At 63.8% G+C, this 55,529-nt stretch carries 55 protein-coding genes (2 of these 55 cut by a window edge); 29 read left to right on the plus strand and 26 right to left on the minus strand.

Going from position 1 to position 55,529, the window contains the following annotated elements; genetic code table 11:
- A protein-coding gene (moaD, locus tag AC097O_RS07985) for a molybdopterin converting factor subunit 1 (protein WP_479592284.1) crosses the window boundary here: on the plus strand, positions 1-118 show its 3' portion. Its footprint begins 134 nt before the window's first position; only the last 118 of its 252 coding nucleotides appear in the window; the start codon falls outside the window, past its left edge; it ends in the stop codon at positions 116-118.
- 13 nt (positions 119-131) lie between these two features.
- Here moaD and AC097O_RS07990 read toward each other — a convergent pair whose 3' ends face one another.
- The 8 genes from AC097O_RS07990 to pqqA all read right to left on the minus strand — a co-directional run bounded on the left by AC097O_RS07990 (position 132) and on the right by pqqA (position 5,877).
- Positions 132-434, minus strand: a complete 303-nt coding sequence (locus AC097O_RS07990; RefSeq protein ID WP_315185965.1) for an addiction module antidote protein — start codon at positions 432-434, stop codon at positions 132-134.
- A 3-nt stretch (positions 435-437) separates the two neighbouring features.
- Positions 438-737, minus strand: a complete 300-nt coding sequence (locus AC097O_RS07995) for a type II toxin-antitoxin system RelE/ParE family toxin (protein WP_479592285.1) — start codon at positions 735-737, stop codon at positions 438-440.
- Positions 738-797: 60 nt separating this feature from the next.
- Positions 798-2,459 carry a Na/Pi cotransporter family protein gene (locus tag AC097O_RS08000; protein WP_479592286.1) on the minus strand — a complete coding sequence of 554 codons (1,662 nt, stop codon included), beginning with the start codon at positions 2,457-2,459 and terminating at the stop codon, positions 798-800.
- A gap of 124 nt (positions 2,460-2,583) precedes the next feature.
- A complete protein-coding gene (pqqE, locus tag AC097O_RS08005; protein ID WP_479592287.1) occupies positions 2,584-3,792 on the minus strand; it encodes a pyrroloquinoline quinone biosynthesis protein PqqE in 1,209 nt (402 codons plus the stop codon).
- Positions 3,789-4,073, minus strand: a complete 285-nt coding sequence (gene pqqD / locus AC097O_RS08010) for a pyrroloquinoline quinone biosynthesis peptide chaperone PqqD (protein WP_479592288.1) — start codon at positions 4,071-4,073, stop codon at positions 3,789-3,791. The genes pqqE and pqqD overlap by 4 nt, the downstream gene beginning before the upstream one ends.
- Positions 4,070-4,816 (minus strand): pyrroloquinoline-quinone synthase PqqC, encoded by a 747-nt coding sequence (gene pqqC / locus AC097O_RS08015; RefSeq protein WP_479592289.1) that lies wholly within the window; start codon positions 4,814-4,816, stop codon positions 4,070-4,072. Before pqqC ends, pqqD begins: the two co-directional genes overlap by 4 nt.
- Entirely contained in the window at positions 4,813-5,730 is a 918-nt protein-coding gene (gene pqqB, locus AC097O_RS08020) for a pyrroloquinoline quinone biosynthesis protein PqqB (RefSeq protein ID WP_479592290.1), read from the minus strand. Before pqqB ends, pqqC begins: the two co-directional genes overlap by 4 nt.
- 72 nt (positions 5,731-5,802) lie before the next feature.
- The gene (gene pqqA / locus AC097O_RS08025) at positions 5,803-5,877 is read right to left on the minus strand and encodes a pyrroloquinoline quinone precursor peptide PqqA (protein WP_315186447.1); all 75 of its coding nucleotides are present in this window, start codon (positions 5,875-5,877) and stop codon (positions 5,803-5,805) included.
- A 195-nt stretch (positions 5,878-6,072) separates the two neighbouring features.
- On the opposite strand from pqqA, the gene AC097O_RS08030 reads away from it, so the two are divergent.
- The 4 genes from AC097O_RS08030 (at position 6,073) to AC097O_RS08045 (ending at position 10,250) form a co-directional block, all read left to right on the plus strand.
- The gene (locus AC097O_RS08030) at positions 6,073-7,437 is read left to right on the plus strand and encodes an ATP-binding protein (protein WP_479592291.1); all 1,365 of its coding nucleotides are present in this window, start codon (positions 6,073-6,075) and stop codon (positions 7,435-7,437) included.
- Positions 7,438-7,447: 10 nt separating this feature from the next.
- A complete protein-coding gene (locus tag AC097O_RS08035; RefSeq protein ID WP_479592398.1) occupies positions 7,448-8,074 on the plus strand; it encodes a response regulator in 627 nt (208 codons plus the stop codon).
- Between the two features lie 223 nt (positions 8,075-8,297).
- Positions 8,298-9,818: an aldehyde dehydrogenase gene (gene adh / locus AC097O_RS08040; protein ID WP_315185986.1), complete on the plus strand. Its 1,521-nt coding sequence runs from the start codon at positions 8,298-8,300 to the stop codon at positions 9,816-9,818.
- Between the two features lie 60 nt (positions 9,819-9,878).
- Positions 9,879-10,250 carry a DUF779 domain-containing protein gene (locus AC097O_RS08045; protein ID WP_479592292.1) on the plus strand — a complete coding sequence of 124 codons (372 nt, stop codon included), beginning with the start codon at positions 9,879-9,881 and terminating at the stop codon, positions 10,248-10,250.
- Here the strand turns inward: AC097O_RS08045 and AC097O_RS08050 are convergent.
- Positions 10,247-11,002 (minus strand): ATP-binding cassette domain-containing protein, encoded by a 756-nt coding sequence (locus AC097O_RS08050; RefSeq protein ID WP_479592293.1) that lies wholly within the window; start codon positions 11,000-11,002, stop codon positions 10,247-10,249. The two genes, AC097O_RS08045 and AC097O_RS08050, sit on opposite strands and share 4 nt — an antisense overlap.
- A gap of 141 nt (positions 11,003-11,143) precedes the next feature.
- Here AC097O_RS08050 and AC097O_RS08055 point away from each other — a divergent pair, with 141 nt between their 5' ends.
- From AC097O_RS08055 to AC097O_RS08080, 6 genes are all read left to right on the plus strand, one after another.
- Complete coding sequence (locus AC097O_RS08055; RefSeq protein ID WP_479592294.1) at positions 11,144-12,346, plus strand: type 1 periplasmic-binding domain-containing protein; 1,203 nt, start codon at positions 11,144-11,146, stop codon at positions 12,344-12,346.
- Positions 12,328-13,140 (plus strand): ABC transporter permease, encoded by an 813-nt coding sequence (locus tag AC097O_RS08060; RefSeq protein ID WP_479592295.1) that lies wholly within the window; start codon positions 12,328-12,330, stop codon positions 13,138-13,140. The genes AC097O_RS08055 and AC097O_RS08060 overlap by 19 nt, the downstream gene beginning before the upstream one ends.
- A gap of 11 nt (positions 13,141-13,151) precedes the next feature.
- A complete protein-coding gene (locus AC097O_RS08065; RefSeq protein ID WP_479592296.1) occupies positions 13,152-15,263 on the plus strand; it encodes a 4Fe-4S binding protein in 2,112 nt (703 codons plus the stop codon).
- Complete coding sequence (locus AC097O_RS08070; RefSeq protein WP_479589200.1) at positions 15,260-16,234, plus strand: FAD:protein FMN transferase; 975 nt, start codon at positions 15,260-15,262, stop codon at positions 16,232-16,234. The genes AC097O_RS08065 and AC097O_RS08070 overlap by 4 nt, the downstream gene beginning before the upstream one ends.
- A 286-nt stretch (positions 16,235-16,520) precedes the next feature.
- On the plus strand, positions 16,521-18,215 hold the full coding sequence (locus AC097O_RS08075; RefSeq protein ID WP_479592399.1) for a PQQ-dependent methanol/ethanol family dehydrogenase: 1,695 nt from the start codon (positions 16,521-16,523) through the stop codon (positions 18,213-18,215).
- Positions 18,216-18,287: 72 nt separating this feature from the next.
- A complete protein-coding gene (locus AC097O_RS08080) occupies positions 18,288-18,620 on the plus strand; it encodes a c-type cytochrome (RefSeq protein WP_479592297.1) in 333 nt (110 codons plus the stop codon).
- A gap of 80 nt (positions 18,621-18,700) precedes the next feature.
- On the opposite strand, the gene AC097O_RS08085 is transcribed toward AC097O_RS08080, so the two are convergent.
- Entirely contained in the window at positions 18,701-20,740 is a 2,040-nt protein-coding gene (locus AC097O_RS08085; RefSeq protein WP_479592298.1) for a sigma-54-dependent Fis family transcriptional regulator, read from the minus strand.
- Positions 20,741-21,027: 287 nt separating this feature from the next.
- Between AC097O_RS08085 and pedF the strand changes: the two genes are divergently transcribed.
- From pedF to AC097O_RS08105, 4 genes are all read left to right on the plus strand, one after another.
- Complete coding sequence (gene pedF / locus AC097O_RS08090; RefSeq protein WP_479592299.1) at positions 21,028-21,516, plus strand: cytochrome c-550 PedF; 489 nt, start codon at positions 21,028-21,030, stop codon at positions 21,514-21,516.
- Positions 21,517-21,558: 42 nt separating this feature from the next.
- Positions 21,559-22,446 carry a substrate-binding periplasmic protein gene (locus tag AC097O_RS08095; protein WP_479592300.1) on the plus strand — a complete coding sequence of 296 codons (888 nt, stop codon included), beginning with the start codon at positions 21,559-21,561 and terminating at the stop codon, positions 22,444-22,446.
- Positions 22,447-22,560: 114 nt separating this feature from the next.
- Positions 22,561-23,532 (plus strand): beta-propeller fold lactonase family protein, encoded by a 972-nt coding sequence (locus AC097O_RS08100; RefSeq protein WP_479592301.1) that lies wholly within the window; start codon positions 22,561-22,563, stop codon positions 23,530-23,532.
- A gap of 156 nt (positions 23,533-23,688) precedes the next feature.
- The gene (locus AC097O_RS08105; RefSeq protein ID WP_479592302.1) at positions 23,689-25,095 is read left to right on the plus strand and encodes an MBL fold metallo-hydrolase RNA specificity domain-containing protein; all 1,407 of its coding nucleotides are present in this window, start codon (positions 23,689-23,691) and stop codon (positions 25,093-25,095) included.
- A gap of 9 nt (positions 25,096-25,104) precedes the next feature.
- Here AC097O_RS08105 and AC097O_RS08110 read toward each other — a convergent pair whose 3' ends face one another.
- The 8 genes from AC097O_RS08110 to AC097O_RS08145 all read right to left on the minus strand — a co-directional run bounded on the left by AC097O_RS08110 (position 25,105) and on the right by AC097O_RS08145 (position 35,538).
- Entirely contained in the window at positions 25,105-25,491 is a 387-nt protein-coding gene (locus AC097O_RS08110) for a VOC family protein (protein WP_479592303.1), read from the minus strand.
- 71 nt (positions 25,492-25,562) lie between these two features.
- The gene (locus tag AC097O_RS08115; protein ID WP_479592304.1) at positions 25,563-25,895 is read right to left on the minus strand and encodes a thioredoxin family protein; all 333 of its coding nucleotides are present in this window, start codon (positions 25,893-25,895) and stop codon (positions 25,563-25,565) included.
- Between the two features lie 132 nt (positions 25,896-26,027).
- Entirely contained in the window at positions 26,028-28,529 is a 2,502-nt protein-coding gene (locus AC097O_RS08120) for a hypothetical protein (RefSeq protein ID WP_479592305.1), read from the minus strand.
- 88 nt (positions 28,530-28,617) lie between these two features.
- The gene (locus AC097O_RS08125) at positions 28,618-30,363 is read right to left on the minus strand and encodes a hybrid sensor histidine kinase/response regulator (protein ID WP_479592306.1); all 1,746 of its coding nucleotides are present in this window, start codon (positions 30,361-30,363) and stop codon (positions 28,618-28,620) included.
- Positions 30,360-31,016, minus strand: a complete 657-nt coding sequence (locus AC097O_RS08130; RefSeq protein WP_479589091.1) for a response regulator transcription factor — start codon at positions 31,014-31,016, stop codon at positions 30,360-30,362. The genes AC097O_RS08125 and AC097O_RS08130 overlap by 4 nt, the downstream gene beginning before the upstream one ends.
- Before the next feature lie 70 nt (positions 31,017-31,086).
- Complete coding sequence (gene lspA / locus AC097O_RS08135; protein ID WP_479592307.1) at positions 31,087-31,596, minus strand: signal peptidase II; 510 nt, start codon at positions 31,594-31,596, stop codon at positions 31,087-31,089.
- Positions 31,596-34,418, minus strand: a complete 2,823-nt coding sequence (gene ileS / locus AC097O_RS08140) for an isoleucine--tRNA ligase (RefSeq protein WP_479592308.1) — start codon at positions 34,416-34,418, stop codon at positions 31,596-31,598. The genes lspA and ileS overlap by 1 nt, the downstream gene beginning before the upstream one ends.
- Positions 34,419-34,500: 82 nt before the next feature.
- The gene (locus tag AC097O_RS08145) at positions 34,501-35,538 is read right to left on the minus strand and encodes a bifunctional riboflavin kinase/FAD synthetase (protein WP_479592309.1); all 1,038 of its coding nucleotides are present in this window, start codon (positions 35,536-35,538) and stop codon (positions 34,501-34,503) included.
- Between the two features lie 142 nt (positions 35,539-35,680).
- Between AC097O_RS08145 and AC097O_RS08150 the strand changes: the two genes are divergently transcribed.
- A complete protein-coding gene (locus AC097O_RS08150; RefSeq protein WP_315186046.1) occupies positions 35,681-36,238 on the plus strand; it encodes an HNH endonuclease in 558 nt (185 codons plus the stop codon).
- Positions 36,239-36,301: 63 nt separating this feature from the next.
- Here AC097O_RS08150 and AC097O_RS08155 read toward each other — a convergent pair whose 3' ends face one another.
- The gene (locus AC097O_RS08155) at positions 36,302-36,844 is read right to left on the minus strand and encodes a proprotein convertase P-domain-containing protein (RefSeq protein WP_479592310.1); all 543 of its coding nucleotides are present in this window, start codon (positions 36,842-36,844) and stop codon (positions 36,302-36,304) included.
- Between the two features lie 256 nt (positions 36,845-37,100).
- A complete protein-coding gene (locus AC097O_RS08160) occupies positions 37,101-37,760 on the minus strand; it encodes a YceH family protein (protein ID WP_479592400.1) in 660 nt (219 codons plus the stop codon).
- A 13-nt stretch (positions 37,761-37,773) separates the two neighbouring features.
- On the opposite strand from AC097O_RS08160, the gene purN reads away from it, so the two are divergent.
- Entirely contained in the window at positions 37,774-38,367 is a 594-nt protein-coding gene (purN, locus tag AC097O_RS08165; protein ID WP_479592311.1) for a phosphoribosylglycinamide formyltransferase, read from the plus strand.
- A 37-nt stretch (positions 38,368-38,404) separates the two neighbouring features.
- Here the strand turns inward: purN and AC097O_RS08170 are convergent, their stop codons facing one another.
- The gene (locus AC097O_RS08170) at positions 38,405-39,091 is read right to left on the minus strand and encodes an EF-hand domain-containing protein (RefSeq protein WP_479592312.1); all 687 of its coding nucleotides are present in this window, start codon (positions 39,089-39,091) and stop codon (positions 38,405-38,407) included.
- 188 nt (positions 39,092-39,279) lie between these two features.
- Between AC097O_RS08170 and AC097O_RS08175 the strand changes: the two genes are divergently transcribed.
- Together AC097O_RS08175 and AC097O_RS08180 are read left to right on the plus strand one after the other, a co-directional pair.
- On the plus strand, positions 39,280-40,029 hold the full coding sequence (locus tag AC097O_RS08175; RefSeq protein ID WP_479592313.1) for a response regulator: 750 nt from the start codon (positions 39,280-39,282) through the stop codon (positions 40,027-40,029).
- A complete protein-coding gene (locus AC097O_RS08180) occupies positions 40,017-41,048 on the plus strand; it encodes an ATP-binding protein (protein WP_479592314.1) in 1,032 nt (343 codons plus the stop codon). The genes AC097O_RS08175 and AC097O_RS08180 overlap by 13 nt, the downstream gene beginning before the upstream one ends.
- Here AC097O_RS08180 and AC097O_RS08185 read toward each other — a convergent pair.
- The gene (locus tag AC097O_RS08185) at positions 41,020-41,268 is read right to left on the minus strand and encodes a DUF1653 domain-containing protein (RefSeq protein WP_479592315.1); all 249 of its coding nucleotides are present in this window, start codon (positions 41,266-41,268) and stop codon (positions 41,020-41,022) included. The two genes, AC097O_RS08180 and AC097O_RS08185, sit on opposite strands and share 29 nt — an antisense overlap.
- A 43-nt stretch (positions 41,269-41,311) precedes the next feature.
- Here AC097O_RS08185 and AC097O_RS08190 point away from each other — a divergent pair, with 43 nt between their 5' ends.
- Positions 41,312-42,583 (plus strand): RsmB/NOP family class I SAM-dependent RNA methyltransferase, encoded by a 1,272-nt coding sequence (locus AC097O_RS08190; RefSeq protein WP_479592316.1) that lies wholly within the window; start codon positions 41,312-41,314, stop codon positions 42,581-42,583.
- A gap of 123 nt (positions 42,584-42,706) precedes the next feature.
- Complete coding sequence (locus tag AC097O_RS08195) at positions 42,707-43,924, plus strand: DesA family fatty acid desaturase (RefSeq protein WP_479592317.1); 1,218 nt, start codon at positions 42,707-42,709, stop codon at positions 43,922-43,924.
- Between the two features lie 141 nt (positions 43,925-44,065).
- Here AC097O_RS08195 and AC097O_RS08200 read toward each other — a convergent pair whose 3' ends face one another.
- Both AC097O_RS08200 and AC097O_RS08205 read right to left on the minus strand, forming a co-directional pair.
- Positions 44,066-44,725 (minus strand): CBS domain-containing protein, encoded by a 660-nt coding sequence (locus AC097O_RS08200; protein ID WP_479592318.1) that lies wholly within the window; start codon positions 44,723-44,725, stop codon positions 44,066-44,068.
- Between the two features lie 42 nt (positions 44,726-44,767).
- The gene (locus tag AC097O_RS08205) at positions 44,768-45,430 is read right to left on the minus strand and encodes a hypothetical protein (RefSeq protein WP_479592319.1); all 663 of its coding nucleotides are present in this window, start codon (positions 45,428-45,430) and stop codon (positions 44,768-44,770) included.
- 20 nt (positions 45,431-45,450) lie between these two features.
- Between AC097O_RS08205 and AC097O_RS08210 the strand changes: the two genes are divergently transcribed.
- Together AC097O_RS08210 and AC097O_RS08215 are read left to right on the plus strand one after the other, a co-directional pair.
- Positions 45,451-47,835 (plus strand): UvrD-helicase domain-containing protein, encoded by a 2,385-nt coding sequence (locus AC097O_RS08210; RefSeq protein ID WP_479592320.1) that lies wholly within the window; start codon positions 45,451-45,453, stop codon positions 47,833-47,835.
- Positions 47,836-47,902: 67 nt separating this feature from the next.
- Positions 47,903-48,145, plus strand: coding sequence for a hypothetical protein (locus tag AC097O_RS08215; protein ID WP_479592321.1), 243 nt, complete (start codon positions 47,903-47,905; stop codon positions 48,143-48,145).
- Positions 48,146-48,913: 768 nt separating this feature from the next.
- Here the strand turns inward: AC097O_RS08215 and AC097O_RS08220 are convergent.
- Complete coding sequence (locus tag AC097O_RS08220) at positions 48,914-51,091, minus strand: PhoX family protein (RefSeq protein WP_479592322.1); 2,178 nt, start codon at positions 51,089-51,091, stop codon at positions 48,914-48,916.
- Between the two features lie 134 nt (positions 51,092-51,225).
- Between AC097O_RS08220 and AC097O_RS08225 the strand changes: the two genes are divergently transcribed.
- The 6 genes from AC097O_RS08225 (at position 51,226) to AC097O_RS08250 (ending at position 55,073) form a co-directional block, all read left to right on the plus strand.
- Positions 51,226-51,564, plus strand: a complete 339-nt coding sequence (locus AC097O_RS08225) for an ArsR/SmtB family transcription factor (RefSeq protein ID WP_479592323.1) — start codon at positions 51,226-51,228, stop codon at positions 51,562-51,564.
- Between the two features lie 96 nt (positions 51,565-51,660).
- A complete protein-coding gene (locus AC097O_RS08230; protein ID WP_479592324.1) occupies positions 51,661-52,161 on the plus strand; it encodes an arsenate reductase ArsC in 501 nt (166 codons plus the stop codon).
- Positions 52,158-52,844 carry an aquaporin gene (locus AC097O_RS08235; protein ID WP_479592325.1) on the plus strand — a complete coding sequence of 229 codons (687 nt, stop codon included), beginning with the start codon at positions 52,158-52,160 and terminating at the stop codon, positions 52,842-52,844. Before AC097O_RS08230 ends, AC097O_RS08235 begins: the two co-directional genes overlap by 4 nt.
- Positions 52,841-53,266, plus strand: coding sequence for an arsenate reductase (glutaredoxin) (arsC, locus tag AC097O_RS08240; RefSeq protein WP_479592326.1), 426 nt, complete (start codon positions 52,841-52,843; stop codon positions 53,264-53,266). The genes AC097O_RS08235 and arsC overlap by 4 nt, the downstream gene beginning before the upstream one ends.
- Entirely contained in the window at positions 53,256-53,972 is a 717-nt protein-coding gene (gene arsH, locus AC097O_RS08245) for an arsenical resistance protein ArsH (protein ID WP_479592327.1), read from the plus strand. Before arsC ends, arsH begins: the two co-directional genes overlap by 11 nt.
- Before the next feature lie 15 nt (positions 53,973-53,987).
- Entirely contained in the window at positions 53,988-55,073 is a 1,086-nt protein-coding gene (locus AC097O_RS08250; protein WP_479592328.1) for an ArsO family NAD(P)H-dependent flavin-containing monooxygenase, read from the plus strand.
- A gap of 43 nt (positions 55,074-55,116) precedes the next feature.
- Here AC097O_RS08250 and AC097O_RS08255 read toward each other — a convergent pair whose 3' ends face one another.
- Positions 55,117-55,529, minus strand: partial view of a BPSS1780 family membrane protein gene (locus tag AC097O_RS08255; protein WP_479592329.1) — the 3' portion only. 385 nt of this gene lie beyond the right edge of the window; 413 of the gene's 798 nt are visible here — the last part of the coding sequence; its start codon lies beyond the right edge, outside the window; its stop codon occupies positions 55,117-55,119.

Below are 55,529 nucleotides of genomic sequence, written 5' to 3' on the forward strand. Positions count from 1 at the left end.
CAGCCTGGCCCCAGGCCGCTCGGTGCGGGTGGCGCTGAACCAGGTGATGGTGGACGCGCAGGCCGCGCTGGTGGACGGTGCCGAAGTGGCGTTTTTCCCGCCGGTGACCGGGGGATAACTCGGCAGACTGGCTAAGCGTGGACCACGGTTTGCGCGGTCAGCTTCAGGCCCAGCCCTTTCATGACCTTGACGATGGTGTCAAAGCTGGGATTGCCTTCGCCTGAAAGGGCCTTATAGAGGCTCTCGCGGCCCAGCCCGGTATCTTTGGCCAACTGCGCCATGCCACGGGCGCGGGCAATGTTGCCCAGTGCCTTCGCCAGAAAGGCCGCGTCATCGGGCGCTTCTTCCAGGCAGGCGGCAAAGTAGGCGCTGATGTCTTCTTCGGTCTGGAGGTACTTGGCCGAGTCCCATTGCGTGAGTTTGAGGGTGCCCATGGTTCATTGCTCCTTGAGTTGTCTTGCCATGGCAAGCGCCATTTGGATATCGCGGGGTTGGCTGGTTTTATTGCCGCCCGCTAGCAGGATGACCAGTTCCGTCCCCCGCATGGTGAAGTACACGCGCCAGCCCGCACCGAAGTGCAGCCGCATCTCTGATACGCCTTCGCCCACCGGGGCACAATCACCAAAGTTGCCCAGTTCCGCCCGGTCAATCCGCGCCTGAATCCGCAGCTGCACAGCTTTGTCTTTGAGGGCCGTGAACCAGCTTTCAAATTCTTCTGTGGTCTGGATGATCAGCATGGATAAATTGTATCTTGTGGGATACTTTTGACGCTAGCTACACCACACGAGAAAGAGGTGTCAGCCCAAATCCGCCAGCTTGGAAGTGCGCAGCCGGTTCGGCGCCAGCGCTCCCGCGGAATCCAGAATCGGATACGCAATCGAGCAGATGTGTGAGTTGATGCGCTTGAGTTCGCTGATCAAATCGATGTGCAGTGAGCTGGTTTCGATGCTGGACTGGGTGTTGTCGGCCAGGCGCACCAGGTGCGAGCGCGAGTAGGCGTGCTCCAGGTCGCGAAAGCGGGCCTTTTCCTCCAGCAGCTTTTTCGCGTCATGCACATTGCCGTTCAGGAACACGCTCATCGACAGGCGCAGGTTGTCCACCAGCCGGGCGTGCAGCTCGGTGATTTCTTCCATGCCCGCTTCAGAGAAGTTGCGGCCGGGCTTGATTTTTTTGTCTTCCACGTCGATCAGCACGCGCTCGATGATGTCGCCGATCTGCTCCATGTTGATGGTGAAGCTGATGATGTCGGTCCAGCGGCGGCTTTCTTCTTCTGACAGGGCTTCGCGCGAGATCTTGGTCAGGTAGTACTTGATGGCCGAGTACAGCCGGTCCACCGTGTCGTCGAGCTTGCGCAGCTCGTCGGCCAGTTGCAGGTTGTTGTTTTTGATGACGGTCAGGATGCCCAGCATCATGGTCTCCACCACGTCGGCCTGGTGCAGCGCCTCACGCGCGGCGCAGGAGATGGCCAGCGAAGGTGTGGACAGGGCAGACGGATCCAGGTGCTGTGGGCGGGTGCGCTCGGCCGGTTGGGCGGGTGGCTTGGGCAGCAGTTTTTCCATCACTTTGGCCACCAGCTGCGTCAGCCCGATGAAGGCCACGCTCATGGCCACGTTGAACGCCAGGTGGAACAACACCACGCCGTGGGTGGCATCGGGCATCGAGGGCTGCACATGGCGCAGCCACAGGCCGACCATTGGGGCCACCAGCACCACACCCATCAGCTTGAAGACCAGGTTGCCCACGGTGACCTGGCGCACCTCGATGGCCGACTTGGAGGTGGTCAGCACCGCCAGCGCGCCGCTGCCCAGGTTAGCGCCCAGCACCAGGCCCAGCGCCACGTCCATCTGGATCACGTGGGACGCGGCCAGCGCGGCAATCAGCAGCACCACCGCCAGGCTGGAATAGGCCAGCACGGCCAGCACCATGCCCAGGGTGATCTCCATCAGCAGGTCGCTGCTCACTGCCGCCAGCAGGCTGCGCACCACCGGCGAGGCCAGTAGCGGCTCGGTGGCATCTACCACCAGCCGCAGGGCCAGCAGCATCAGGCCCAGGCCGATCAGCACCCGGCCCAGGCGACCGGCGGTGCCGTCTTTGGTGGACAAAAACATCACTACGCCGACAAAGATGAACAGCGGCGACAGCCAGGACAAATCGAACGAGAACAGCACCGACATGAGGCTGGTGCCGATGTCGGCCCCGCGCATGATGGCCAGCGCGGCGGGCAGGGTGATCAGGCCCTGGCCCACGAAGGACGAAGTCATCAGCGAGGTGGCGGTGCTGGACTGCACCAGGGCCGTCACGCCGATGCCGGACAGGGCGGCAGTGAACCGGTTGCCCATGCTGTGCGCCAGCATCTGCCGCAGGTTGGCTCCAAACACCCGCAACACGCCGGTGCGCACGAGATGGGTGCCCCAGACCAGCAGCGCAATGGCTGCCAATAAATTGAGTAAATGCTTCATAAGGTAAGCGCGCGACTATACGCCGACCCTGTGGCCGCCATTGACGCGCAAGCGCCTTGCGATAGTCTATTTGCGTCCTACCGGGCAGGATGCATAGATTAGAAGCCTTTTAGGCCTCTAGCGCTTATGCAATGAGCGTGACAAGCTCATTTTTATATAGCAATTTCGCCACCGGGGCAGCAGCCGGCTGGGCCAGTTGCCGCGAGGTCTTGGGGTCGCGAAACACCAGGGGTTTGACCACCGTGCGCTGGCTGTCGGGTATCTGGGCATAGGCCACGGCTTCCAGCACGATGTGGTGCTCGCTGGATTTGTCGCAGACCGGGTCGGGGTTGGCGGCATCGCCGGTCAGCATATAGGCCTGGCAGCGGCAGCCGCCCAGGTCTTTTTCTTGCTCGGGGCAGGTACGGCAGGGTTCCTTCATCCAGCCGTTGCCACGGAAGTGGTTGAAGCCGTCAGAGCGGTACCAGATGTCGTTGACGCTGTGGTCGCGCACATTCGGAAACGCCAGGCCCTTGAGCATTTTGGCGGTGTGGCAGGGCAGGGCCGTGCCGTCCGGGGTGATGGTCAGGAAGATGTTGCCCCAGCCGTTCATGCACTTCTTGGGGCGGGTTTCGTAGTAGTCGGGCACCACGAAGATGATGCGCAGCGTGTTGTCCATTTCTTTGCCCAGCTTGTCGCGGTAGGCGTTGGTGACCTGCTCGGCGCGCTGCAGTTGCTCGCGCGAGGGCATCAGCCCGTCGCGGTTGAGTTGCGCCCAGGAGTAGTACTGGCTGTTGGCCAGCTCCAGGTACTCGGCACCCAGCTCCACCGCCAGCTCGATGATTTTGTCGATGTAGTCGATGTTGAGCCGGTGGACCACGCAGTTGAGCACCATGGGCCAGCCGTGGGATTTGATGAGGGCGGCGGTGCGCTGCTTGAGGTCGAAGGTCTTGGTGTGCGAGAGAAAGTCGTTGAGTTCGCGGGTCGAGTCCTGGAAGGACAGCTGGATGTGGTCCAGCCCGGCCTGTTTGAGCGCTGCCGCGCGGGCCTCGGTCAGGCCCACGCCGGAGGTCAGCAGGTTGGTGTAGAAGCCCAGGCGGTGCGCCTCTGCCACCAGCACCTCCAGGTCGTCGCGCAGCATGGGTTCGCCACCCGAGAAGCCGCATTGCACGCTACCCGCAGCGCGGGCCTCGCGCAGCACGCGCAGCCAGTCGTCGGTGGACAGCTCATTGCTGGTGGCGGCGAAGTCCAGCGGGTTGTAGCAAAACACGCAGTGCAGCGGGCAGCGGTAGGTGAGCTCGGCCAGCAGCCACAGGGGTGGGCCCGGCTGAGGTGCTACCAGTGGTGCATTCACAGCTTGATCCAGCCCTGGCGGCGGGCAATGGCCAGAAAGTCCAGCACATCGTTGGCCAGGCCGGGCGTGCCAAAGTCGGCCTCCAGCGCATCTACCACGGCCTGGACGCTGGTTTTGCCGTCCAGGCGTTTCAGGATTTCGCCCGCGCTGCCGTTGAGCTTGACCATGCCTTCCGGGTACAGCAGCACCCAGGAATTTTGCACCGCCTCCCATTGCAGGCGAAACAGGCTGGCAATGCGCGGGCGCAGGTCCAGGTCGATGCCGGAATAGATTTGGTTCATGGCTTGGCTCCGGTGATCGCAATTTCGCATTGGCTGAGCATGATGGCGTCGGCCAGGGCCCACAGCACATCCAGCTTGAACTGCAGTATTTGCAGTGCGCGCTCTTGCAGCGCCCGGGTCTGGCTGAAGTGGGCCAGCGTGAAGCGCAGGCCGTGCTCCACATCGCGGCGGGCCTGGGTCAGGCGTTGCTTGAAATACTGCAGGCCCTGCGTGTCCACCCAGGGATACTGGGTGGGCCAGGTGTCGATGCGCTGCTGGTGGATGTGCGGGGCAAACAGCTCGGTCAGGCTGGAGGCCACGGCTTCCTGCCAGGGCTGGCGGCGCGCGAAGTTGATGTAGGCATCCACCGCGAAGCGCGTGGCCGGTGCCACAAAACGCAGCGAGGTGACATCGTCGCGCGACAGGCCTACGGCCACGCCCAGGGCTATCCAGGCCTCGATGCCACCGGGGTCTTCGCTGCCGTCGATCGCGCCGATGTTGCGGCCATCGTGGTCCAGGATGCGCTGTATCCATTCGCGCCGAATCTCCCGGTCATCGCAGTTAGACAGGATGGCTGCGTCTTTGAGGGGGATGGAGATTTGGTAGTAGAAGCGGTTGGCCACCCAGCCGCGCAGTTGCGCCGGTGTCAATGTACCGGCGGCCATCATGCGGTGGAACGGGTGGTGGATGTGGTAGCTGCTGCTTTTGCCGCGCAGCTGGGCTTCAAATTCTTCGGTGGTCCAGGGTGTGACAGTCTCGCTCATAGTGTGATCTCCATACCGTCAAAGGCAACTTCTATGCCACGGCGTGCCAGCTCCTGGCGTTGGGGACTGCTTGCATCGAGGATGGGGTTGGTGTTGTTGATGTGGATCAGCACCTTGCGGGTGGTGGCGGGCAACTGGTCCAACCACTCCAGCATGCCGCCCGGGCCGCTTTGTGGCAGGTGGCCCATGGAGCGCGAGGTTTTTTGGGACGCGCCCAGGGTGATCATTTCATCGTCGGCCCACAGCGTACCGTCTACCAGCACGCAGTCTGCCGTTTGCATGGCGGCCCACACATGCGGCTCCATGGTGCCCAGGCCGGGCGCGTAAAACAGCTGCTTGCCACTGGCTGCGTCGGTGATGGTCACGCCCACGTTGTCGCCCGGCTGGGGCTGGTCGCGGTGCGGCGAGTACGGCGGGGCGTTGCTCAGCAGGGGCAGGGCAGAGAACAGCAGGCCCGGCACGCCGTCTATGGGGAAATGGCTGTGGTCGAGTGGCACATCGTTCCAGCGGGTGCCGCAGTAGTGCTCCAGTACCTTGAGCAAGGGGTTGCCGCGCATCAGATCGTCGCGTACCAGGGCATGGCACCACAGCGCCAGCGGCTGGCGGTGTTCGCGCAGCATGTACAGGCCGGTGGTGTGGTCGATCTGTGCGTCCATCAGAAAGATGGCGCGGATGGCGGTGTCGCGCAGTTGCCGTGCAGGCTGCAGGGCCGGGAAGCTGCGGATCTGCTGCAGGATTTCGGGGGAGGCGTTGAACAGCACCCAGTTGCTGTCGTCGGCGCTGACGGTAATGGACGATTGGGTGCGTGCCGTGTGGTGGGGGCTGCCCTGGCGGTAGGCCGCGCAATTGGGGCAATTGCAGTTCCACTGGGGGAAACCGCCGCCGGCTGCGGAGCCTAGGACATGGACTCTCAAGGGGTGTTCTTCTTCAGGCTGTGGCGTTGGCAGGCCTATGGCCCCCCGGTTTGATCCGACGGGCCACAGGGTTCAGCGGTTGGCAATGTACATCGTGATTTCAAAGCCAAAACGCATGTCGCTGGCGGTTGGTGTTTCCCATTTCATGGCAGGTTTCCTTTGGTGTGTCCCGCAAGTCGCGGTAGCCGTACTGCTAGATCTTCGGCCAGTACGGCTTGCAGTGTGCCCGCCAGGTGGCTGGGGCGCATCGCGAAATCTTGGAATCCGGCCTCATGATTTTCATGAGATGGGGCGGCGGCATGGGACTTGCTGCTAGCTGCCTCTAGCGCCACCAGGGAACCCATGAGCCTTCGCCTTCAACTCAATCTGATCATCACCGCCATGCTGGGCATTTTTGCCTCGGTGCTGATCGGCTTGCAGATCGACAACATCCGGCGCAGCGTGCATGAGGAGGTGCTGGGCGCGAACGTGGTGGCCACCCAGTTGCTCTCGCGCATGCAGTGGGTGTATGGCTCCAGTGGCCTGGAGGGCATGGCCGGATTTTTGGCCCAGGTAGGGCGTATCCGGGCCAACGAGGTCGAGCTGCGCGACGAGCAGGACGCGCTGATCTACCGCTCGCCGCCCCCGGTGTACAAGGCCGGGCGTACCTCGCCGCAGTGGTACAACCAGATCGTGGCAACCCCGCTGGAGCCGCAGGAGATTCGGCTGCCCAATGGCCGCATTATTCTGCGGGCCGATCCCTCGCGCGCCATCCTGGATGGCTGGGATGACCTGAGCCCCATGCTGTGGATGGTGCTGGCGGGCTTTGTGCTGGGCAATGCCCTGGTCTACGCCCTGGTGGGCCAGGTGCTGAAGCCCTTGCACCGGGTGATGCTGGGCCTGCGCCAGATGGCCGAAGGCAACTACGCCACCCGCATGGCAAATGTGTCGGGCCGCGAGGGGCGGCTGGTCAGTTTGGCGTTCAACCACATGGCACAGTCTGTGCAAGACAGCATTGAAGCGAAGCGCCAGGCCAAGGCGGCCACGCAGGCATTGGCCGAGAACCGTGAGCTGACCCAGACCATCCAGGGGCGGATTGAATTGGAGCGGGCCGCTATCTCGCGGGAGCTGCACGACGAGCTGGGCCAGCAGGTCACTGCCATCAAAAGCGTGGGCTTGGCGATTGCCCGCCGGGCGGCGGGTACCGACGCCACGATAGAGCAATCGGCTAGGCTGGTGATGGGCTGCGCGGACCAGATTTACGACAGCGTGCACCGCTTGATTGCCCAGCTGCGGCCACTGGCGCTGGACCGTTTTGGCCTGCACGACGCGCTGCGCGACATGCTGGCCGATTGCCAGTTGCACCATCCCGGCGTGCAGCTGAACTTTGACATGCCAGAGCCGCTAGACGGGCTGGACGACGCCTTGGCCACCGCGGTGTACCGCATCGTCCAGGAGGCGATGAGCAACGCTTTGCGCCACGCACAGGCCCGGCGTATCGATGTACGGGTGAGCGCTTCAGACACGGTTTTGCGGATGGAGGTGGTGGACGATGGGGTGGGCCATATCGAGCAATGGCAGGCCGTTGGACACTATGGGGTTTCCGGAATGCGTGAGCGGGCACAGGCCTTGGGGGGCAGTTTTGACCTGGACCAGATGGCACCCGCCGGGGTACGGGTACGGGTGAGCTTGCCTCTGAAAATGAAAAATAAACCGGTGGAGACATAAAGTGAAAGTCATGTTGGTGGACGACCATGCGGTAGTGCGCATGGGTTTCAAACTCTTGCTACAGGCCTCGGACGATGTGGTGGTGGTGGCCGAGGCGGACAGTGGCGAAGCCGCCTGCCAGGCCTTTGCAGCCGCCGCGCCAGACGTGGTGGTGATGGACATCGCCATGGCCGGGATGGGCGGCATCGAGGCCATCAAGCGCCTGGTGGCCAAGGACGCGCGGGTGCGCATTCTGGCCCTGTCTGCCCACGAGGACATCAGCCATCCGATGCGGGCCTTGCAGGCGGGGGCCATGGGCTATCTGTCCAAGCGTAGCGCGCCCGAGGTGCTGATCGATGCGATCCGCGCCATGGCCAAGGGCCAGCGCTATGTGGACCCGCAGATTGCCCAGCGCATCGCGGTACAGGCCATCAACGGCGACCAGGGGCCGGTGGACAAGCTCTCGGCTCGCGAGTTCGAGGTGTTCGTGCAGCTGGCGCGTGGCCAATCGGTGGCACAAATTTCAGAAACCCTCAAGCTCTCCAATTCCACCGTGGGAACGCACCTGTACAACACCAAGCAAAAGCTCGGTCTGGTCAACCAGGCCGAGATGACTTTGCTGGCCGTTCGCCACGGCCTGATTGATGTGTCTGCGTAACACTGTTTCGTTTGGAAACGGCCTGTGGCACAGACTGTTGCTTTATGGAGCAGTGGCGCAGCCCAGGTTCCCGTCGGTTGGATCACGAAGCCTGTTGCCGCAGGAATTCGCCCATGAAAGCAAGGGTTTTCCTGTACTGCGGGCCAGTTGGCACAGGATGTGAGAAGGAATAGGCACCCGCAAGGGAAACGTTCCCATCCCATCAGATTTCAAGGAGACAAACTTGCTCTACGCCCTGCCCGGTACCGCTGGTGCCAAAGTCGCTTACAAAGCGCAATACGACAACTTTATTGGCGGCAAGTGGGTTGCGCCAACCAAGGGTGAATACTTCGCCGTCGTGACCCCGGTCACGGGCAAGTCCTACACCATGGTGGCCCGCTCGACTGCCGAAGATGTGGAACTGGCCCTGGATGCTGCCCACGCCGCAGCCGATGCCTGGGGCCGTACCCCTGCCGCAGACCGCGCCAACATTCTGCTCAAGATTGCCGACCGCATGGAAGCCAATCTGGAAATGCTGGCTTACGCCGAAACCGTGGACAACGGCAAACCCATCCGCGAAACCCTGAACGCCGATATTCCGCTGGCCATCGACCACTTCCGCTACTTTGCGGGCTGCCTGCGCTCGCAAGAAGGCGCACTGAGCAACATCGACGAAAACACCGTGGCCTACCACTTCCAGGAGCCCCTGGGTGTTGTCGGCCAGATCATCCCCTGGAACTTCCCCATCCTGATGGCCGCCTGGAAGCTGGCACCGGCCATTGGCGCGGGTAACTGCGTGGTGCTCAAGCCCGCAGAGTCCACCCCCATCAGCATGCTGCTGGTGGCCGAGCTGATTGGCGACCTGCTGCCACCCGGTGTGCTCAACATCGTCAATGGCTATGGCCGTGAAGCCGGCATGCCGCTGGCCACCAGCAAGCGCATCGCCAAGATTGCCTTCACCGGCTCTACCACCACGGGCCGGGTGATTGCCCAGGCGGCGGCCAACAACCTGATCCCCGCCACGCTGGAGCTGGGCGGCAAGTCGCCCAATGTGTTCTTTGCCGACATCATGGACAAGGACGACGGCTTCCTGGACAAGGCCATCGAAGGCATGGTGCTGTTTGCGTTCAACCAGGGCGAAGTCTGCACCTGCCCATCCCGCGCGCTGATCCAGGAATCCATCTACGACAAGTTCATGGAGCGCGTGCTCAAGCGTGTGGCCGCCATCGTGCAGGGCAGCCCGCTGGACACCGACACCATGATGGGCGCGCAGGCTTCCAAAGAGCAGATGACCAAAATCCTGTCTTACCTCGACCTGGGCAAGCAGGAGGGTGCAGAGGTTTTAATCGGTGGCGCGCAGGCGCACCTGGGCGGCGATCTGGCGGGTGGCTACTACGTGCAGCCCACGCTGTTCAAGGGCCACAACAAGATGCGCATTTTTCAGGAGGAAATTTTCGGGCCGGTACTGGCTGTCACCACGTTCAAAGACGAAGCGGAAGCCCTGGAAATCGCCAACGACACGCTCTATGGTCTGGGTGCCGGTGTGTGGAGTCGTAACGGCAATGTGGCTTACCGCATGGGTCGCGCCATCAAGGCAGGTCGCGTATGGACTAACTGCTACCACGCGTACCCTGCACATGCTGCATTCGGTGGTTACAAGGAATCTGGCATCGGCCGTGAAACCCACAAAGTGATGCTCGACCACTACCAGCAAACCAAGAACCTGCTGGTCAGCTACAGCGAGCAAAAGCTCGGCTTCTTCTGATTCTGAAGTTGGTTTAAAAACAAGGGGCCGTCAACGGCCCCTTTTTACCTGGAGCGCACTATGGTTGAAAAAGTGATTGCCACCCCGGCTGCCCTGGAGCTGGTGGAGTTCTTGAAGACAAAGCACGGGGCCATGATGTTCCACCAGTCGGGTGGTTGTTGCGACAACAGCGCCGCCAATTGCTACCTGCCCGGCGAGATCACCATGGGGGCGGGCGACGTGTACCTGGGCGATATCGGTGGCTGCCCGTTCTACATTGGCCTGGCGCAGTATGCGTACTGGAAGCACACCCAACTGATCATCGACGTGATTGAAGGCCATGGCGGCACCTTCTCGCTCGAAGGCCCGGAAGGCAAGGCTTTCCACACCCGCTCGCGCGTTTTTACCGAGGCGGAAATGCAGGAGCTGTTTGGGGAATCCGGCACCGCTTAAAGCCCTGGGCAAAGCTGCAAAAAGGCCTGCTCCAGATTGCGCGCCTGCGTCTGTACCACCAAGTCTTTGGGCGGCCCGTCAAACACTACCGCGCCCTGGTTCAGCACGACCACCTGGTCGGCCTGCTGGAGTTCATCCACCAGGTGCGTGGCCCACAGAATGGCCACACCTTCGGCGCGTGCCAAATGCACGACTGCGGCCATCAACGCCTGCCGGGAGGCCGGGTCCAGGCCCACGGTGGCCTCGTCCATCAGCAGCAGCAGGGGCTTGTGCAGCAGCGCCCGAATCAGCTCCACCTTGCGTCGGCTACCGCCCGATAGCGCGCGTGCTGCTGTTTTGGCCTGGGCTTGCAGGCCATGGCGTTCCAGACCCTCCTGGATTCTGAGTAGCGCCGTTTTGCGGGGAATGCCATGCAGGTCGGTGTGGAAGAGCAGATTGGCCTGCACGCTCAGGTCCAGGTCGAGTGACGACTGCTGGAACACCATGCCCAAGCAGGCGAGGGCGCGGGTGGCATGGGTCTGCATATTGTGTCCAAGGATGGACAACTGGCCGCTGTCGGCCACAAAGAGCCCGCTCAGTATCTGCAGCAGCGTGGATTTACCCGCGCCATTGGGCCCCAGCAGCGCGACGAACTGCCCCGGTCGCAGACACAGATGGATGGACTCCAAAGCCCGCTTGGAGCCATAGGACTTGGAGATATCGCACGCCAGCAAAACCGGCGGTGTATCGGGGGCACAGGGTGGTGTGGACATGGCATGGGGTCTGCAGTTGGGGGCAAGCGTCACCCCTTTGCAAAGCAAGTGTTGTTCCACGGCGGGCTTTCCCGAGGTGGCATTTATCTTGCGGTTACCAGCCTGCATGTCACATTCTGTGACGCTAAAAAAGAGAAGCCGATGGAGACAAAAACTTGCGCGAAGCGCAGTCTGGCGCGGGCTGCCGTGGGGCTGTCGCTGCTGGCTTGCCAATGGGTGGGCGCAGCGCCCTGGACTGTGGCTGTGGTGGGGCTGGATGACGACGCACGCTACCAAGCCCGCCAACTGGAGCGCGCCTACCCTGACCATCCGGCTGGCCGCCCAAGCGATGCTGCCCGGGTGGCGCTGGAGGAGTCCGAGCCGGAGCTGGAAGCGGTGGGCCAGCGCGTGCAAATCAAAACCTTCATGGCCAGCAACGCAGCCGATTTGCCGCGCGTGATGGCCCAGCTCAAGGCCGCCAAGATCCAGCATGTGCTGCTGGACCTGCCCGACGCAGAGCTGCAGCAGATCGCCAGTACCGCCACCAACGGTCCCGACGCGCCCATCCTGTTCAACATCGGCTCAAGCTCGGATGCCTTGCGCGGTGCCTCCTGCGCGCTGGCGATGCTGCACACATATCCCAGTCGGCAAATGCTCAGCGATGCCCTGGTGCAGTACCTTGCCGCCCGGTCCTGGACGCAGGCACTGGTGCTGTATGGCCAGCAGCCGCAAGACAAGTTGCAGCTGGATGCCTTTGTGCGTTCGGCCAAGCGCTATGGTTTGCGGGTCAACAAGACGGCGCAGTTCAAAGTGTCGGGTGATCCACGCGAGCGCGACCTGAGCAATACGCGTCTGCTCACCAACGACAAGGGCTTTGATGTGGTGGTGGTGCTGGACAGCCAGGGCGAGTTTGCCCGCGCGCTGCCCTACGCCACGCAATGGCCGCGGCCCGTGGTGGGCTCCAACGGGCTGACCGCCATGGCCTGGCATCCGCAGTGGGAGCGCAATGGCGGGCCGCAACTGTCGCGGCGCTTTTCGCGGCTTGCGCACCGGCCCATGGCGGCGCAGGACTGGGCGGCCTGGATAGCGGTCAAGTCCATCGTGGCCGTGCTGACCGAACAGCCCAAGGCCACGGTGGCAGAGCAGCTCAAGCTGCTGCGCGGTGGGCAGATGTTTGTGGATGGCTACAAGGGCCCTCGCCTGTCGTTCCGGCCCTGGGACGGGCAGTTGCGCCAGCCCCTCTTTTTGGCCCATGCCGATGGTGTTGCAGGGATTGCGCCTTTCGACGGCGTACTGCACCCCACCGAAGTGCTGGACACCCTGGGTGTGGACCAGAAGGAGAGCGCATGCAGCAAACGTCTTTGATTCCCCACCTGGGGCGGGCCCTGCGCGCCGTGGTGGGGCGGGAACTGCTGAAGTTCTTGCGCCAGCCCGCACGGTTGGCATCGTCCCTGGTGCGGCCACTGCTGTGGTTCGTGGTGTTCTCGGCCGGCTTCCACAACGTGTTTGGCATTGCCATCATTCCGCCGTACGAGACCTACATCGAATACAAGGTCTACATGCTGCCCGGCCTGCTTGGCATGATCGCATTGTTCAACGGCATGCAGAGCTCGCTGTCCATGGTGTACGACCGCGAGATGGGGGTCATGCGCCTGCTGCTCACGGCACCACTGGCACGCGGGTGGCTGCTGGCTTTCAAGCTGGGTGCGGCGACGGTGCTTTCGCTGTTGCAGATGTTGGTCTTTCTGGTGATCGCCTGGGCCTTCGGGGTGGAATCGGATGGCTGGGCCTGGCTCTGGGCCCTGCCGACCATGGCCCTGGGGGCAGCGATGCTGGCTGCGCTGGGGTTGATGCTGTCGGTGTATGTCAAGCAGTTGGAGAACTTTGCCGGGGCGATGAACTTCGTGATCTTTCCCATGTTCTTCATCAGCTCGGCCCTGTACCCGCTGTGGAAGCTGCAGGAGTCGGGGGCCTTGTGGCTGTTTGAGCTGGCGCAGTTCAACCCCTTCACCCATGTGGTGGAGCTGGTCCGCTTTGCCTTGCAGGGCCAGTTCAAGGGTAATTCGCTGGCGGTGGTGGCGGTGTGCGGTGTGGTTTTTTTTGCCCTGGCCTTGCGCGGCTACGACCCGCAGCGCGGCTGGATCCGGCAGCGTGGTTAGGGGCTACTGACATGAAGCTATTCGCGTTTTTATGGCTGCTGTTGGGGCTGAACTTTGCGCAGGCGGGCACGATGGACCGCGCCGCCATGCAAAAGGCTTTTCCGCCACCGCTCATCGTGGGCGAGAAAGACCGCGACCTGCCGGTATGGCCGATCTATAAGCAGGCCGCCACCAGCACGCCCATCGTGGCCTATGCTTTTGAGTCGCTCGACCTGGTGGCGATTCCGGGTTTCTCGGGTACGCCCTTCAACCTGCTGGTAGCGCTGGACACCGACGGCAAGTTCATGGATGTCAAAGTGCTGTCGCAGCACGAGCCGGTGTTTCTGGACGGGCTGGGCGAGAAGCCGCTGTTCAAGTTTGTTGAGCAGTACACCCAGTTGTCCGTCAAGCACAGTATCAAGATCGGCTCCAACCAGAGCGGTGCCGACAGGGCCACCAGCGCCAATGTGTATATCGATGGCGTAGCCAAAGCCACCGCGTCGGTGCGCATACTCAACCAAAGTCTGCTGGCGGCATCGCTCAAGGTGGCACGGGCCAAATTGGGTTATGGCGCAGGCAAAGACCCCGAGCTGATTGCCCGCATCCGCCCCGATGTTTTCACCGCCATGGACTGGGATGGCCTGCTGCGGGCCGGGCTGCTCACACGGCACGTCTTTCGCAACAGCGATGTCGAAAAAGCCTTCCAGGGCACGGTCGGTGAAGGGCTGGACCCCGAGGCCCTGGCCGCGCCGGATCAGAGTTTGCAGGAGCTGTACTTTGCCTATCTGGACGTGCCATCGGTGGGACGCAATCTGCTGGGTGCGGCAGACTGGGAGTACCTGCAAAAGCGCCTCGACCCCGGCGACCATGCCTTGCTGGTGGTGGGCACGGGCCGGTATCCGGTGCTGGGCGATAACTTCATGCGCGGCACCGTGCCCGACCGTTTGACCCTGGGCCAGCAGGGCTTGCCGCTGGAAATGCGCGATATGGACCTGGATACCCGGCTGCGGCTGCCTGAGTCCTTGGCGGGAGCGCAAGTGAATGTGTTCCGGGTCATCGCACCGGCAGGCCTGGACCCCGCAGCACCGCTGGACTTTGCCTTGCTGGTCACGCGCAGCAAGGGCCAGATCTATCCTGAGGTGGTGCGCAAACCCTTTGCCTTCAGCGCCCAGTTGCCGGGCCGGTATGTCGAGACCGCGGCAACCGATGCCAAGACCTGGCACAGCAGCTGGACCGGGCGTTGGCCAGAGCTGGGTGTGTTGCTGCTGGGCCTGGGCGTGTTGGCGTGGGCATTGCGCAAGCCGGAGTGGCTGGGTGCCAGCCAGCGGCGGTTGGATCTGTTTCGCACCGGCTATTTGCTGTTTACGCTGTGCTTCATCGGCTGGTATGCCCAGGGGCAGTTGTCGGTGGTGAACTTCGTGGCCCTCATCCAGGCCACGCTGGCCCAGCAGAGTCTGGTGTTCTTTTTGTACGACCCGATGACCGTGGTGCTGTGGGCGTTTACCGCGGTGACCTTCTTTGTGTGGGGGCGGGGCACTTTTTGTGGCTGGTTGTGCCCGTTTGGCGCACTGCAGGAACTGGTCAGCAAGCTGAGCCAACGGCTTGGCATCCGGCAGGTGCGCGTCTCTACGCAACTGGATGCGCGCTTGAAGTGGGTCAAGTACTTCATCCTCGCAGGCATCCTGTTGTCGGCCTGTCTGTCCGTCACCTGGAGCGACAGGCTGGTGGAAGTAGAGCCCTTCAAGACCAGCATCACCCTGAACTTTGTACGTGCCTGGCCGTTCGTGCTGTGGGCGGTGTGCACCGTCGGCCTGAGTGCCTTTTTCTACAAAGGCTACTGCCGCTACCTCTGCCCCTTGGGCGCGGGCATGTCGGTGCTGGGCCGGTTGCGGCAGTTCGACTGGATCAAGCGCCGCACAGAATGTGGCCAGCCCTGCCAACGCTGCCGCAGCGACTGCGCCTACCAGGCCATCGACAAGGCTGGAAAGGTGGACTACGGCGAGTGCTTCCAGTGCATGGACTGCGTGGTGGTCTATGAGAGCGAAGAGCTTTGTGTGCCGGTATTCAACAGCAAGCGCAAGGCCGCCAGCCAGCCGGTGATTCCCATCGTTGCGCTCTCAGCCGCCACGGAACACACACCATGAAGCGCCGCTCCTTTATCCAGACGGCCATCGGCCTGTGCGGTGCGGGCTTGGCCCAGGCGGAGCCACTGCAATGGCATGCGCGCACGCTGACAGGCCTGGGAACCACCATGGCGATCCGCGTGGGCCACGCGGATGCCGCGCTGGCCGAGCGCGCACTGGATGCAGCGCGCGACACCATCCGGCATGTGGAAGACCAGATGAGTTTGTTTCGGCCCGACAGCGCGATCTGCGAGCTCAACCGCACGGGTCACCTGCGCCATCCCCACCCCGATCTGGTCGCAATATTGCAAACGGCCCAGGCCATATCGGCCCGAAGCCGTGGCGCATTCGATGTGACGGTGCAGCCGCTGTGGGCGGTGTTCCAGGCGGCCAGCAGCCAGGGGCGGCTACCGACACCGGATGCCGTGCGGGCCGCAAAGAGCCTTGCCAACTGGAAGCTGCTGGAAGTCTCCGAAGAGGCCATCGCACTGGGGCGCAAGGGGATGGGTATCACCCTCAACGGCATTGCACAGGGCTATGCGGCAGACCTGGTGGCGAAGCGCCTGCGGGCGCTGGGCATCCGGCATGCGTTGATCGACACCGGGGAATGGGCGGCGATGGGAGCACCCGCGCCCGAGCGGCCCTGGACGCTGGGCGTGGCCGATCCGCGCGATGCGCAGGCGGTGCTGGCGCGCGTCGCCATGGATGGCCGCTGCGTGGCGACATCGGCCGACAACCAGTGCAGCTTCAGCCCCGACTTTCAACACCACCATATCTTCGATCCATCCACCGGCTATTCACCTACCGGCCTGTCGTGCGTGAGCGTGGTGGCACCCAGCTGCGTGCTGGCCGATGCCTTGACCAAGGTGATGTTTGTCGCGGGCTTCCATCGGGCCTTGCAACTGGCCAAGGTCTGGAATGTGGATGTGCTGGTGGTGGATAAAAAAGGCGTGTGGCAGGCCACTGCGGGCATCACGCTGCTACCCGCTTGAGCAAGCGTGCTCCGTGCAGTGACTCATATTGGAACAGTGTTGCAGCGTGCAGCAGGGCGACTGAACCCGCATTGAACACAAGCTGCCATCGGCCCGGTTTTCCACCGCATACAGGCCCGAAAACCCCTCCTATCCACTGGCATACATATTGCGCAAACAGCTTGCGGTTGATGGCTTTGCGCTCTGCAAAGCGGGAACCGATGCCACTGCCCTCGAAGAGGCAGTGTTTCGCGCCAGCAAATAAACAGGAGACACGATTGTGAAAAGAAAACTTCTCGGCTACCTCATGGTGGCGGCAGGCACGCAGGTGTCAGCGCAGGTCACCGATGCCATGATTGCGGGTGATGCCACGCATCCGGAGTCCGTACTGAGCTGGGGCATGGGTACCCAGGGTCAACGGTTTTCACCCTTGACGACCATCAACACCAGCAACGTCAAACGCCTGGCTCCCGTGTGGTCCATGTCCTTTGGCGGTGAGAAGCAACGGGGCCAGGAATCGCAGCCGCTGATCTACAAAGGCAAGATGTTTGTCACGGCCTCGTACTCGCGCATTTTTGCAATCGATGTGAAGACCGGTGAGAAGCTGTGGAAGTACGAGCACCGTCTGCCCGAAGGCATCATGCCTTGCTGCGATGTGGTCAACCGTGGCGCTGCGCTGTTTGACAACCTGGTCATCTTCGGCACGCTGGATGCCCAACTGGTGGCCCTGGACCAGAACACCGGCAAGGTGGTGTGGCGCGAAAAGATCGACGACTATTCTGCGGGCTACAGCTATACCGCCGCACCGCTGATTGCCGAAGGGCTGCTGCTGACCGGCGTGTCCGGTGGTGAATTCGGTGTGGTGGGCCGCGTCGAAGCCCGCGACCCCAAGACCGGAAAAATGGTCTGGAGCCGCCCCATGGTCGAAGGCCATATGGGCACCCTGAACGGCAAGGACAACGGCATCACCGGTACCACCAATGCCACCTGGCCCGGTGAAACCTGGAAGACCGGCGGAGCCGCCACCTGGCTGGGCGGCACCTATGACGCGAAGACCGGCCTGGCCTATTTCGGCACCGGCAACCCCGGCCCCTGGAACAGCCATGTGCGCAAGGGCGACAACCTGTATTCCGCGTCCACCGTGGCGATCGAGGTGAAAACCGGCAAGATCGTCTGGCACTACCAGGGCACACCCAACGATGCCTGGGATTTTGACGGCGTGAACGAGTTTGTGACCTTCGACATGGACGGTAAACGCGTGGGCGGCAAGGCTGACCGCAATGGCTTTTTCTATGTGATCGATGCCACTGCCGGTACGCTGCTCAACGCCTTTCCCTTCGTGAAGAAGACCACCTGGGCCACCAGCATCGACCTCAAAACCGGTCGACCCAATTTTGATCCCGCCAACCGCCCAGGGGACCCGACGGCAGAAGGCGGCGATGGAAAGAAGGGCAGTTCGGTGTTCGCCGCACCGGGTTTCCTCGGCGGCAAGAACCAGATGCCCATGGCCTACAGCCCCAAAACCAAGCTGTTCTACGTGCCCACCAATGAGTGGGGTATGGATATCTGGAACGAGCCTATCAGCTACAAGAAGGGTGGCGCGTACCTGGGCGCGGGCTTCACCATCAAGCCCTTGTTCGAGGACCATATCGGCTCGCTGCGCGCCATTGACCCCAAGACTGGCAATGTGGCCTGGGAAGTCAAGAACAGCGCACCGCTGTGGGGTGGTGTGTTGACCACCGCTGGTGACCTGGTGTTCTGGGGCACGCCCGAAGGCTACCTCAAAGCCGCCGATGCACGGACCGGCAAGCTGCTCTGGCAGTTCCAGACCGGCTCGGGTGTGGTGGCACCTCCGATCACCTGGAAAGACGGCACCGACCAGTACGTGAGTGTGGTGTCGGGCTGGGGTGGTGCGGTGCCGCTGTGGGGTGGTGAAGTGGCCAAGAAGGTCAACTTCCTGGAACAAGGCGGTTCGGTCTGGACCTTCAAGCTGCCCAAATAACCTGGCCCTACCGTTCTGGCCGTCAGCCTATAGGCCCGGCCAGAACCCGGCTTTTTTTGATTGAATTGATGTATGAAAATCCTCGCGACCTCCCTATTGCTGGCCCTGGGCGCAGCCCATGCGGCCCAGCCCTTGAGCCAGGCAGATGCCAAGTCGGCGCTGGAGCTGGCCAAGAGCAGCGGCTGCTTTAGCTGCCACTCTGCGGCAGAAAAAGTGCTGGGTCCGTCCTATGCCAGCGTGGCGGCCAAGTACGCTGATGACAAGGACGCGGTGGCATCGCTGGTGCAATCCATCCAGTACGGCTCCAAAGGCAAGTGGGGCCGCATTCCGATGCCTCCGCATGCCTCGCTGGGCAAGGACGATCTCAACCTGATCTCTCGCTGGGTTCTCACTGGGGGCAAATAGGCCGGGCTGGAGCCCGGCTCTTGCCCTAACTTTCATGGACTCGGATGCAGAGCACACCGAGCCATGGAAGTTACTTCACGTCAATCCCAGATGTCGTCCGGCAAGAGCGCTTTCTTGCGGTAGATCGTGTTGCGAGACACACCCAGCAATTTGGCCGCCACCGACACATTGCCCCGGGTCGAGCGCAGTGCCTGGGCCATGGCTTCCAGCGCCACGCTCTCCAGGTTGTGGTTCTCCCGGGCCGGGGCGGGTGTGGGCACCGAGCCCGCCGGGGTTTCCACCCGGATCTCGACGGGGGGCTGCGCCGCTTCGGTCGGTCGAGAACCCACGTAGTTCAACTCGTCCAGAAACTCCTCGGGCAGGTGGCCCACCAGCAGCTCCTCCGAGTCGCCCGCCATGACCACCGCCGTGCGCAGCACGTTGAACAGCTGGCGGAAGTTGCCCGGCCAGGCGTACTGGCGCAGCATGGACATCACTTCCTTGGAGATGCCCATGGGTACCGGAGCCTGGCTCACGCTGGCCAGAATTTTGCGCGCCACCACCTCCAGGTCTTGCCGTTCGCGCAAGGCCGGTAAGCGCACCACCAGGCCGTTGAGGCGGTAGTACAGGTCTTCGCGGAACTCACCGCGGGCAATCATTTCCTTGAGGTTCTTATTGGTGGCGCAGATGACGGCCACGTCCACCTCCACCTCTTTGCCTGCACCCAGGGGGCTGACTTTGCGCTCTTGCAGCACCCGCAGCAGCCGGGCCTGGAGGTGCTTGGGCATATCGCCAATTTCATCCAGGAACAAGGTGCCTTCATGGGCAAACTGCACCTTGCCGATGGCACCCTTGCGCTTGGCCCCGGTGAACGCGCCTTCTTCGTAGCCAAACAGTTCGGACTCGATCAGGGTCTCGGGAATCGAGGCGCAGTTGACCGACACAAAGTGGTGGTTGGCCCGGGGCGAGTCGTTGTGGATGGCCTGGGCCAGCAGGTCCTTGCCGGTGCCGGTTTCGCCCAGAATCATGATCGGGATGTCGCGCCCGCGCACCAGCTGCAGCTTCTCGATCACCGCTGCAATCTGCGTGTCGCCCGTGTCCAGGTAGCGCAGGCTGGACAGCGAAGCCTTTTGCTGCGCCCGCAAATCGCTGTTGGACGTCTTGCTATCCGCTTTGGGCGCGGCATCGGAACGCACGATGTCTGCACCCGAGAAATTGACGGTTTCAAACGCCCGAGATGCCTTGTGTTCTGCGCGGCAGCAGATGGTCACCCCGTTGTGCAGGCACAGCGAAATCACATTGCCTTTGGCGGTGCGCACGCGGTCGTGGAACTGCGAGGTGGAGATGCGAAACAGCGAGTAGAAAGTGTGCGCCGCCAGGGCCCCGCTGGACATACCAAACTGGAACTGCGCGCTGCGGTTGGCGGTGATGAAACGCCCGTCCGGTGCAAACACCGCAATGCCTTCCATCAGCGTGCCCAGGAACTCGGCACGGGTATGGAAACGCACCATGATCTCGGTGTGGAACACATCCGCGAACATGTGGTTCTCGATCATCTGCGCGGACATGCGCGCCAGAGCCATGGTGTGCTGGTGGTAGCTGCGGTGGTCGCCGGTCACGTCGAGTGCACCAATCACTTTGCCGTAGGGATCGAATATCGGTGTGCACGAGCAGGTCAGGAAACGGTTGGCCTCCAGATAGTGCTGGCTGCCGTGGACCACGATGGGTTTTTCCTCGGCCAGTGCGGTGCCGATGGCATTGGTGCCCTTGCCTTTTTCAGACCAGTCCACGCCCGGCTGCAAGGCGATTTGCGAGGCTTTTTCCAGAAAGTCTGCATCGCCCAGCGAATGCAGAATCATGCCGCTGCGCGCGGTGAGCAGCACCATGCTGTGGGTGTTGGCGATTTGCTCGTAGAGCGTTTCCATCACCGGTGCCGCATGCTGGTAGAGAAAGCGGTTCTCTTCCAGCGCCTGGTTCATCAGGCCGCGTGCCGCCCGCGAAAGATCGGGGCGGTCATGCTCTTCCAGGCCATAGTCTCGTGAGCGCTGCCGGGACGAACCGATCAACTCGGAATACGGCGGGCTGTCCCCATGGACACCGCCTGCGGCATCGGGTTCCGCTGAAAAACTTTTTTCGATCATGTTGTCTCCGGGTGGCTCTTCTTGCCAACGCCAGTTGTCGTTCTCGGGGCAATCTGTGTTGCATATCACCGTGAACCTGGCATCGGCGGCGCCGCTGTGGGGGTTGTCAGCCATGTATTTTGCTCCGTTTTGTTACAGCGCCCATAGCAACGCAAGATGCCCGCCAGCCACAGAACACCGCGGTGCTGCAAATTGGCACAGATGCCGCAAATAGGGCCCGCTTGGCACTGGCGCGGTATTTGCTGACTGGCACACCATCGTCAACACAATATCGAGGCAAACAGCAAATGAAATCTTTCCTGCAACGTGGTGGAACCTGGGCGGCCGCCAGCCTGGCCCTGTGCTTGTCATTGGGGAGTGTGCCGGCCATGGCGCACGGTGACGTAGTGCCGCAATCGGTCGATACCAGCACTCTGCCGCAACTGGGTAGCCAATGGCGGGAAAGCAACCCGTACTCCACCGGCGACGGCCACAAAGAGGCGCTGCGCATTGGCTCTTCCGCCTACAACCAGAACTGTGCGCGCTGCCACGGACTGGAGGCCATCTCCGGGGGCATCTCGCCCGACCTGCGCAAGATCGATGCGGACTGCATGGGCCTGGCCGATGCGGCCAAGAAGCAAGCCTGTTTCAAGGAGATGGACGACTTCTATGTCTCCACGGTTCGCCGGGGCCGCACCCGCGACGGGCGGGTCTACATGCCGCCGTTCGAGGGCATCCTGACGCAGGAAGCCATCTGGGCCATCAAGACCTATCTGGAAACCCGCCGCGAGCCCTGACACCGGCGCATCTGCAGATCGATAAAACAACCGGAGACACCCTTGACACATCTGCCCACGCTCGCACCCGGCCCTCTGCTGTCGCGAAGAAAAATGCTGTGTACCCTGCCCCTGCTGCTGGGGGCTGCGCCCCAGGCCTGGTCGCAGGAACCCACGGCCATGGAGAAAATCAGGGCCCGTGGCAGCTTGAAGGTCGCCCTCTACAAAGACAACGCGCCCTACTCCGACGGAGCCGCCTCGGGCATGTCCGGGCTGGACGTGGGCCTGGCCCAGGCCCTGGCCCGGCAGATGCAGCTCAACGCCGCGCTGCTGCCTTTCGACTCCGGCGAAAACATGAACGACGACCTGCGCAACATGGTCTGGCGCGGCCACTACCTGGGCTACGGCCCGGCCGATGTGATGCTGCATGTGCCGGTGGACAAACACTTCATGTCAGAGAACCGGCAGGCCTTCATCTTCGGACCCTATGCGCGCGAACACCTGGTGGTGCTGCACAACCCCCAGCGGCTGCCCCAGGTGTACAACCCGGAAGACCTGGTCGGCCAGAAGATCGCGGTGGAGCAGGGCAGTGGTGCCGCCAGCGCCCTGATGGGCTACAAGGGCGGCTTGCTGCGCAAGCAGGCATCGCTCTACAAGACCGGGCTGGTCGCGGCGCAGGCGGTGCTGGAGCAGCAATCAGACGTGGCATTTGTGTCGCTGGCGCAGGCCGAGGCCGCCATTTTTGCTGCCAAACGGGAGCGGCAGGACTGGGCTTTCTCCAAGCTGGTGCTGCCGGGTATTCCCCCCAACGGCTGGCCGCTGGGCATGGCCGTCAAGGCGGGCAACAAAGAGCTGGCCGTGGCGCTGGACGAGGCGCTGGATGCGCTGCGCAAACAGGGTGAACTGCTGGCACTGTTCCAGTCGCGCGGCCTGACCCTGGCGGCACCCTGAACACCTCTGCACTGCCACTGTTGCAGCCTGGAGCACACCGCACCGGCGTTGGCCGGGCTGCGCCAAAAAGTGACAACCGGGCTTTCTAGAAAAAAAAGATATGGAGATGAGCAAATGAAAACACTATTGAAAACCGGCTGGTCCCTGTGCCTGGCGGCCTGCCTGTCCAGCCTGAGCCTGCAGGCCGCCGCCGATATTTTTGTCAGCAGCGAAAAAGACAACCAGATCCTGCAAATGGACCCGGAGGGCAAGCCCATGCGCACCATCGGCACCTGCCTGCGGCCCCGGCACATGGCCTGGGCGCAGGGCGGGCTGCTGATCATGGTGGTGTGTGGCGACAGCAACCAGATCGGCGTGGTCGATGTGCAGGCGGGCAAGCAGATCGACACCATCCCCACGGGCGATAGCCCGGAAATATTCTCCCTGTCGCCCGACGGCAAAACAGCCTACGTTTCCATCGAAGACGACAACCTGATGGCCGCCTACGACACGGCCAGCAAGAAGCCGCTGTTCACCGTCAAGACCGGCACCGAGCCCGAGGGCGTGCTGGCGTCTGCCGACGGCAAGTTTGTCTACGTCACCTCGGAAGGGGCCAACACCGTCTACGCCATCGACGTGGCCACGCGCAAGATTGCAGGCCAGGTGAAGGTGGGCATGCGGCCCCGGCGCTTTGCGCTGAATCCCGATGGCAGCGAGCTGTGGGTGACCAACGAGCTGGGAGCCAGCGTCAGCATCATCGATACGCGCGCCATGAAGGTCAAACAGACCTTGTCCTTTGCGATACCAGGCATGCGCGCAGCCGACATCACCCCCGTCGGCCTGCTGATGACGGCCGATGGCAAAACCGCGTGGGTGGCCCTGGGGCGCGCCAACCACGTGGCCGAGGTGGATGTGGCCACCCGCACCGTGCGCCGTGTGGTGCTGGTGGGCAAGCGGGCCTGGGGCGTGGCCTTGAGCAAGGACAACGCGCGCCTGTATGTGGCCAACGGCCTGTCGGACGACATGACCATCATCAACACCGAGAACGGCAAGGCCCTGAAGACGGTGGCGGTGGGGCGGGTGCCGCACACCATCCTGGCGAATTGAGGGCGGGGCGGGCCCGGAGATTTATAAAAAATAGGCTTCTCGTGCTTATTCCATCAGCGTGAGAAGCTACGTTTTACATAGCGTTAGCTTGTTTGACCAAGGTCAAGTCGGCTGCCGAGGGTGGGTCCATACTGGGTGCCACTCTAGGAGACGCGTATGAAGCTCACATTCATCGGTGCCGCGCAAGAAGTCACCGGTTCCTGCTTTCTGGTGGAGACCGACACGCTGCGTTTTCTGGTCGACTGCGGCATGTTCCAGGGCGGCAGCGAAGCCCGCGCGCGCAACCTCCAGGCCTGGACTTTCGACCCGCGCCAGATTGACTTTGTGCTGCTCACCCATGCCCACATCGACCACAGCGGGCTGCTGCCCCGGCTGTGCGCGCTGGGCTTCCGGGGGCCCATCGTCACCACCGCCGCCACCGCAGATTTGCTGTCGGTGATGCTGCTCGACAGCGCGCATATCCAGGAAACCGACTGGGCGCGAGCACAGCGCAAGAACCACCGGCAGCGCAAGCGGGCCGGCGCACCCGCGCCGCTGTACACCGTGGCGCAGGCGCAGGCCTGTCTGGAGCAGCTGGAAGCTGTGGACTACGACAAAGACATCCGGCCGTGTTCCAGCCTGCGCTGCCGCTTTCGCGATGCCGGCCACATTCTGGGATCGGCCAGCCTGGAAGTCTGGGTGACCGAAGGCGGAGGCAAGAAAACCACCAAGCTGGTTTTCTCGGGCGACCTGGGGCAGCCGGGTCGGCCCATCGTGCGCGATGCCACGCCCATCGCCAGCGCCGACGTCTTGGTGGTCGAGTCCACCTACGGCGACCGCCTGCACCGGCAGATGCACGACACGGTGGACGAGCTGGTGGAGGTCATCGAGGGCACCGTCGACCGACGCAAGGGCAACATCATCATTCCGGCCTTCGCCCTGGGGCGCACCCAGGAAGTGCTGTGGCTGCTGGCCGACCTGTGCCGACAAGGCCGACTGCCCCGGCTGACCGTGTACGTCGATTCCCCCATGGCCACCAAGGCCACCGAAATCACCTGGCGGCACAAGGAGCTGCTGGACGACGAAACCCGCGCCTACCTGCTGCCCCACGACACCTTGCGCCAATGGATAGACCTGCACTTCACCCCTACCGTGGAAGAGTCGGTGGCGCTGAACCAGATACGCTCTGGGGCCGTCATCATTTCGGCCAGCGGCATGTGCGATGCAGGCCGCATCAAACACCACCTGAGCCACAACCTCGGGCGGCCCGAATGCGCCATCGTCATCATCGGCTTCCAGGCCGCGGGCACGCTGGGCCGCAAGCTGGTGGACGGCATCAAGCGGGTGCGCATCTTCGGTGAGGAGCATGTGGTGCGGGCGCAGATCCACACCATCGGCGGGCTGTCGGCCCATGCCGACCAGGCGGCCCTGCTGGGCTGGCTGCGCGGCTTCAAGCGCCCACCCCGGCGCACTTTCGTGGTCCATGGCGAGGCCAAGACGGCCCGCGGATTTGCCGACCTCATCGCCACCACCCGGGGCTGGACCACGGAGGCACCGGCACCGGGCACGCAAATAGAGCTCTAAAAACGCGTTCTATGGCTGGCGCGCGTAGCTGGCGGTCAGCATCTCCCACTGGTGCCCGTCGGGCTGGTTCCAGTACACGTTGCGACCCCCAAACTGGTGGTTGACCTGCATGTCCATGCTGCCGCGCACCGTGCTGCGGTAGGCCAGGCCCTTGGCCTGGATGCGCGCCAGGATGGTGTCGAAATCAGCCTCGGTGACGCGAAAGCAGAAGTGGTAGATGGGGAATGCTTCGTCGGTGTCGATGAAGTCCAGCGTCAGCCCATCGTTCAGGTAGAGCGGCGCAAACGGCCCCATGCCGCTGGGGGCCCAGGGCACGTCCAGCAGTTCCGCCAGCAACCGGGCGGCGGCGACCTTGTCGCGGCTGGGAACAATGGTGTGGTCGAGCTGGATGGACATGGTTTTTCTCCTGCCCCAAAAATATAGGTGTTTTAGGCCGCTAGCGCTACTCGGATAAGCGTGAGCAGCTCTTATTTAGATAGCGAATGGGGGAGTGCCTGCAGCGCCTCGGCAATCGGCTGCGCCTGCATGGGCCGCACCAGCCGCGCCACTTCGCGCCCGTCCTGCAAAAACACCAGCGTCGGCCACAGCTTCACGCGGAACGACCGGCCCAGCGGGCGGCCCGGGCCATCGGCGATCTTCAGGTGCCGCGCCTCGGGCCGCGCGGCCAGCGCCTGCTCAATGCCCGGACGGGCCGCCGCACAGATGCCGCAGTAGTCATCGCCAAACTCCAGCACCAGCGGGCCAGGGGTGGAGTCGATGGCGGCGCGGGTGGGGGCTTCCTGCAAGTAGGCGTGGGGCATGGGGCATCCATCAAATTAATAGTAAAAAACAGGAGCGCCTCGTGCCTATCTAATAAGCACGGGAGGCCATTTTGGCACTTAAAAAATGGCCTGAAAACCTAAAATGTTGCCTGGGACTGCCCATGGGTGCCGTCACGGTGCTGCCGGTGCGCGGTACAGATTTAGATAAATTTCTAAGCCGTTGTCGGTGTCCGCTGTCCACGCCGCCATGGCGTTGCCTTGGGGGCTCATGGCTAGCTGGGCCTGGCCCCGGCCCGGCCCGGAGGGCGTGGTCAGATCGGTAAGCCAGGTGGCAGTTTCCCAGCCGGTAGCCACCCCGTAACGTTGGGCCCGGATGTTCTGGTAGGGGCCTGTTGCCAGTAGCAGCAAGGCGTTGCCCTGGCTGTCCAGGGATAACTGCGGTTCGCCGATACCGATGTCCGATGTTTCAGGATCCAGCAACTGCGCGGTGCCCCAGATACCGGCGGCGTAGGCGCGGGTCCATAACGCCAGCACATTGTTGAGGTCACTCAGCCACACCACCATGGCATCGCCATTGGTTTGCATGGCGATCTGGGGAATGACCAGTTGGGCGTCGTAGCTGCTTTCGATTTGTTCTGCCGTGCCCCAACTGCCGCCATGGCTGTGGTTGGCGTACAGGGTGCTGATGTTGTTGGTAGTCTGCGTCCACACCGCCATGGCGTTGCCGTGGGCATCGGCCGCGATCTTTGGTATGCCACCATAGGTCGTGCTGATGCTGTTGCTGATGGGGGTGGCGGTGCCCCAGCCGCTGCTGGCACTGTAGTAGCGGCTCCAGGGGATGTTGTCATCGGACACCCACACCGCGTAGGCATCGCCATTGGCGCTCACGGCCAGGTTCGCGCTTTGGTGCGTGTCGGCAATCGCCGTGGCGTTGCCCCAGCCGGTGCTGGCGGTAAACCCATTGCTCCAGATGCGACCTCCGGTGCTGGTCCATAGTGCCGTGGCATGGCCGCTGGCATCAAAAGCAACGCGGGGGCTGTGGGGGGAGTCAGTGCGGTTGCTACCTACCTCGGTCGCTGTGCCCCAGCCACTGCCTGCGCTGTAGTAGTTGCTGAAGATGCGTTTGACGTTGGAAGATTGGCCGTTCACAGTGATGGTGTCGCTCTGTTCCCAGACCACCAGAGCGTTGCCACTGCCGTCCATGGCGATCTGCTGCCTTTGGGTTGTGCCGCTGCCGGTGTCGATTTGAAATGCTATGCCCCAGCCACTGAGCGGGTTGTAGCGAATGGCCCAAAGGTGGTAGTTCCCGCCGCTCGTTTGTTGCTGCATCCACACTGCCATTCCATGTCCGCTGGCATCCATGGCCACCCGCGGTCCGATGGCGGTGAAGCTGTTGGTGACCACCGGCAACACCCCCTGCCAGTTCCTTGTACCGTTGATGACATCGGCGCAGATCACCACCGTCGTCGTCACCCCCGCCTGCGCGCTGCCGCTGCCGTTTTGCACGCTGCAACTCTGCCCGCTGGGCTGGGTGAGCACCGTCACGCTGTACGGTTGGCCGGTGGCCAGCAGGGTGGCGAACCGGAAGCTGCCGTTGGTGGCCAGGGCCAGGTTGTCGCCCCCGTTGTTTTGCAGTACCAGGCCGCTGCCGGACAGCCCGCTCAGCGTGCCGCCGATGGCCAGGCTGGTGGGTGGGGGAGGGCTGGAGGCGATCTGGGTGGTGATGAAGATTTCCCGGTTCATACGCACGGTGCGGCCATTGCGGGTGCACTCGCCCCGTAGGCCGAAGATCTGCCTGCCGTTGTCCAGGGCGGTCATGGCCAAGTCGATACTGGCGCTGCCGGTGGCGCTTAGGGTCGGTGCTTTGCCACCGGTAACCAGGCCCACACTCTGCTGGGCAATGGTGACGGGGTTGCCCCACTGGCCGTAGAGGTGGTCGCTCCGCGTCAAAATGAAGCTGGCGTTGGTGCAGTCTGCTGGTACATACAAGCCCAGCCTAAAGCGCAGCAGCGCGGCCTGGTTCAGGGTGTAGTTGCTGTCGCCGTAGATGCCGCCTGCAGACACCAGGGCCGCCGTCGGGGTGGCGCTGACAGTGGGGTTGATATTCGGCGAGACGCAGCGGGATGGGAACCGGATCGGGTCATGGCTCGGGTCATTCGGGTTGGTGCCACAGTTTGTACTTGGGTATGCCCATGAAAAGCCCCTGCGCACAAACTCGGCCATGCCGCCGCTGTAGGTAAAGGCGGTGTCGTTCCAGTTGTCGTCTGCGCTGGCCATGAAGAGCTTGTGGTCGGCAGAACCCATGGGCAGGCGGATGGTGATGGGCGTGTTGAAGTGGATGCCGTGCGGGGTGAACGCATACACCGGCCCCAGGGGCGGGTAGCCTTCCAGCGCGGGCGGGGCTCCGGCGCTGCTGCGGGCTATGCCGATGGCCGTGTTGGCATCCAGCGCCCCGGGGGGAATGACGACCTGCGCCCCGTCTGGCCCGGTGACGGTGCCGCCCTCGGCACCGACAATTTGGGTGACTGCGCCGCTGGGGTCGGGCGCGCTGCTGGTCTCACCGCCACCACCACCGCAGGCCACCAGCAAGGCGCAGGCGGCCAGCAGTGCGGCCCAAAAATTCCAGAATCCGCGTGGGTGGTGGTGCGGGCGAGCCGGTGAAGGGTGGGACATGGCGATCTCCGTGGGTGGTACGTAGAGCCAAGGATAGGAATGCCGCACCTCTGTCAACAGTGCCAAAAGTCATGCCCGGGGGCCTGTTTCATCCTCTGTTTTGGGGATAGGCGAGGTCGGCCAAATTTTGTAAAAGCACCTCGGCGGATACCGGTTTGAACAGCACTGGCAGGCCCGAGTCGGCCACGCGCTGGAGCCGGTCGGGGGCGGTTTCGCCGGTCACCATCAGCAGTGGGAGTTGGGCGTCGAAGCGCTGGCGCAGGCGCAGCCCTACGGCCAGCCCATCCACCCCATCGGCCAGGCGGTAATCGCATACCAGCACCTGTACCGGCTGCAGCGCCAGCGCGGCCTGCGCCTGGGCTTCATTGCGCGCCACCCGCAGCGCCACGCCGTGGCTGGCCAGCAGCGCGGCCATGGCTTCGCCGATGTCGGCCTCGTCGTCCACCAGCAGCACCTGCTGCGGCAAGGCCCGCGCGATGGGCAGCTTGCGAGGCGTGGGCGCAAACCTGGGGGGCTGCACCTGGGGCAGCACCACCCGAAAGCGGCTGCCATGGCCTGGGCGCGAATGCAGGTGCACCGGGTGCTGCAGCAGCGCAGACAGGCGGCGCACGATGGACAGGCCCAGCCCCAGGCCCTGGCTGCGGTCGCGGCCCGGATTGTTGACCTGGTAGAACTCTTCAAAGATGTGTTCCTGCTGCGCGGGCGCGATGCCGATGCCGGTGTCGATCACCTCGATCCACACCTGCGCACCCTGGCTGCGGGCGCGCAGCAGTACCCCGCCCTGGTGGGTGTATTTGAGGGCGTTGTCCAGCAGGTTGCCCAGCAGGCGCTGCAGCAGGGCGGGGTCGGTGTGCACCCACAGCGGGCTGGCGCGCAGCCGCAACTGCAGCCCCTTGTCGTCGGCCAATGCGGCCACCTGCGGCTGCAGGGCCTGCAGCAGGGGGGTCAGCGGGGTGTCTTGCAGCACCGGTGCCACCACCCCGGCATCCAGGCGTGAGATGTCGAGCATGCCGTCCAGCGAGCTGCCCAGCAGGGTGACGGCATGCATCAGCCGCTGGGCGTGGGGCTGGCCGGGCTGGCCCTGCAGTTCTTTTTCCAGCACTGCGCCAAACAGGGCAATGGCGTGCAGCGGCTGGCGCAGGTCGTGGCTGGCGGCCGCCAGGAAGCGGGATTTCTCGGCGCTCAGGCGTTCGCCCACCTCGATCTGCCGTGCCAGTTGCTCGGCCAGGGCTTCTTTTTCAAAGCGGGCCAGCAAGGCGCGGGTGAGCAGCAGGTGCTGTTGGCGCGCAAAGTACAGGCAGGTCAGCAGGTACATGCAGGTGCAGCCCGCCAGAAAGCTGTAGATGGCCGTGCCCCGCCAGGCCAGTGCCGACACCAGGCCCAGCGCCATGGGCAGCAGCAAACAGGGCATGCTGGCCCACAGCGGGGCCACGGCGGCGATGCAGGAGTTCGTCAAGCCCATCATCAGCAGCATCAGCAAGACCGTCATGGGCAGGTTGTCGGCGGGCAGCAGCAGCCAGGGTGCCAGGCCCCATACGCTGCCGTAGAGCAGCAGCCCCAGGCACTGCCGCCGGGCCCAGAAAGCGCTGCGTTGGCGCGCCTGCGGGTCGCGGTGGTAGGCCCACAGCAGCGGATAGCGCAGGTTTTGCAGCAAGTGCAGCCCCAGCCAGGCCCACACCAGTGGGTTGCGCAGTTGCCAGTAAAAAACGGCCCCGGTGGCCCAGGCCAGCACGATGTCGGTCGAAAAGGCCATTCCGGTGTTGGCGTACAGCAGGGCCACCTGTTCGCGCAGCACGCGCTGGGCGATGTCCGGGGCGGGCTGGGCCGGGGTCATCGCAACTGGCTGATCAGCTGGGCCCGGGAGCGCACCTCAAACAGCAGCAACAGGGCCGAGACGTGGTTTTTCACCGTGCCCTCGCCCAGGCGCGCCTGCTCTGCGATTTGCTGGTTGGACAGGCCGGCCAGCACCCAGTCGAGTATCTGGGCCTGGCGCACGCTCAACTGCAGTGGTTCGCCGCCCGCTTTGCAGACCACGCGGGTGGCCGTGCCGGGCAAGCTGGAGGGCGCGCGGGTGTCGTTGGCGTGCTCCAGGCTGCGCAGGTACTGCACCACGTGGTGCAAGTCGCCGGATTTGGTCAGGTAGGCACTGGCACCCTGGGCCAGCGCCTCGCGCTGCAGCGCCGGATCGCTGTCGCCCGACACCACCACCACCCGCGCGGTAGGGAAGCGCTCCCTAAAGCTGCGCAGACCCGACAGGCCATGCGCGTCGGGTAGGTGCAGGTCCATCAGCACCAGGCCGATCAGCGCCTGCTGCGCCGCATACAGCGCCAGAGCCTCGGCCAGGCTGGCGGCCTCGAACACCGCCACGCTGCGGCCCCCGGCGGCGGCAAACGACTGGATCAGGCTGCGCAAGCCCAGCCGCACCAGGCCATGGTCGTCCACCACCAGCATGCCGGTGGGGCGGTTGGATGCGGTGGCGGCTTCCATGGTGCAGGCATCTTAGGCCGGCACCGTGCGGGAGGGAAGTGACTAAAGGCACCCCTCCGATACCCTTGGTCTACTTGCCGCGCTTGACCCGCAGCAGCTCGTCCAGAATCAGGCTGATCGCGCCGATGGTGATGGCCGCGTCGGCCACGTTAAAGGCGGCAAAGTGCATGCCGCGCCAGTGGAAGTCCAGAAAGTCCACCACGTAGCCGTGCAGCATCCGGTCCACCACGTTGCCGATCGCGCCACCCAGAATGCTGGCCATGGCAAACGAGAACAGCTTTTGCCCGGCGTGTGCGCGCAGCATGTAAATGATGAACACCGCCGCCACTACCCCGATGCCGGTAAAGAACCAGCGCTGCCAGCCGCCCGCACCCGCCAGAAACGAGAACGCCGCGCCGGTGTTGTGGGCCCGCACGATGTTGAAGAAGCTGGTGACATAGGTGCTGTCGCCGAGCTGGTAGTAGCCCATGATCAGCACTTTGGTGAATTGGTCGGCGATCAAAATGATCAGCGCCAGGCCCAGCCAGGGGACCAGGCTGGCGTTGGACTTGCCAAAGGTGGATTTGCTTTTGGTCGCCATTACGCAAACGTCCGGGTTTCACCGGCTCCATACAAATTGCTGCTGCAGCGGCCACACAGGGTGGGGTGGGCCGCGTCCACGCCCACATCGGGCGTGTAGTGCCAGCAGCGTTCGCATTTGGTGTCCGAACTGGCCTTGGCGCTTATGGATAGGGCGGGAGCAGCTACCAAAGTAATAGCGGATGTGATGAACACAAACTTCAGGTCCGCACCCAGGCTGGAGAGCAGCGCAAAGTCGTCGGCAGGCACGGCCAGGTCCACATTCGCCTGCAGCGATGCACCCACCTTGCCGTCGGCGCGCAGCACTTCGATGTCCTTGTTGACCGCGTCGCGGATCTCGCGGATGCGGCTCCACTTGGCCAGCAGGTCGGCATCGGGCGCGGGCAGCTCGGCGTAGGTCTCCAAAAAGATGGAGTCGCTGCTGCCAAAGATCTTCCAGGCTTCTTCGGCCGTGAAGCTGAGGAACGGTGCCATCCAACGCAGCATGGCGTGGGTGATCTGCCAGAGCGCGGTTTGGGCACTGCGGCGGGCCAGCGACTTCGGCGCGGTGGTATAGAGCCGGTCTTTGAGCACGTCCAGGTAAAACGCGCCCAGGTCTTCGCTGCAATACACCTGCAGCTTGGCCACCACGGGGTGGAATTCGTACACCTCGTAGTGCGCCAGGATGTCGGCCTGCAACTGGGCGGCGCGGCCCAGGGCGTAGCGGTCGATTTCCAGCAACTGGTCAAACGGCACAGCGTCGGTGGCGGGGTTGAAGTCGCTGACGTTGGCCATCAGGAACTTCAGCGTGTTGCGCACCCGGCGGTAGGTGTCCACCACGCGGGCCAAAATCTTCGCGTCGATGGCCAGGTCGCCCGAGTAGTCGGTAGACGCGCACCACAGGCGGATGATTTCCGCGCCCATCTTGTCGCTGACTTCTTGCGGGGCCACCACATTGCCTTCGCTCTTGCTCATCTTGCGGCCTTTGCCGTCCACCGTGAAGCCGTGGGTCAGCAGGCCTTTGTACGGCGCGTGGTCGTACATGGCGCAGGAGGTGAGCAGCGAGCTGTGGAACCAGCCGCGGTGCTGGTCGTGGCCTTCCAGGTACAGGTCGGCGGGCCACTGCGATTGCTCTTTGTGGCTGGCGCGCAGCACGTGCTCGTGGGTGGTGCCGGAGTCGAACCACACGTCCAGGATGTCGTTGACCTTGCTGTATTCGGCAGCATCGGTGCCGATGATGGACTCGGCCGTGGCCTTGCTCCAGGCCTCCACGCCGCCGGTCTGCACCATGGCCGCAGCTTGGTCCATGATTTCCATGGTGCGCGGGTGCAGCTCGCCCGTGGCGGTGTGGATAAAGAAGGGCAGGGGCACGCCCCAGTTGCGCTGGCGGCTGATGCACCAGTCGGGCCGGCCCGCGATCATGTCGCGCAGCCGGGTTTTGCCGTTTTCCGGGTAGAAGCTGGTTTCCTCGATGGCGGCCAGGGCCAGCTTGCGCAGGGTTTGCGGGGCTTTGTCCACGGTGAATACGCCCTCGCCCTCGTCCATGCGGATGAACCACTGGGCGGCGGCCCGGTAGATCACCGGGGTTTTGTGCCGCCAGCAGTGCGGGTAGCTGTGGGTGATGGTCTCGGTGGCAAACAGGCGGTTGTGTTCGCGCAGCTTCTCGATGACCAGCGGCGCGGCTTTCCAGATGTTCAGCCCGCCAAACAGCGGCAAGTCGTCCACGTAGCGGCCATTGCCTTGCACGGGGTTGAGGATGTCGTCCGTCTTGATGCCATTGGCCACGCAGGAGTTGAAATCCTCTACGCCGTAGGCGGGCGAGGAGTGGACGATACCGGTGCCGTCGTCGGCCGTGGCGTAGTCAGCCAGGAAGATGGGGCTCAGGCGCTGGTAGCCAGGGTCCACGTCATACAGCGGGTGTTTGAAATTGATGAGGGCCAGATTTTCGCCCAGGGCGGTGGCCAGCACGGTGCCGGTCAGGCCGAAGCGGGCCGTGGCTTTTTCGACCAGGTCCTCGGCCAGCAGCAGGATACCGCGCTCGGTTTGCACCAGGGCGTAGGTGAGGGCCGGGTTCAGGTTCAGGGCCTGGTTGGCGGGGATGGTCCAGGCGGTAGTGGTCCAGATCACGGCGAAAGCCGGGCCTGCCAGGCTGTCCAGGCCAAAGGCGGCGGCCAGCTTTTCGGGCTCGGCGCATTCAAAGGCCACGTCCAGCGTTTGCGACTTCTTGTCGGCGTATTCGATCTCGAATTCGGCCAGCGAGCTGCCGCAGTCGAAGCACCAGTACACGGGCTTGAGGCCCCGGTACACAAAGCCGCGTTCCATGATGCGTTTCAAGGCGCGGATTTCGTTGGCCTCGTTGGCGTAGTCCATGGTGCGGTAGGGGTTGTCCCACTCGCCCAGCACGCCCAGGCGCTTGAAGTCGCTCATCTGCCCTGCAATCTGCTCGGCGGCGAAGGCGCGGCTCTTGGCCTGCACCTCGTCGCGGCTCAGGTTGCGGCCATGCAGCTTTTCGATGGCGTTTTCGATGGGCAGGCCGTGGCAGTCCCAGCCGGGCACGTAGGTCGCGTCCATGCCCTTGAGCTGGCGCGCCTTGACGATCATGTCCTTCAGGATCTTGTTGACGGCGTGGCCGATGTGGATGTTGCCGTTGGCGTAGGGCGGGCCATCGTGCAGCACAAACTTGGGCGCGCCCAGGCGGGCATCGCGCAGGCGCTTGTACAAACCCTGGTCTTCCCATTCCTTGACCCAGCCCGGCTCGCGCTTGGGCAGGTCGCCGCGCATGGGGAAGGGGGTGTCGGGCAGGTTCAGGGTGCTGCGGTAATCGGTGGCGGTTGATTCGGTCATGGGATTTCTTGGGAACACGTTGGAGAGGCAGCCGACAGGCGCAGGCTGCAGGATCTAATGGCCGCAGGGGCCCAGAGATCGTCTAAATTCGGTCGCGCGTTGTCTGGCGGCTGGGGTCGAAGTGTTGGCTGGCGAAGTACGCGCGTGCGTCGTCGCAGTCTTTGGCGATGCCGATTTGCAGGGCATCCAGACTGTCGTATTTCAATTCGTCATGCAGTTTGTGCAGCAGTTCCACGCGGATGATTTTACCGTAGGCCCCCTCGGCATCCAGGCTGGCGGGCCAGTCCAGGCAATGGGTTTCCAGCAGCACGCGGCCGCCGTTGATGTCGTTCGGGTCCAGCGAGGGGCGGATGCCCAGGTTGGCCACGCCCACCAGGGCGGTTTCACCCAGGCCGTGCACCTTGACGGCAAAGATGCCGCTGGCGGCAGGCTTCCAGTGGGCAAAGCGCAAATTCAGGGTGCGAAAGCCGTCCTGGCGGCCCGGGGCCGATTCACCCAGTTGCCGCCCCAGCTTGCGCCCGTGCACCACGTGGCCGCTGATGCTGAACGGGCGGCCCAGCAGGCGGGCCACGTCCTCCATGCGGCCTTCCTGCAGGGCGGTACGCACGGCAGAGCTGGACACGCGGGTGCCGTGCACCTCGTAGCTGTTCATGCGGGCCACATCAAAGCCCCGGGTCTCGCCCGCGGCATCCAGCATGGCGTAGTCGCCCGCGCGCTTGGCGCCAAAGCAGAAGTCATCGCCCACCAGCACATAGCGCACGCCCATGCCGCGCACCAGCACGTCGTCGATGAAGGCCTGGGGCGATTGGGCGGCAAACGGGGCATCGAAGGGCAGCACCACGGTCTGGTCCACGCCGCAGCGCTGCAGTTCGGTGAGTTTGTCGCGCAGGGTGGCGATGCGGGCCGGGGCCAGGTTGGGCTGGCCGTGGGCCTGGGCAAAGTAGTCGCGCGGGTGCGGCTCGAAGGTCATCACCGAGCTGGGCACGCCGCGGTGGCGGGCTTCGTTGATCAGCAACGCCAGCATGGCCTGGTGGCCACGGTGCACACCGTCAAAGTTGCCGATGGTGAGCGCACAGTGGGGCGCAATGCCAGGGTGTTGGAAGCCACGGAAAACCTGCATGGAGTGGTATCTTTTTGATAGCGGATTGCGCCCGTCGAATAAGCGCTGTCACGTAATAACGCATGGAACAAGGTATATTGTGACTTAGTAGGCAAATAGCATTTCCGGTAAGCGGTCGTTCAACTGATCCAGGAGGCGTGTTTTGAAGGTCTTGAAGCTCTCAGCCCAAGGGCTGCCCCAGTCGTGGATATCGCTGGAGCAGGCCGTTGTCCACTACGCTGCCGAAGAGGTGCGCTGGGAGATGGGCGCGCAGGTGGCGGTGTTCCATGGCGGGCACAACGCCATCACGGGCGAGCAGTCCATCATCACCGTCAACAGCATCATCGGCACGCGCGGCGTGCCCAATATCAACCCGTTCGACCTGCGCCCCAGCCTGACCAACACCAAGCTGTTTGTGCGCGACCGCAATGTCTGCGCTTACTGCGGCAACCATTTCCATGAGGATGATCTGACCCGCGAACACATCAAGCCGCTGGGCCAGAAGGGTGCCGACACCTGGATGAACGTGGTCACCGCGTGCCGTGCCTGCAACCACCGCAAGAGCAACCGCACGCCCGAGCAGGCCCACATGCCGCTGCTGTACACGCCCTACGTGCCCAGCCTGTGGGAAGACTTTATTCTGCGCAACCGCCGCATCCTGGCCGACCAGATGGATTTTCTGATCGCCCACGTGCCCAAGTCGTCGCGGCTGTTAATTTAGCGCGGTAGTGGTTTGCCCATAAAAAAAGCAGCCCAAGCTGCTTTTTTTATGGGTGGGATCGGTTTAAACCGACTTGCGGCGGCGGGCAGCGGCTAAGCCGGCCAGGCCCAAGCCCAGCAATGCCACGGAGCTTGGTTCGGGCACGTTTTGGGTGGTGCCATTGATATCCAAGCCCCAGCTATTGATGCTGCCAACATCTCCGCCTGCCAGGTCTTGCACGCGCAAGGTCCAGGTGCCGAATGCGTCCATGCCGTCAAATATGGACAGTAGCCCATCTGCGGTATATGAGCCGGTGAAGGGGGCCGCGCTAAAGCGGATGGCAAGGCTGGCTTCGTCATCAAATACCGTGTTGATGAAGTTGTCGCCATTGCTACCACGGTTTTCAGATAAGACGACTGCCGTCGCGTTGGGGGCGATGAGGCTGATTCGCATGTCGCCATCCCAAGTGTGCGTCAGATTGTTCAGCAAGACGTTCAGGTCCGTGATGCTGGTATGGCTGTTAACCGTCAATGTGGACGACACATCGCACAAATCGCAAATGGTTACGGGCACGTTGGCGCTGGTGTACACGGTCGCCTGGGCGGATGCACCAAGGCCCAGTGCCATGGCGGCTGCGAGAGCAAGTGTTATAGATTTTATTTGCATGTAATCTGCTTATTTTGTATACGACAAAATTGCCGTATACAATAATTAGCAAAATGTGAGCCAGTTTGTAAAATAATAAAAAAACCAATGAAATCAACAGCATGTGTGCTTATATAGACTGAATCAGTCTTGCGGAATGCAGAAATGTAAAGAAATTCGACGTTTTGAAGATGTCGGTGTTACACCGTTCGATGGATTTGTAACGGTACATTCCGCATCACAATCCCAGCTCGGAGCACAGCTTCTGCACCGTTGCCCGTAACTGGGCCATTTCTTCTTCCAAAGTTTCAATCCGCGCCTCCAGCCGGGTGCTGTTGCCGCCCTCGGGGGCTGCTTTGGTGCCCATGGCGTTGGCATCCACCGGGCCGCACAGCAGGTGCGCCCAGCGCTGCTCGCGCTCGCCCGCGCTGCGCGGCAGCTTGACCACCAGCGGGCCGCCTTTTTCTTCGCTGCGCTCCAGCATTTCGTCCAAAAAGCCTTCCACCGAGGAGATGTCGGCAAATTTGTACCAGCGCTCGGTGTTCAGCCGCAGCTCGCCCGCGGTTTGCGGGCCGCGCAGCATCAGCAAGCCCAGCACCACCGCGGACTGCTCGGGCACGCCCACGCCGCGCTGGAAATTGTGTTCAAAGCGGGTGACCCGGCTGCCGCTGGATTCGCGCACCAGGGTCAGGTCTTTCAAATTGCCCAGGGCCTCGGCGATTTCGGCCTCGGTCAGGTTCATGGTGGGTTCGCGGCTGGTCTTCTGGTTGCAGCCGCTGAGCAGCGCCACCATGGACATGGGGTAGCTGTCGGGAACGGTGCGGGCTTTTTCCATCAAAGTGGCCAGAACGCGGGCTTCGGTGGGGGTCAGGAGGAGGGGGGTGGTGGGCACTGGGATAATTCCGGTCAATATGAAGAACATTGTTATTTTGATCTCTGGCGGCGGCTCCAACATGGCGGCCATCGTGCGCACCTCTCTTCGCGACGACTGGGCCGGGCGTTTGGGTGCCAAAGTGGTGGCGGTGGTGAGCAACAAGGCGGCTGCCGGGGGGCTGGAGCTGGCCCGTGCACAGGGCCTGGCGACCGAAGTGGTGGAGCACAAGGCCTTTGCCGGTGCGCCCGATCCGCGCGCGGCTTTCGATGCCCAACTGGCGCAGGTGATTGACCGCTATGCGCCCGCGCTGGTGGTGCTGGCGGGCTTCATGCGCATCCTGACCCCTGGCTTTGTGGAGCGCTACGCGGGGCGCATGGTCAACATCCACCCCTCGCTCTTACCGGCTTTTACGGGGTTGAACACCTACCAGCGGGCGCTGGACGCAGGCTGCTGCTTCGCCGGGGCCACCGTGCACCAGGTGACCGCCGAGCTGGACCACGGCCCCATCCTGGGCCAGGCCGTGGTGCCGGTACTGCCGGGTGACACCGCGCAGGTGCTGGCGGCGCGGGTGCTGACCCAGGAGCACCTGCTGTATCCACGCGTGATTGCGGATTTACTACAGAAAATGTAGCTGCTCGTGCTTATTCGATAAGCGCAGAGGCCTTATTTCATGCCGAAACGCTGAGCGTGGTGCCGGTGGACTTGGCCAGCCCAGCCGCCATCTCGGTGTACTGCTTGAGCACCTGCTGGGCCAACTGGTTGATATCGATGCGGTCGGTGCTGGTAGAGGAAGACTTTTGCAAAGTCTCGACTGCCGTGCCCACCTGCTTGGCAAAGGCATCGGCTTCGGTGTGGCTGAGCCTGCCGTCCTGGTCGGTATCGATGGCTTGGAGCAGGGCTTGCAGCGTGTCCGTGGTACTGGTCGTGCCACTGGCGGCCCCGGCGGCGGCCTCGGCGGCCGAGACGATGCCGTCCTGGTTGGTGTCCAGCGGGTCGAACGTTGTGCTGTCGCTGGCAGGCGGTGGGCCACCGAGGGGCGGGCCGCCCGCGCCGCGCGTTTGCGAAAACTCCACGGTGCTGGGCAGGGGCACGATGCTGGCGATGCCGCTTTTCAGCTCATCGGCATCCAGGCTGCCATTGCTGTCGGTGTCGAGCTCGGTCACCAGGTCGGCGGCGGTGCGGGTGTTGGTGACACCGGTGCGCTCGGACACCTTGTCCATCAGGGTTTGCAGCTCGGTGCTGTCCACGCCACCGCTGCCGTCGGTGTCGGTCTTGGCGAACAGCTTGGCCTTGCGCTCGGCGGCCTGCGCGGCCCAGGCGTTGCCGCTGTTACTGATGCTGCTGATGGAGGCCATGGGAGTCCTTTGCTCTTTGAAGTCGTTCGCCTGATTCTTGTGTCGCTGGGTAAAGCAGGCTTGTCCGGTTTGTATCGGGCTTGGTACAAAAGCCGGTTTGAGCCTTGGAAAAGACGGGTAAAGAGCCGCCAGTTCTGCGCTTAGGGGGCCTGGGGCCTGCCTACACTTTTTGGCGAAATGAGTACCTTATGAACCCCTGTCGGCAAATTCTGGTCGTGGACGACGACGAAGGCATCACCTCGCTGCTGCGCGACTACCTGTCGGGCTTTGCGTTTTGTGCCCACACGGCCAGCGACGGCCCCAGCATGCACCGGCAGCTGGCCGCCTTGCCCATCGACCTGGTGGTGCTGGACGTGATGCTGCCCGGCATGGATGGGCTCAGCCTGGCGCGGGAGCTGCGCCAGCGCTCGGCCATTCCCATCATTATGCTGACCGCCCGCACCAGCCACTTTGACAGGGTGCTGGGCCTGGAGATGGGGGCCGACGACTACATGGGCAAGCCCTTCGAGCCGCGCGAGCTGGTGGCCCGCATCCACACTGTGCTGCGCCGGGCCGCGTCGGTGCACGACCGCATCCTGCAGGAGGTGGGCAGCGATGTGGTGTATTTCGACGGCTGGGCCTTGCACCGCCACGAGCGGCGGCTGACTGCCCCCTCGGGCCTGGTGGTGCCGCTGTCCAACGCCGAATTTCGCCTGCTGTCGAGCTTTCTGGCCGCGCCGCGCCGCCTGTTGAGCCGCGACCAGTTGATGGAGCAGGCCCGGGGCCGCGCCATGGACGCGTTCGAGCGCAGCATCGACCTGCTGGTGTCGAGGCTGCGCATCAAGCTGAGCGACGCCACCCAGCCGGGTGACGCGCCGTCGATGATCAAGACCGTGCGCGGCTCGGGCTATATGTTCACCGCCCAGTCGGTGCAGGGCCAGCCCGCGTGGCCGCACTGACGCGCCTGCTGCCCGCCACCCTGTTTGGCCGCCTGGCCTTGCTGCTGTGCGTGGCGGTGCTGGCCAGCCATGTGCTGGCGTTGACCATGATGTTCCAACTTGGCCCTCCCATGGAGCCGGGTGGCCCGCCGCACCATCCGCCCCCACCGCCAGACATGTCGGTCTGGTCCATGCCCGGCCTGTGGATGGACATCGGCGTGCGCCTGAGCGCCCTGGTGCTGGCGGCCTGGATTGGGGCCCGCTGGCTGTCCGAACCCATCCGCCGCCTGGCCCGCGCCGCCAAGGCCCTGGGCCAGGACATCGACCACCCGCCGCTGGCCGAAGACGGCCCGCTGGAGTGCCGCGAGGCCAGCCAGGTGTTCAACCAGATGCAGGCGCAGATCCGCCAGCAACTGCGTGACCGCGACCGCTTTGTGGCCGCGGTGTCGCACGATCTGCGCACCCCGTTGACGCGGCTGCGGCTGCGCGCCGAAGGCCTGGCCGACCCGGCGCAAAAGCGCGCCTTTCAGAACGATGTGGTCGAGATGGACGCGATGATCACCGCCACGCTGGACTATCTGCGTGGCGCAGCCGATGAAGAGCCCTTTGTGCGGCTGGATCTGGAGTCGCTGGTGCACAGCATGGCCGACGACCAACTCGCCTGCGGGCACACGGTGCGCATCACCGGCAGCGCCGCCCCGCTGCGGGCCCAGGCCTCGGCCCTGCGGCGCTGCATTGGCAACCTGGTAGACAACGCCATCCGCTACGGCGGCGCGGCGCATATTCAGCTCACGGACGGGGTCGATTGCCTGCTGGTTGAAATCATGGATCCCGGCCTCGGCCTGCCGGAATCCGAGCTGGAGCAGGTGCTGGCCCCGTTTTACCGGGTCGAAGCCTCGCGCAACCGCCACCACGGCGGGGTGGGTCTGGGCCTGTCCATTAGCCATGACATCGCCCGCAAACACCGGGGCAGCTTGCAGTTGCGCAATGGCGACGCGGGCGGGCTCGTGGCTACGCTGCGGCTGCCGCGATCAGCGTAAAGCGCGGCTGGCGTACGCCATCGATCACCACCTCTTCTTCAAACATGGCCGCCGGGCGCACCCACAGCCCGTGTTCGCCATAAAGGGCGCGGTACAGGGTCAGGGGCTCCAGGGTTTCGCTGTGCCGCACCGTGCCGACCACGTCGTACAGCATGCCTTTGTAGTGGCGGTAACGGCCTGGCGGGGTGGTGATGAGCGGGGGCAGGGTGGGTTCGGACATGGAAATATCGGGGGTAAAAAAGCGGCGTGGGACAATCGGGGTTATGCATCCTAAAGATTTCCTCGACGAGTGTTCTGAACTCGTACGCCAAGCCCTCCAATTTGAACACCCTGCCGACTCGGTGGTTTCGCGGTTTTTCCGCGACAACCGGTCGCTGGGCCCACGCGAGCGCGCCACCCTGGCCGAAACCGTCTACACGGTTTTGCGCAAAAAACTGCTGTTTGACCACCTGGCTCCTTCAGGCAGCGGCTCCAAGCAGCGCCGTCTGGCCATTCTGGGCTTTCACGGCCCACGCGACTTTCTGTATGGCGCACTGACCGACCAGGAAAAAACCTGGCTGGAAAACTGCGACAAGGTCAAAACCGAAGACCTGCTGGACCGCCACCGCCACAACCTGCCCGAGTGGCTGGTGCAGCCGCTGAAAGAGCAGCTCAAAGACGAATTCTGGCCGCTGGTGGAAAGCCTGGTCCACGGCGCAGGCCTGGATTTGCGCGTCAACGCCATGACCGCCAAGCGCGACGACGTGCAAAAAGAGCTGGCCAAGGTCGGCATCAAATCCGTCGCCACCCCGTATTCGCCCTACGGCTTGCGCCTGGCCGACAAGCCTGCGTTGACCAAGCTCGATGCCTTCACCCGTGGTGCCATCGAGGTGCAAGACGAAGGCTCGCAACTGCTGGCCCTGCTGCTGGATGCCAAGCGTGGCGAAATGGTGGTGGACTTCTGCGCCGGTGCCGGTGGCAAGACCCTGGCCATCGGTGCGGGCATGCGCAGCACCGGTCGCCTGTATGCGTTTGACACCTCGGGCCACCGCCTGGACGCGCTCAAGCCCCGGCTGGCGCGCAGCGGTTTGTCCAATGTGCACCCCGCAGCCATCGCCCACGAGCGCGACGACCGCATCAAACGCCTGACCGGCAAGATCGACCGGGTGCTGGTCGATGCCCCGTGCTCCGGCCTGGGCACCCTGCGCCGCAACCCCGACATGAAATGGCGGCAAACCCCCAAGGCGGTGGAAGAGCTGGTGGTCAAGCAAACCGCGATTTTGCAAAGCGCTGCACGCCTGCTGAAACCCGGTGGCCGCCTGGTGTACGCCACCTGCAGCATCTTGCCCGCAGAGAACGAAGAAATCGCGTTGGCGTTCTCGGCAGCGAATCCTGACTTCACCCCCCTTGAAACCGCCGACATCCTGACCCATCTGAAGGTGGAGAACGCGGCCAGCCTGTGTAGCGGCCCGGTCAGCGGCGGCGAATTTTTGCGCCTGTGGCCGCACCGGCACGGCACAGATGGCTTCTTTGCGGCGGTCTGGCAGAAGAAATAAGGCCCAAACTGTATGCGGCTAGAGACGGAGCCCTAGGAGTTTTTGGGGCTCCTGCATACAATAGAAGGCTGGCCAGCACACTCCTGATCGCTCGCCCATATTAAAGACCAAGGCTCTTACCTTATGTTGTTACCCGATTGGGCTGTGTTGAACGCAGCTGTTGACTGGCTTGCGAACGGACTGTTGAACCTGTCCTGGTGGCAGATCGTGTTGTACACGCTGGCCACCACCCACATCACCATTGCCAGCATCACCATTTACCTGCACCGCCACCAGGCGCACCGGGCGATGGACCTGCACGCGCTGCCAGCCCACTTCTTCCGTTTCTGGCTCTGGCTGGCCACCGGCCAAGTCACCAAGGAATGGGTATCCATCCACCGCAAGCACCACGCCAAGTGCGAAACCAAGGACGATCCGCACAGCCCCGTGGCCCACGGCATCAAAACCGTGTTTTGGACCGGTGCCGAGCTGTACCGCAAGGAATCCAAGAACCTGGAAACCATCGCCAAGTTCAGCCACGGCTGCCCCACCGACTGGATCGAGCGCAACCTGTACAGCCGTTTCAGCTGGCAAGGCGTGGGCCTGATGCTGATCTTGAACCTGGCCCTGTTTGGTGTCGCCGGTTTGACGGTTTGGGCTATCCAGATGGTGTGGACGCCTTTCTGGGCTGCTGGTGTCATCAACGGCATTGGCCACTACTTTGGCTACCGCAACTTTGAAGCGCCCGATGCCAGCACCAACATTTCGCCCTGGGGCATCATCATTGGTGGTGAAGAGTTGCACAACAACCACCATACCTATCCCACGTCGGCTAAGTTCTCGGTTAAGCCTTACGAGTTCGATATTGGCTGGATGTACATCTGTGCGCTGGAAAAAGTCGGTCTGGCCAAGGTCAAAAAGACCCCGCCCAAGCTGCAACTGGGTGCCGTCAAGCCCGTAGCCGACGAGAAGACGCTGGAAGCGCTGATCACCAACCGCTACGAAGTCATGGCCGGTTTTGCCCGCGAAATGCGCCAGGCCTGCACGGCCGAGCTGGAAGCCATCAAGGCCCGCAAGGGCGATGTGTCGGCTCTGCAAGCCGCCCGGCGCTGGATGCACCGCGATGCCGAAAAAGTACCCGCGTCCGCCAAGCCGCACCTGGACCAGGCCCGTGCCGCCCACCCCGTGCTCGACAAGATGGTGGTGATGCGCGAAGAGCTGCGCCAGATGTGGCTCAACACCTCGCAGTCACGTGAACAGCTCACCATGGACCTGCAAGCCTGGTGCCACCGCGCCGAAAGCAGCGGTATCAAGGCCTTGCAAGACTTCTCCATGAAACTGCGCGCCGCCCATATTGCGTGAACACCCCCAGGCTTGCGCACTTTGTGTCGCAGCGCCACCCCCCTTGCAGGGGGCAACACCAGCAGCCTGGCAAAGCCAGTTCTGCGGTGTTTCTGGACAAACAGCAAAAAGCCCGCTAACGCGGGCTTTTTGCTGTGTGGGCTATCCCCACACGTCCAGCGGCGGATCGTTGGCCACGGCCCGCAGGATGTCGGTGCGCGAGACAAAACCCGTGAGCGTGCCGTTGTCGTCCACCACCGGCAGGCCGGGCAGATGGGTGTCCAGCAGCACCTGGGCAACGCGGCGAATGTCGGTATCTGCCGTCACGCTGGTCACCGGGGTCCACATCACACTGGCCACGGGCAGGGCCATGCGATCCGCCCAATCGGTTGCGTTGGGGGTCTCCAGCGTGGGGTAGATGTCGGCCCGCAGTAGCAGCCCGACCAACTGGCCTTGTGCGTCCACCACCGGCATCTGGCCGACGCGGTGGCGGGCCAGCAGGGCGGCGGCCATGGCCAGCGGCGTATCGGTGCGCACGGTCATGGCGGGCTGGGTCATCAGCAGGCTGACCCGGTCCAGCGGTTGGCGCGGCGTGTAGTGCTCGCTCACCTGGGCGTAGGCGGCCACCGCCGTGGCGGGCAGCAAGGCTTTGGGGTGGGGTGTTTCGGCCTCGAACGGTGTCACGGACAGCTCGGGCTCCAGCACCAGGTCGTTGGCTTCGATGGGGTGCAGGCGCGCCACGGCATTCACCTTGTCGATATGGCGCAGTTGCTCCACCGTTCCGGTGAACACACGCCCCGTGACCCCATAGACTGAAAACATGGCTTGTACCCTCCTGCGGTATACAAACTAACACATTCCGTGTTATTCGTCTGCGTCCGCGCACACCGACTGCGCTACCGCCACCACCCGTGCACTGGCATCCTCTACCCAGCCTATGACCCGCAGGCGGGCGGCTTGCGCGCCTTCGGGAACGCCCAGGGGGCGGATTTCTGCGTGTGCACCGGGTGCGCTCCAGTCCAGTACCAGGCTGTTGCGCACCAGATTGCGTTCCACCGCCGTGCCATCGACCCCGGCCGGAATGGTTTCCACCAGTACCAGCCAGGCCGTGAGCGGGCCGTGGGCCGTGGTGGGCTCCGTTTGCAAGGCGATGGAGGTGCCAATGTAGCCGCCCAGCGCCGGACCACGGGCCACACGCAGTGCCAAAGGCGGTGGCAGGGGGGCGGCGGGGTCTGCGGCCAGCCCCAGGGCTTGCAGCCGGTCCAGGCCGTCCTGGCGGGCCGCAGCCGACAAAGGTGCGTCGTCGCCCTGCGCACCGGGCAGGATCCAGTCCAGGGCTACCGCGCCGAGGCGGGGCAGGGCGGCGTGCGCATCGCTCCAGCAGGCCTCGCAGTCGGCGCTGATGAAGCGCTCCAGCAAAGCCGTGGGTGCCGGTTGCCCTTCGCTGGAGCAGGATGCCTGGGCCAGGGCCACCTGGTGCAGCGCCAGCAGCAGGGCGGCGGCTGCAAGGGCGAGGGATGGTTTCATGGGGTTCCTACAATCGGAAGATGTTCTCTGTAAATACTAACTTGCCCGCCGACAACGCGCCGCTCCTGCACAACCTTAACCCTGAGCAGTTGGCGGCGGTCACCCTGCCCACCGGCCATGCGCTGATTCTGGCCGGGGCGGGTTCCGGCAAGACCCGGGTGCTCACCACCCGCATCGCCTGGCTGCTGCAAACCGGGCGCGTCACCCCCGGCGGCATCCTGGCGGTCACCTTCACCAACAAGGCCGCCAAGGAAATGGTGCTGCGCCTGGGCACCATGCTGCCCATCAACGTGCGCGGCATGTGGATCGGCACCTTCCACGGCCTGTGCAACCGCCTGCTGCGCGCGCATTACAAGCTGGCCAACCTGCCGCAGAGCTTCCAGATCCTGGACACCCAGGACCAGCTCAGCGCCATCAAACGTTTGATGAAGCAATTCAATATAGACGACCAGCAGTACCCTGCCAAACAAACCCAATGGTTCATCGGCAACTGCAAGGAAGAAGGCCTGCGCCCCGGCGATGTGGAAAGCCACGACCCGCAAACTCGCAAGAAAATCGAGATCTACGCGCTCTATGAAGAGCAGTGCCAGCGCGAAGGCGTGGTCGATTTTGGCGAGCTGATGCTGCGCAGTTACGAGTTGCTGCGCGACCAGGATGCCATCCGCGAGCACTACCAGCGCCGCTTCCGCCACATCCTGATCGACGAGTTCCAGGACACCAACAAGCTGCAGTACGCCTGGATCAAGATGCTCAGCGGCCACGGCCCCAAAGATTTGGCCAGCGGTACGGCCCTGCCCGGCGGCAGCGTGCTGGCGGTGGGCGACGACGACCAGAGCATCTACGCCTTCCGGGGTGCGCGGGTGGGCAACATGGCCGACTTTGTACGCGAATTTGGCGTGACCCAGCAGATCAAGCTGGAGCAAAACTACCGCAGCTTCAGCAACATCCTGGACTCGGCCAACCAGCTCATCAGCCACAACAGCAACCGCCTGGGCAAAGACCTGCGCACCACCCAGGGCCCTGGCGAGCCGGTGCGGGTGGTGGAGAACCCGCGCGACCTGGACGAAGCCCAGTGGATCGTGGATGAGGTCAAGCAACTGGTCCGCGACGGCATGCCGCGCCAGGAAATCGCCGTGCTCTACCGCAGCAACGCCCAAAGCCGGGTGATCGAAACCGCGCTGTTCAACGCCGCCATTCCCTACCGCGTGTTTGGCGGCCTGCGCTTCTTCGAGCGGGCCGAAATCAAGCACGCGCTGGCCTATCTGCGCCTGCTGGAGAACGCCAACGACGACACCAGCTTTCTGCGCGTGGTCAACTTTCCTCCGCGCGGCATCGGTGCGCGCAGCCTGGAAATTTTGCAAGATGCCGCCCGTAGCAGCGGCTGCTCGCTGCATGACGCGGTCAGCATCATCCCCGGCAAGGCGGGGGCCAACTTCGGTGCCTTCGTGGCCAAGCTGGACGTGCTGCGTGAGCAGACTGCAGGCCTGTCTTTGCGTGAAATCATCGACCTGGTGCTGGACCACAGCGGGCTGCTGGCCCACTTCAAGGCCGACCGCGAGGGCGAAGACCGGGTGGAAAATTTGGAGGAGCTGGTCAACGCGGCAGAAAGCTTTGTTTCGCAGCAGGGCTTTGGCCGCGATGCCGTGGCCCTGCCGCTGGACGAGCTCAGCCAGTCCCCCGCCAGCCAGGGCCTGGATGCCAGCTTGCCCGCCGCCGACGGCTTCATCGACCAGGACAGCGGCGAAACCCTGTCGCCCCTGGCCGCCTTCCTGACCCACGCCGCCCTGGAAGCGGGCGACAACCAGGCCAAGGCCGGGCAAGACGCGGTGCAGCTCATGACCGTGCACTCCGCCAAGGGTCTGGAATTTGACGCCGTCTTTGTCGGCGGCATGGAAGAAGGCCTGTTCCCGCACGAAAACTCGCTCAGCGACCGCCAGGGCCTGGAAGAAGAGCGCCGCCTGATGTATGTGGCCATCACCCGCGCCCGCCAGCGCCTGTACCTCAGCTTCTCGCAAAGCCGCCTGCTGCACGGCCAGACCCGCTACAACCCGCGCAGCCGCTTCTTTGACGAGTTGCCTGAATCGGCGCTGAAGTGGATCACCTCCAAACCCTCGGGTTACGGATTTGCTCCTAAATCAGGAGCTTCTCACGCTTATGGATACAGCGCTGGGGGCACTTTTAATAAAGAGAATGCGCCTTTCGCCAGCCCCCCCGTGCCACCGCAAAAAACCGCTCCCAGCCACGGCCTGCGGGTGGGCATGCAGGTGTTCCACACCAAGTTTGGCGAGGGCAAGGTCAATCTGCTGGAAGGCAGCGGCGACGATGCCCGCGCCCAAATCAACTTCCCGCGCCACGGCGTGAAGTGGCTGGCTTTGAGCGTGGCCAAGCTCACGCCTGTGCCCTGAAGCGCTTGTCTTCATAGCGTCACACAAGGCGCGCAGCATGGCGGGCACCTAATCCAAGGAGCCCGCCATGACAGACCTGAAAGAATTCCACGTCGGCGACTGTGTCGTCTCGCTGTTTGCCAAGCCGCTGGTGGACGGCACCTGGCTGGCCCGCGTGGGCATTGCGCAGCACTACGGCATGCCCATCCCCAGCCAGCGCACCTTCAGCTTCGACAACCCGTTTGTGTCGGAAGACTCCGCCCTGGCCCACGCCCGCGAGCAGGGCCTGCGCATTGCGCGCGACCCGGTGGCGTTTTTGCAGATGGCGTAATTTGCGGCTGGATGGGTATGGCTCCTTCCCCCGCCGGGGGAAGGTTGGGATGGGGGGCTCAGTCCTTACGGTCGGATGGCGTCAATCGGCATCCCTGGCCGGGAGTTGCGCCCGGCGGCGCAGTGACTTTTCTTTTGCGCAAAAGAAAAGTCACCAAAAGAAAGGCGCCCCAACTGTCTGCGCCCCTGCGCTGGCGCTACGGGGAACCTGCGGTGCTCGCTTTGGGCGGGGTCTGGCTAAACTCGCCTGCGGCTCAAACAGACGCCAGCCCTTTTCCGCCCAAAGCTGTGCTCCTCGGCGCATACAGATGGGGACCCCGGGGATCGGTGGCGCTTTGCGCTACATCGCGCCTAGGGCGCGAGCCCGGCAAGGCCGGGCTGGGTGTCCGCTCCCGTGTCCACGCCGTGTGGCGTCGGCGAGTAGCGCAGGGCTGGGCGGATCAGGGCTGGCGTTGTTTGAGCGCAGCGAGTTTAGCCAGACCCCGCCCAGACCGAGCAACGCAGCGTACCGGCGCAGCCGGGCGACGACTTCGGCTCGCCTTTTCTTGCTGACTTCTTTTGGCGAAGCAAAAGAAGTTAGTCGCCCGCCGGGGCGAGACCCGGCCAGGGATGTCCGTGGTGGTCACCCACCGCATCGTACTTTCATGCCAAATCGGCCTCTACCGCCCATTCCTTAAGCACAGAGAGCTATACAAAAAGTAGCGTTGTTGGCCATCAAAAAAGCCCGCTGGTTGAATGCCAGCGGGCTTTTGGCGAGGCAGGCTGTGAATTACGTTCCGATACGCCCACCGTCGATCTTGGTGATCACGATGGTGGCCGAGCGGGGGCGCTGGCCTGCGCCGTATCCTGCGTTGGCGGGCCACTGGCTGGTGTACTTGGCGGGGGTGTTCACGTCGGCCATCTTGGTGCCTTCGCCGGGGTGCTGGATGTTGATGAACAACGCGCGGCCATCGGGGGTTTCGCACAGGCCGGTGATTTCGCAGTCCTTGGGGCCCACCAGAAAACGCTTCAGCGTAGCCGGGGTAGGGGCTTTGCCCACGTAGGTGTCCACCTTTTTCACGCTGCCGTCGGCACGCGGGAAGCTCAGCGTCTTCTTGCCACCGTCGCCCACGCGGCCTGGCATACCGGCCAGCAGCATGCAGTTGGTCTTGTCGGTATAGGCACCGTCGTCGGTCTGGATCCAGCACAGGCCGGTGGCCTCGCTGAAGGCCAGGCCGTCGGGGGCGGACATGTCGTTGTCGTCGGTCAGGCCGGACAGGTTGACCAGGCTCTTGTCGGCATCGGCTTCGGCGGCAAACAGGTACACGTCCCAGGTAAACGCGGTGGCGGTGGGCGTGGCCTGGGCGGCACGGATGATGTGGCCGTTGACGTTGCCTTTGCTCTCCTTGCCGTCCTTCATGTCGCTGTAGCTGCGCGGGTTGGCGGCATCGGTAGACACTTCGCCATCCACGGTGCGGTTGGAGTTGTTGGTCAGGCTCATGTAGAACTCGCCGGTGCGCGGGTTGATGCCACCCCACTCGGGGCGGTCCATCTTGGTGGCACCGGCAGCGTCGGCGGCCAGGCGGGTGAACACGGCGATGTCGGCAGCGGTCTTGAACTCGAAGTCGGGGTAGGCGGCGATGAAGGGGTTGTTCATCGACAACTCCAGCCACTCACCGGTGCCGTCGGCCTTGAACTTGGCGGCAAACAGTGTGCCCTGGTCCATGTACTTGTCGCCCACGGCCAGGCGGTCGGCGGGGTTGGCATCGGCGGCATCCCACTTGGCAGCCGAGACAAACTTGTACATGTATTCGCCGCGTGCATCGTCGCCCATGTAGGCCACCACGGGCTGGCCGACCACCGGCTTGGAGAAGCTCACGCTCTCGTGGGCAAAGCGGCCCAGGCCAGTGCGTTTGCGCAGGGGTTGCTGGGTGTAGGCATCCATTTCGACCACAAAGCCGAAGGTGTTCATCTCGTTGCGGTAGTCGCCCTGGGCGTTGGCCGCGATGGCGCTGTTGTTCCAGCGCACGTACTGGTCGGCGGTGCCACCGGTTTCCCAGCCGTGGCGGCTGGCGGCACCGGCGGGGCGGCCATAGCGCACCAGACCGGCTACCGACGGGTCTTTTTTGCCGCGCTTGTCGTCGTCTTTGGCATCGCGGGTGAAGTAGCCAAACCAGTTTTCTTCGCCCGACACAAAGGTGCCCCAAGGCGTTTTGCCGGTGCCGCAGTTGTTCAGCGTGCCACGGCAGCGGGTGCCGTCGGCGCTGTACTTGGTGACCATGTGGGCCGTACCCATGGCCGGGCCGCGCAGCACGGCTTCGGTCATGCTGGTGACGCGGCGGTTCAAGGCCGAGCCGGGCTGGTACTTCCAGGCACCGCCGGCGGTGCTGACTTCCACCACCGACAGGCCGTGGATGGCCAGCTCTTTGTCCACCTCGGCCGCAGGGCGGGGCAGGGCGGATTTGCCGCCGTTGGCGTGGATAAAGAAGGACGACAGCTTTTCGTCCGTGGTGGCTTCGTGGTTCATGGCCAACAGGCCGCGGTTCGTCGAGCTGAGCGATGGTTTGCCGTTGGCATCCAGACCAAACCATTCCATGCCGTCGTGGTGGTCGCCCGCGCGCTTGTCCATGTCGGCATCGCTGCCGTCGTTTTTGAAGGGTGTGGCACCGCCCAGGATCGGGTCGCCCAGGGCGTAAATGATTTCCACCTTGTAGCCCGCAGGCACGCTTACCGCATCGGCCAGGCTCTTGGGCACGGCGTTGAAGGCCAGCAGGCGCTCATTGCTGGCGGACTGCATCGCGCTGTCGGTGGCGCAGCCAGTGATAGCTGCTGCGCCCAGCAGCGTGGTGGCTGCCGTGCCTGCACCGCTGACCAGCAGGTTGCGGCGGCTCAAACGTGTGTCTAGTACGGCATCAAAGTGCGGGTTGGCCGAGCGGTTGGAGTCTTCTTCGTTGAAAGGGGAGTTCATATGCGTGGGGGGGGGTGTAGGAGGAATGGGGGTAACCCCGTGATCATCCTTGCCCGATATGACAACGCCGTGAAACTTGAATGACAGGCTGGGATGCTGGGTTTTTATTTCAATAATTCAATTAAACTTGAAATATGAAAACGATTCCGCTCGATGAAACCGCTGCCGTCCGCGCCCTGGCAGCCCTGGCCCAGGCCCAGCGCCTGCGCGCCTTTCGCGCCCTGGTGGTGGCCGGGGCCGAAGGCCTGACCCCCGGTGCCATGGCCGAGCAACTCGGCGTGGCCCCCAGCGCACTGTCGTTCCACCTCAAGGAGCTCACCCACGCGGGCATGGTAGCCAGCGAGCCACGTGGCCGCAACCTGGTGTACCGCGCCCAGTTCGACCAGATGAATGCGCTACTGGCCTACCTGACCGAGCACTGCTGCCAGGGCGCGGCCTGTGCGGTGACCGATGCGGGCTGTGTGGACTGCTAGGTCGAAATTTATAAGAAATAGGGCTCTAGCGCCCTATCCATAAGCGCAACAAGCTCTTTATTTAATAGCATTTTCCTTTCACCACTGGAGATTCCCATGGAAACCCAAGCCATCAACGTCCTGTTCCTGTGCACCCACAACTCGGCCCGCAGCATCCTGGCCGAAGCCATGCTGAACCACATTGCGCGGGGTCGGTTCAAGGCCTATTCCGCAGGCAGCAGCCCGCGTGAGAACCAGCAGCCCAACCCCCTGGCTTTGCAGGTGCTGCAAACCGCCGGGGTCAGCACCGAGGGCCTGCACAGCAAGAACTGGGACCAGTTTGGCGGCTTGAACGCGCCGCATATGGACCTGGTCATCACCGTGTGCGACAACGCCGCCGGTGAAGCCTGCCCCTACTGGCCCGGCCAGCCCGCCACCGCGCATTGGGGCTACCCCGACCCGTCCGAAGTGCCGGGCACCGATGCCCAGCGACTGGAAGCCTTCCGCCAAACCCTGCACGCTATCCGCCGCCGCCTGGAGCTGCTGGTCAACTTGCCCGCCGCCAGCATAGACAAGCTGATGCTGCAGACCGCCGTGCGCTCGCTGTCCACATCGTGAGCCGCGCTGTCCACCCCCACAGCCTGCCCCAGCAACTGCTGGCCGAGTGCCTGGGCACGGCGGCGCTGCTGTGCGCAGTGATTGGCTCCGGCATCATGGCCGAGCGGCTGGCGGGCGGCAATGTGGCGGTGGCGCTGCTGGCCAACACGCTGGTGACGGTGTGGGCGCTGTATGTGCTGATCGAAACCCTGGGGCCGGTGAGCGGCGCGCACTTCAACCCGCTGGTGACCTTGGTTATGTGGTCAAAAAAGCAGCTAGCGCCCATGGATAGGGCGCAAGCAGCTCTGCTTTTTATAGTGTTTCAACTGCTGGGTGCGGTGCTGGGGGCCTGGCTGGCGCACGCCATGTTCGACCTGCCCCTTCTGCAAACCAGCGCCAAGCTGCGCACCGGCAGCGGCCAGTGGATCGCCGAGGCGGTGGCTACCGCCGGGCTGATTTTCACCATCCTGCGCGCCCCGGCGGGCAAGGCCAGCCTGCTGGTGGCCAGCTACATCGGCGCGGCCTACTGGTGTATGGCCAGCACCAGTTTCGCCAACCCCGCCGCCGTGCTGGGCCGAAGCTTAAGCGACAGTTTTGCGGGCATCGCCCCAGTTAGCGCGCCCGGCTTTGTGCTGGCGCAGTGCGCAGGCGCGCTCATCGGCCTGGGCCTGGCCACCCTGTTTGAAACGAAAGAAAAACCATGACCACCACCATCTTCCACAACCCGGCCTGCGGCACCTCTCGCAACGTGCTGGCGCTGATCCGCAATGCGGGCATAGAGCCCACCATCGTCGAATACCTGAAAACCCCGCCCAGCCGCGCCCAGTTGCTGGCCTTGCTCGCCCAGCTGGGCCTGCCGGTGCGTGCCGTGCTGCGCAAAAAGGGCACGCCCTACGAAGAACTGGGTTTGGCTAACCCCGAGCTCAGCGACGACACGCTGCTTGACGCCATCCTGGCCCACCCCATCCTGCTGGAGCGGCCCATCGTCACTACGGCGCTGGGCAGCAAGCTGTGCCGCCCGTCCGAGGCGGTGCTCGACATCCTGCCCGCGCCGCAATTGGGCGCGTTTGCCAAGGAAGACGGCGAACAGGTCGTCAACGCCCAGGGGGAACGCCTTGTCCCCTAATGTGTTACCTAATATCGCCCCCGCGCTGTTCCAGGTGCCCACCCAGGCCGCCCTGCACAGCGCGCCGCCCAGCACCCACCCGCCGCGCATCCTGCTGCTGTACGGCTCGCTGCGCGAGCGCTCGTTCAGCCGCCTGCTGAGCGAAGAGGCCGCCCGGCTGCTGACGGCCATGGGCGCGGAAACCCGCACCTTCGACCCGCACGGCCTGCCGTTGGCCGACGGCGCGCCCGACACCCACCCCAAGGTGCAGGAGCTGCGCGAGCTGGTGCTGTGGAGCGAGGGCATGGTCTGGACATCGCCCGAACGCCACGGCGCGATGACCGGCACCATGAAAACCCAGATCGACTGGATTCCGCTCACCCAGGGCGCGGTGCGGCCCACCCAGGGCAAAACGCTGGCGGTGATGCAGGTTAGTGGCGGCTCGCAGTCGTTTAACGCGGTGAACCAGCTGCGTGTGCTGGGCCGCTGGATGCGCATGCTGACCATCCCCAACCAGTCGTCGGTGGCCAAGGCGTTTCTGGAATTTGACGAGGCCGGGCGCATGAAACCCTCGGCCTACTATGACCGGGTGGTGGACGTGGTGGAAGAACTGCTCAAGTTCACCTTGCTGACCCGCGACGCGTCGGCCTACCTGGTCGACCGCTACAGCGAGCGCAAGGAAAGTGCCGAAGCGCTGTCCCAGCGCGTGAACCAAAAAACCCTTTAGAACCGAAAGCCCCGCATGTCCACTGCACACCCGGAAGTTGCCATTGTGGGAGGCGGGCAGGCGGCCCTGTCGGTGGCCTACTTTCTGCGCCGTGCCCAGCGCAGCTTTGTGATTCTGGATGCCGAAGCCGCGGCGGGCGGTGCCTGGCAGCACGCCTGGCCGTCGCTGCAGCTGTTTTCCCCGGCGGCCTGGAGCTCCATCGCAGGGTGGCCCATGCCGCCGGTGCAGGGGGCCTACCCCACGCGCGCCGAGGTGATCGCCTACCTGCAGCAGTACGAGGCGCGCTATTCCCTGCCGGTGGAGCGTCCGGTCTGGGTATCAGGCATAGAGCGGGCCGGGCATGGTTTTGTGGTGCGGGCCGGGGCGCGCACCTGGCCCTGCCAGGCCGTGGTCAGCGCCACCGGCACCTGGCGCAAACCGCATATACCGTCGTACCCGGGGCAGGACTTGTTCCAGGGCGTGCAACTGCACTCGGCGCACTACGCGGGCCCGGCTGCCTGGGCGGGCAAGCGGGTGCTGGTGGTGGGCGGCGGCAACTCAGGCGCGCAGATCGTGGCCGAGCTGTCGCAGGTGGCGCACACGCAGTGGGTCACGCCCCAGCCGCCGGTGTTTTTGCCCGATGCGGTGGATGGCCGGGTGCTGTTCGAGCGGGCCACTGCGCGCTGGAAGGCGGCGCAGGAGGGGCGCACGCTGGAACAGCAAAGCGGCGAACTAGGCGGCCTGGGCGACATCGTGGTGATTGCCTCGGTGGCCGAAGCCCGGGCGCGTGGGGTCTTGCAGGCGCGGCGGCCCTTCACCCGCATGGCGGCGCACGGCGTGGTCTGGCCCGATGGCACGGCATCCGAGGTGGATGGGGTGCTGTGGTGCACCGGCTTTGCGCCCGCGCTGGACCACCTCGACGGCCTGGGGCTGGTGCACGATGGGCGGGTGGCGGTGCAGGGCACCCAGGCGGTGGAACAGCCCGGCCTGTGGCTGGTGGGCTACGGCGAATGGACGGGCATGGCCTCGGCCACGCTGGTGGGCGTGATGCGCAGCGCACGCAGCACGGCGCTGGAGATCGACACCTATCTCGGCCCCCGTGCAGTGGCCGATAATTTATAAGAAATCGGCCTCCAGCGCTTATTCAATCAGCGCAAGCAGCTATTTATTCAATAGCGTCGGGGGCTTTCTCTTCGACCTCGTCAGCGCTGAAGCTGTCGCGGAAGGTGAAGTAAATCGAGGTCAGGAACATGCAGGTGGTCAGCAGGGTGACCACAAACGCACCCACGCCCACAAAGGCGGGCTGGCCCAGCAGCGCGGCCAGCACCTGCACCACCATGCCCACCACCACCAGCACGCCAAACCAGCTCAGGCCAAACAACAGGTAGGCGCCCTTGTTGCGCCAGCAGGCCACCAGGCTGAAGAACAGGCTTTTGCCCGGGCTGATGCCGTGCCAGTGCACCAGCGCAGGCGCATGCCAGAAGGCCAGCGACAGCGGCAGGTGCAAAACCATGAAGGCCAGCATGCCCGCCTGCACCTGCAGGGGTTCGTCAGCGGCATCGTCGGCCCCGCGGTTGC

The sequence above is a fragment of the Rhodoferax sp. LS1P39 genome, from assembly GCF_056521425.1.

What these genes read in the sequence shown, in the direction of transcription:
- AC097O_RS07990 (WP_315185965.1), bottom strand. Translation starts at nt 434, where the DNA reads ATGGGCACCCTCAAACTCACGCAATGGGACTCGGCCAAGTACCTCCAG.
- AC097O_RS07995 (WP_479592285.1), bottom strand. Translation starts at nt 737, where the DNA reads ATGCTGATCATCCAGACCACAGAAGAATTTGAAAGCTGGTTCACGGCC.
- AC097O_RS08000 (WP_479592286.1), bottom strand. Translation starts at nt 2,459, where the DNA reads ATGAAGCATTTACTCAATTTATTGGCAGCCATTGCGCTGCTGGTCTGG.
- pqqD (WP_479592288.1), bottom strand. Translation starts at nt 4,073, where the DNA reads ATGAACCAAATCTATTCCGGCATCGACCTGGACCTGCGCCCGCGCATT.
- pqqC (WP_479592289.1), bottom strand. Translation starts at nt 4,816, where the DNA reads ATGAGCGAGACTGTCACACCCTGGACCACCGAAGAATTTGAAGCCCAG.
- AC097O_RS08030 (WP_479592291.1), top strand. Translation starts at nt 6,073, where the DNA reads ATGAGCCTTCGCCTTCAACTCAATCTGATCATCACCGCCATGCTGGGC.
- AC097O_RS08035 (WP_479592398.1), top strand. Translation starts at nt 7,448, where the DNA reads ATGTTGGTGGACGACCATGCGGTAGTGCGCATGGGTTTCAAACTCTTG.
- AC097O_RS08045 (WP_479592292.1), top strand. Translation starts at nt 9,879, where the DNA reads ATGGTTGAAAAAGTGATTGCCACCCCGGCTGCCCTGGAGCTGGTGGAG.
- AC097O_RS08050 (WP_479592293.1), bottom strand. Translation starts at nt 11,002, where the DNA reads ATGTCCACACCACCCTGTGCCCCCGATACACCGCCGGTTTTGCTGGCG.
- AC097O_RS08055 (WP_479592294.1), top strand. Translation starts at nt 11,144, where the DNA reads ATGGAGACAAAAACTTGCGCGAAGCGCAGTCTGGCGCGGGCTGCCGTG.
- AC097O_RS08060 (WP_479592295.1), top strand. Translation starts at nt 12,328, where the DNA reads ATGCAGCAAACGTCTTTGATTCCCCACCTGGGGCGGGCCCTGCGCGCC.
- AC097O_RS08065 (WP_479592296.1), top strand. Translation starts at nt 13,152, where the DNA reads ATGAAGCTATTCGCGTTTTTATGGCTGCTGTTGGGGCTGAACTTTGCG.
- AC097O_RS08070 (WP_479589200.1), top strand. Translation starts at nt 15,260, where the DNA reads ATGAAGCGCCGCTCCTTTATCCAGACGGCCATCGGCCTGTGCGGTGCG.
- AC097O_RS08075 (WP_479592399.1), top strand. Translation starts at nt 16,521, where the DNA reads ATGGTGGCGGCAGGCACGCAGGTGTCAGCGCAGGTCACCGATGCCATG.
- AC097O_RS08080 (WP_479592297.1), top strand. Translation starts at nt 18,288, where the DNA reads ATGAAAATCCTCGCGACCTCCCTATTGCTGGCCCTGGGCGCAGCCCAT.
- AC097O_RS08085 (WP_479592298.1), bottom strand. Translation starts at nt 20,740, where the DNA reads ATGATCGAAAAAAGTTTTTCAGCGGAACCCGATGCCGCAGGCGGTGTC.
- pedF (WP_479592299.1), top strand. Translation starts at nt 21,028, where the DNA reads ATGAAATCTTTCCTGCAACGTGGTGGAACCTGGGCGGCCGCCAGCCTG.
- AC097O_RS08100 (WP_479592301.1), top strand. Translation starts at nt 22,561, where the DNA reads ATGAAAACACTATTGAAAACCGGCTGGTCCCTGTGCCTGGCGGCCTGC.
- AC097O_RS08105 (WP_479592302.1), top strand. Translation starts at nt 23,689, where the DNA reads ATGAAGCTCACATTCATCGGTGCCGCGCAAGAAGTCACCGGTTCCTGC.
- AC097O_RS08110 (WP_479592303.1), bottom strand. Translation starts at nt 25,491, where the DNA reads ATGTCCATCCAGCTCGACCACACCATTGTTCCCAGCCGCGACAAGGTC.
- AC097O_RS08115 (WP_479592304.1), bottom strand. Translation starts at nt 25,895, where the DNA reads ATGCCCCACGCCTACTTGCAGGAAGCCCCCACCCGCGCCGCCATCGAC.
- AC097O_RS08120 (WP_479592305.1), bottom strand. Translation starts at nt 28,529, where the DNA reads ATGTCCCACCCTTCACCGGCTCGCCCGCACCACCACCCACGCGGATTC.
- AC097O_RS08125 (WP_479592306.1), bottom strand. Translation starts at nt 30,363, where the DNA reads ATGACCCCGGCCCAGCCCGCCCCGGACATCGCCCAGCGCGTGCTGCGC.
- AC097O_RS08130 (WP_479589091.1), bottom strand. Translation starts at nt 31,016, where the DNA reads ATGGAAGCCGCCACCGCATCCAACCGCCCCACCGGCATGCTGGTGGTG.
- lspA (WP_479592307.1), bottom strand. Translation starts at nt 31,596, where the DNA reads ATGGCGACCAAAAGCAAATCCACCTTTGGCAAGTCCAACGCCAGCCTG.
- ileS (WP_479592308.1), bottom strand. Translation starts at nt 34,418, where the DNA reads ATGACCGAATCAACCGCCACCGATTACCGCAGCACCCTGAACCTGCCC.
- AC097O_RS08145 (WP_479592309.1), bottom strand. Translation starts at nt 35,538, where the DNA reads ATGCAGGTTTTCCGTGGCTTCCAACACCCTGGCATTGCGCCCCACTGT.
- AC097O_RS08155 (WP_479592310.1), bottom strand. Translation starts at nt 36,844, where the DNA reads ATGGCACTGGGCCTTGGTGCATCCGCCCAGGCGACCGTGTACACCAGC.
- purN (WP_479592311.1), top strand. Translation starts at nt 37,774, where the DNA reads ATGAAGAACATTGTTATTTTGATCTCTGGCGGCGGCTCCAACATGGCG.
- AC097O_RS08170 (WP_479592312.1), bottom strand. Translation starts at nt 39,091, where the DNA reads ATGGCCTCCATCAGCAGCATCAGTAACAGCGGCAACGCCTGGGCCGCG.
- AC097O_RS08175 (WP_479592313.1), top strand. Translation starts at nt 39,280, where the DNA reads ATGAACCCCTGTCGGCAAATTCTGGTCGTGGACGACGACGAAGGCATC.
- AC097O_RS08185 (WP_479592315.1), bottom strand. Translation starts at nt 41,268, where the DNA reads ATGTCCGAACCCACCCTGCCCCCGCTCATCACCACCCCGCCAGGCCGT.
- AC097O_RS08190 (WP_479592316.1), top strand. Translation starts at nt 41,312, where the DNA reads ATGCATCCTAAAGATTTCCTCGACGAGTGTTCTGAACTCGTACGCCAA.
- AC097O_RS08195 (WP_479592317.1), top strand. Translation starts at nt 42,707, where the DNA reads ATGTTGTTACCCGATTGGGCTGTGTTGAACGCAGCTGTTGACTGGCTT.
- AC097O_RS08200 (WP_479592318.1), bottom strand. Translation starts at nt 44,725, where the DNA reads ATGTTTTCAGTCTATGGGGTCACGGGGCGTGTGTTCACCGGAACGGTG.
- AC097O_RS08205 (WP_479592319.1), bottom strand. Translation starts at nt 45,430, where the DNA reads ATGAAACCATCCCTCGCCCTTGCAGCCGCCGCCCTGCTGCTGGCGCTG.
- AC097O_RS08210 (WP_479592320.1), top strand. Translation starts at nt 45,451, where the DNA reads ATGTTCTCTGTAAATACTAACTTGCCCGCCGACAACGCGCCGCTCCTG.
- AC097O_RS08215 (WP_479592321.1), top strand. Translation starts at nt 47,903, where the DNA reads ATGACAGACCTGAAAGAATTCCACGTCGGCGACTGTGTCGTCTCGCTG.
- AC097O_RS08220 (WP_479592322.1), bottom strand. Translation starts at nt 51,091, where the DNA reads ATGAACTCCCCTTTCAACGAAGAAGACTCCAACCGCTCGGCCAACCCG.
- AC097O_RS08225 (WP_479592323.1), top strand. Translation starts at nt 51,226, where the DNA reads ATGAAAACGATTCCGCTCGATGAAACCGCTGCCGTCCGCGCCCTGGCA.
- AC097O_RS08230 (WP_479592324.1), top strand. Translation starts at nt 51,661, where the DNA reads ATGGAAACCCAAGCCATCAACGTCCTGTTCCTGTGCACCCACAACTCG.
- arsC (WP_479592326.1), top strand. Translation starts at nt 52,841, where the DNA reads ATGACCACCACCATCTTCCACAACCCGGCCTGCGGCACCTCTCGCAAC.
- AC097O_RS08250 (WP_479592328.1), top strand. Translation starts at nt 53,988, where the DNA reads ATGTCCACTGCACACCCGGAAGTTGCCATTGTGGGAGGCGGGCAGGCG.